Annotated in this window: 52 protein-coding genes and 1 tRNA gene (1 of these 53 running past the window's edge); 30 read left to right on the top strand and 23 right to left on the bottom strand. The window is 46.7% G+C overall.

The annotated features are described in order from the left end of the window. Positions 1-1827, top strand: the 3' portion of a protein-coding gene (locus C4S60_RS16690; RefSeq protein ID WP_103881500.1) for a HAMP domain-containing methyl-accepting chemotaxis protein. 171 nt of this gene lie to the left of the window's left edge; only the last 1827 of its 1998 coding nucleotides appear in the window; the start codon falls outside the window, past its left edge; it ends in the stop codon at positions 1825-1827. A 57-nt stretch (positions 1828-1884) separates the two neighbouring features. Here the strand turns inward: C4S60_RS16690 and C4S60_RS16685 are convergent, their stop codons facing one another. The 5 genes from C4S60_RS16685 to C4S60_RS16665 all read right to left on the bottom strand — a co-directional run bounded on the left by C4S60_RS16685 (position 1885) and on the right by C4S60_RS16665 (position 7350). Continuing rightward, positions 1885-2352, bottom strand: coding sequence for a YjiG family protein (locus C4S60_RS16685; RefSeq protein ID WP_103881499.1), 468 nt, complete (start codon positions 2350-2352; stop codon positions 1885-1887). After that, positions 2349-3086 (bottom strand): nucleoside recognition domain-containing protein, encoded by a 738-nt coding sequence (locus C4S60_RS16680; protein WP_103881498.1) that lies wholly within the window; start codon positions 3084-3086, stop codon positions 2349-2351. The genes C4S60_RS16685 and C4S60_RS16680 overlap by 4 nt, the downstream gene beginning before the upstream one ends. Positions 3087-3397: 311 nt before the next feature. Further along, positions 3398-4525, bottom strand: coding sequence for a ribosomal protein uL16 3-hydroxylase (locus C4S60_RS16675; RefSeq protein ID WP_103881497.1), 1128 nt, complete (start codon positions 4523-4525; stop codon positions 3398-3400). A gap of 93 nt (positions 4526-4618) precedes the next feature. Continuing rightward, positions 4619-5896, bottom strand: a complete 1278-nt coding sequence (locus C4S60_RS16670) for an NAD(P)/FAD-dependent oxidoreductase (protein ID WP_103881496.1) — start codon at positions 5894-5896, stop codon at positions 4619-4621. 14 nt (positions 5897-5910) lie between these two features. Continuing rightward, a complete protein-coding gene (locus tag C4S60_RS16665; protein WP_103881495.1) occupies positions 5911-7350 on the bottom strand; it encodes a glutamine synthetase family protein in 1440 nt (479 codons plus the stop codon). A 208-nt stretch (positions 7351-7558) separates the two neighbouring features. On the opposite strand from C4S60_RS16665, the gene C4S60_RS16660 reads away from it, so the two are divergent. The 8 genes from C4S60_RS16660 (at position 7559) to C4S60_RS16625 (ending at position 15617) form a co-directional block, all read left to right on the top strand. Further along, positions 7559-8890, top strand: a complete 1332-nt coding sequence (locus C4S60_RS16660) for a glutamine synthetase family protein (RefSeq protein ID WP_103881494.1) — start codon at positions 7559-7561, stop codon at positions 8888-8890. Positions 8891-9023: 133 nt separating this feature from the next. Further along, positions 9024-10373, top strand: coding sequence for an aspartate aminotransferase family protein (locus tag C4S60_RS16655; RefSeq protein ID WP_103881493.1), 1350 nt, complete (start codon positions 9024-9026; stop codon positions 10371-10373). 58 nt (positions 10374-10431) lie between these two features. Further along, on the top strand, positions 10432-11541 hold the full coding sequence (locus tag C4S60_RS16650) for an extracellular solute-binding protein (protein ID WP_103881492.1): 1110 nt from the start codon (positions 10432-10434) through the stop codon (positions 11539-11541). Positions 11542-11594: 53 nt separating this feature from the next. Continuing rightward, the gene (gene potG / locus C4S60_RS16645) at positions 11595-12737 is read left to right on the top strand and encodes a putrescine ABC transporter ATP-binding subunit PotG (protein ID WP_103881491.1); all 1143 of its coding nucleotides are present in this window, start codon (positions 11595-11597) and stop codon (positions 12735-12737) included. Beyond that, a complete protein-coding gene (gene potH / locus C4S60_RS16640; RefSeq protein ID WP_103881490.1) occupies positions 12734-13651 on the top strand; it encodes a putrescine ABC transporter permease PotH in 918 nt (305 codons plus the stop codon). Before potG ends, potH begins: the two co-directional genes overlap by 4 nt. Further along, positions 13648-14490, top strand: a complete 843-nt coding sequence (locus C4S60_RS16635; RefSeq protein ID WP_103881489.1) for an ABC transporter permease subunit — start codon at positions 13648-13650, stop codon at positions 14488-14490. The genes potH and C4S60_RS16635 overlap by 4 nt, the downstream gene beginning before the upstream one ends. A 49-nt stretch (positions 14491-14539) precedes the next feature. Further along, a complete protein-coding gene (locus tag C4S60_RS16630; RefSeq protein WP_103881488.1) occupies positions 14540-15082 on the top strand; it encodes a cupin domain-containing protein in 543 nt (180 codons plus the stop codon). A 112-nt stretch (positions 15083-15194) separates the two neighbouring features. Beyond that, positions 15195-15617 carry an Hsp20/alpha crystallin family protein gene (locus C4S60_RS16625; protein WP_103881487.1) on the top strand — a complete coding sequence of 141 codons (423 nt, stop codon included), beginning with the start codon at positions 15195-15197 and terminating at the stop codon, positions 15615-15617. A 43-nt stretch (positions 15618-15660) separates the two neighbouring features. Here C4S60_RS16625 and C4S60_RS16620 read toward each other — a convergent pair whose 3' ends face one another. From C4S60_RS16620 to C4S60_RS16600, 5 genes are all read right to left on the bottom strand, one after another. Continuing rightward, the gene (locus C4S60_RS16620) at positions 15661-17646 is read right to left on the bottom strand and encodes a flavohemoglobin expression-modulating QEGLA motif protein (RefSeq protein WP_103881486.1); all 1986 of its coding nucleotides are present in this window, start codon (positions 17644-17646) and stop codon (positions 15661-15663) included. Positions 17647-17649: 3 nt separating this feature from the next. Next, positions 17650-18690 (bottom strand): glutathione synthase, encoded by a 1041-nt coding sequence (gene gshB / locus C4S60_RS16615; RefSeq protein ID WP_103881485.1) that lies wholly within the window; start codon positions 18688-18690, stop codon positions 17650-17652. Then, positions 18690-19040 (bottom strand): MaoP family protein, encoded by a 351-nt coding sequence (locus C4S60_RS16610; RefSeq protein WP_103881484.1) that lies wholly within the window; start codon positions 19038-19040, stop codon positions 18690-18692. The genes gshB and C4S60_RS16610 overlap by 1 nt, the downstream gene beginning before the upstream one ends. A 300-nt stretch (positions 19041-19340) precedes the next feature. Continuing rightward, a complete protein-coding gene (locus C4S60_RS16605; RefSeq protein WP_103881483.1) occupies positions 19341-20825 on the bottom strand; it encodes an aldehyde dehydrogenase in 1485 nt (494 codons plus the stop codon). Between the two features lie 16 nt (positions 20826-20841). Then, positions 20842-21390 carry a cupin domain-containing protein gene (locus C4S60_RS16600; RefSeq protein WP_103881482.1) on the bottom strand — a complete coding sequence of 183 codons (549 nt, stop codon included), beginning with the start codon at positions 21388-21390 and terminating at the stop codon, positions 20842-20844. A gap of 238 nt (positions 21391-21628) precedes the next feature. Between C4S60_RS16600 and aptA the strand changes: the two genes are divergently transcribed. The 5 genes from aptA to C4S60_RS16575 all read left to right on the top strand — a co-directional run bounded on the left by aptA (position 21629) and on the right by C4S60_RS16575 (position 29556). Next, positions 21629-22960, top strand: coding sequence for an omega-aminotransferase AptA (gene aptA, locus C4S60_RS16595; RefSeq protein ID WP_103881481.1), 1332 nt, complete (start codon positions 21629-21631; stop codon positions 22958-22960). Positions 22961-22964: 4 nt separating this feature from the next. Then, positions 22965-24461, top strand: coding sequence for a CoA-acylating methylmalonate-semialdehyde dehydrogenase (locus tag C4S60_RS16590; RefSeq protein WP_103881480.1), 1497 nt, complete (start codon positions 22965-22967; stop codon positions 24459-24461). A 7-nt stretch (positions 24462-24468) separates the two neighbouring features. Further along, the gene (locus C4S60_RS16585) at positions 24469-25218 is read left to right on the top strand and encodes a type 1 glutamine amidotransferase (protein WP_103881479.1); all 750 of its coding nucleotides are present in this window, start codon (positions 24469-24471) and stop codon (positions 25216-25218) included. Positions 25219-25501: 283 nt separating this feature from the next. After that, entirely contained in the window at positions 25502-26794 is a 1293-nt protein-coding gene (locus C4S60_RS16580) for an outer membrane protein transport protein (protein WP_103881478.1), read from the top strand. Between the two features lie 47 nt (positions 26795-26841). Next, positions 26842-29556, top strand: a complete 2715-nt coding sequence (locus C4S60_RS16575) for an SO2930 family diheme c-type cytochrome (RefSeq protein ID WP_103881477.1) — start codon at positions 26842-26844, stop codon at positions 29554-29556. A 78-nt stretch (positions 29557-29634) separates the two neighbouring features. Here C4S60_RS16575 and C4S60_RS16570 read toward each other — a convergent pair whose 3' ends face one another. Continuing rightward, positions 29635-29994, bottom strand: a complete 360-nt coding sequence (locus C4S60_RS16570) for a glutaredoxin family protein (protein ID WP_103881476.1) — start codon at positions 29992-29994, stop codon at positions 29635-29637. A 113-nt stretch (positions 29995-30107) separates the two neighbouring features. Then, positions 30108-31691 (bottom strand): nitric oxide reductase transcriptional regulator NorR, encoded by a 1584-nt coding sequence (norR, locus tag C4S60_RS16565; protein ID WP_103881475.1) that lies wholly within the window; start codon positions 31689-31691, stop codon positions 30108-30110. A 271-nt stretch (positions 31692-31962) separates the two neighbouring features. Here norR and hmpA point away from each other — a divergent pair, with 271 nt between their 5' ends. Then, positions 31963-33162 carry an NO-inducible flavohemoprotein gene (gene hmpA / locus C4S60_RS16560; RefSeq protein WP_103881474.1) on the top strand — a complete coding sequence of 400 codons (1200 nt, stop codon included), beginning with the start codon at positions 31963-31965 and terminating at the stop codon, positions 33160-33162. A gap of 6 nt (positions 33163-33168) precedes the next feature. Here hmpA and C4S60_RS16555 read toward each other — a convergent pair whose 3' ends face one another. From C4S60_RS16555 to C4S60_RS16540, 4 genes are all read right to left on the bottom strand, one after another. Then, positions 33169-33708, bottom strand: coding sequence for a hypothetical protein (locus C4S60_RS16555; protein WP_103881473.1), 540 nt, complete (start codon positions 33706-33708; stop codon positions 33169-33171). Then, a complete protein-coding gene (locus C4S60_RS16550; RefSeq protein WP_103881472.1) occupies positions 33705-34241 on the bottom strand; it encodes a YaeQ family protein in 537 nt (178 codons plus the stop codon). Before C4S60_RS16550 ends, C4S60_RS16555 begins: the two co-directional genes overlap by 4 nt. 144 nt (positions 34242-34385) lie before the next feature. Beyond that, positions 34386-34595, bottom strand: coding sequence for a cold-shock protein (locus C4S60_RS16545; RefSeq protein WP_103881471.1), 210 nt, complete (start codon positions 34593-34595; stop codon positions 34386-34388). A 434-nt stretch (positions 34596-35029) separates the two neighbouring features. Continuing rightward, positions 35030-36193 carry a threonine/serine exporter family protein gene (locus C4S60_RS16540; RefSeq protein WP_103881470.1) on the bottom strand — a complete coding sequence of 388 codons (1164 nt, stop codon included), beginning with the start codon at positions 36191-36193 and terminating at the stop codon, positions 35030-35032. A gap of 428 nt (positions 36194-36621) precedes the next feature. Here C4S60_RS16540 and hpaC point away from each other — a divergent pair, with 428 nt between their 5' ends. Continuing rightward, positions 36622-37128 (top strand): 4-hydroxyphenylacetate 3-monooxygenase, reductase component, encoded by a 507-nt coding sequence (gene hpaC, locus C4S60_RS16535; protein ID WP_103881469.1) that lies wholly within the window; start codon positions 36622-36624, stop codon positions 37126-37128. A gap of 44 nt (positions 37129-37172) precedes the next feature. On the opposite strand, the gene hpaR is transcribed toward hpaC, so the two are convergent. The 4 genes from hpaR to C4S60_RS16515 form a co-directional block, all read right to left on the bottom strand. Beyond that, the gene (gene hpaR, locus C4S60_RS16530; protein WP_103881468.1) at positions 37173-37610 is read right to left on the bottom strand and encodes a homoprotocatechuate degradation operon regulator HpaR; all 438 of its coding nucleotides are present in this window, start codon (positions 37608-37610) and stop codon (positions 37173-37175) included. 145 nt (positions 37611-37755) lie between these two features. Next, a complete protein-coding gene (locus C4S60_RS16525) occupies positions 37756-39054 on the bottom strand; it encodes a TRAP transporter large permease (protein WP_103881467.1) in 1299 nt (432 codons plus the stop codon). Next, positions 39055-39582 (bottom strand): TRAP transporter small permease, encoded by a 528-nt coding sequence (locus C4S60_RS16520; protein WP_103881466.1) that lies wholly within the window; start codon positions 39580-39582, stop codon positions 39055-39057. A 5-nt stretch (positions 39583-39587) separates the two neighbouring features. Beyond that, positions 39588-40613, bottom strand: coding sequence for a TRAP transporter substrate-binding protein (locus C4S60_RS16515; protein WP_103881465.1), 1026 nt, complete (start codon positions 40611-40613; stop codon positions 39588-39590). Positions 40614-41116: 503 nt separating this feature from the next. Here C4S60_RS16515 and hpaH point away from each other — a divergent pair. From hpaH to C4S60_RS16470, 9 genes are all read left to right on the top strand, one after another. Further along, positions 41117-41920, top strand: coding sequence for a 2-oxo-hept-4-ene-1,7-dioate hydratase (gene hpaH, locus C4S60_RS16510; protein ID WP_103881464.1), 804 nt, complete (start codon positions 41117-41119; stop codon positions 41918-41920). A gap of 9 nt (positions 41921-41929) precedes the next feature. Beyond that, a complete protein-coding gene (hpaI, locus tag C4S60_RS16505) occupies positions 41930-42730 on the top strand; it encodes a 4-hydroxy-2-oxoheptanedioate aldolase (protein ID WP_103881463.1) in 801 nt (266 codons plus the stop codon). A 14-nt stretch (positions 42731-42744) separates the two neighbouring features. Continuing rightward, on the top strand, positions 42745-43395 hold the full coding sequence (locus tag C4S60_RS16500) for a fumarylacetoacetate hydrolase family protein (RefSeq protein ID WP_103881462.1): 651 nt from the start codon (positions 42745-42747) through the stop codon (positions 43393-43395). Then, complete coding sequence (locus C4S60_RS16495) at positions 43392-44159, top strand: fumarylacetoacetate hydrolase family protein (RefSeq protein ID WP_103881461.1); 768 nt, start codon at positions 43392-43394, stop codon at positions 44157-44159. Before C4S60_RS16500 ends, C4S60_RS16495 begins: the two co-directional genes overlap by 4 nt. A gap of 27 nt (positions 44160-44186) precedes the next feature. Continuing rightward, entirely contained in the window at positions 44187-45707 is a 1521-nt protein-coding gene (gene hpaE, locus C4S60_RS16490) for a 5-carboxymethyl-2-hydroxymuconate semialdehyde dehydrogenase (RefSeq protein WP_103881460.1), read from the top strand. 81 nt (positions 45708-45788) lie between these two features. Then, positions 45789-46184, top strand: a complete 396-nt coding sequence (locus C4S60_RS16485) for a 5-carboxymethyl-2-hydroxymuconate Delta-isomerase (RefSeq protein WP_103881459.1) — start codon at positions 45789-45791, stop codon at positions 46182-46184. Between the two features lie 19 nt (positions 46185-46203). Then, positions 46204-47172 carry an AEC family transporter gene (locus C4S60_RS16480; RefSeq protein WP_103881458.1) on the top strand — a complete coding sequence of 323 codons (969 nt, stop codon included), beginning with the start codon at positions 46204-46206 and terminating at the stop codon, positions 47170-47172. 81 nt (positions 47173-47253) lie between these two features. Next, on the top strand, positions 47254-48111 hold the full coding sequence (gene hpaD / locus C4S60_RS16475) for a 3,4-dihydroxyphenylacetate 2,3-dioxygenase (RefSeq protein WP_103881457.1): 858 nt from the start codon (positions 47254-47256) through the stop codon (positions 48109-48111). Between the two features lie 9 nt (positions 48112-48120). Beyond that, complete coding sequence (locus C4S60_RS16470; protein WP_103881456.1) at positions 48121-49575, top strand: NAD-dependent succinate-semialdehyde dehydrogenase; 1455 nt, start codon at positions 48121-48123, stop codon at positions 49573-49575. Positions 49576-49594: 19 nt separating this feature from the next. On the opposite strand, the gene hpaA is transcribed toward C4S60_RS16470, so the two are convergent. Then, on the bottom strand, positions 49595-50470 hold the full coding sequence (gene hpaA, locus C4S60_RS16465) for a 4-hydroxyphenylacetate catabolism regulatory protein HpaA (protein WP_103881455.1): 876 nt from the start codon (positions 50468-50470) through the stop codon (positions 49595-49597). A gap of 171 nt (positions 50471-50641) precedes the next feature. On the opposite strand from hpaA, the gene C4S60_RS16460 reads away from it, so the two are divergent. Together C4S60_RS16460 and C4S60_RS16455 are read left to right on the top strand one after the other, a co-directional pair. Then, entirely contained in the window at positions 50642-51814 is a 1173-nt protein-coding gene (locus C4S60_RS16460; RefSeq protein WP_208623279.1) for a p-hydroxyphenylacetate 3-hydroxylase oxygenase component, read from the top strand. Between the two features lie 205 nt (positions 51815-52019). Beyond that, positions 52020-52094 (top strand) — tRNA-Gly (locus C4S60_RS16455). A 177-nt stretch (positions 52095-52271) separates the two neighbouring features. Here the strand turns inward: C4S60_RS16455 and C4S60_RS16450 are convergent. Both C4S60_RS16450 and C4S60_RS16445 read right to left on the bottom strand, forming a co-directional pair. Continuing rightward, positions 52272-54266, bottom strand: coding sequence for a U32 family peptidase (locus C4S60_RS16450; RefSeq protein ID WP_103881453.1), 1995 nt, complete (start codon positions 54264-54266; stop codon positions 52272-52274). A gap of 109 nt (positions 54267-54375) precedes the next feature. Next, positions 54376-55089 carry a GntR family transcriptional regulator gene (locus tag C4S60_RS16445; RefSeq protein ID WP_103881452.1) on the bottom strand — a complete coding sequence of 238 codons (714 nt, stop codon included), beginning with the start codon at positions 55087-55089 and terminating at the stop codon, positions 54376-54378. 179 nt (positions 55090-55268) lie between these two features. Here C4S60_RS16445 and C4S60_RS16440 point away from each other — a divergent pair, with 179 nt between their 5' ends. From C4S60_RS16440 to C4S60_RS16430, 3 genes are all read left to right on the top strand, one after another. After that, complete coding sequence (locus C4S60_RS16440) at positions 55269-55706, top strand: RNA polymerase subunit sigma (RefSeq protein WP_103881451.1); 438 nt, start codon at positions 55269-55271, stop codon at positions 55704-55706. 217 nt (positions 55707-55923) lie between these two features. Beyond that, positions 55924-57318 carry a coniferyl aldehyde dehydrogenase gene (locus tag C4S60_RS16435; protein ID WP_103881450.1) on the top strand — a complete coding sequence of 465 codons (1395 nt, stop codon included), beginning with the start codon at positions 55924-55926 and terminating at the stop codon, positions 57316-57318. Positions 57319-57476: 158 nt separating this feature from the next. Beyond that, positions 57477-57656, top strand: coding sequence for a hypothetical protein (locus tag C4S60_RS16430; protein ID WP_103879964.1), 180 nt, complete (start codon positions 57477-57479; stop codon positions 57654-57656). The last annotated feature ends 15 nt before the right edge of the window (positions 57657-57671 follow it).

Below are 57671 nucleotides of genomic sequence, written 5' to 3'. Positions count from 1 at the left end.
TCACTTCAGACTACCGTTTCAGAGTTACGTGGCTATCTGTTGCTGGTGGGGTCGGAAGAACAGGTGAGCCAGTACCAGAGCCAAGTGTTGGGGCATATCGATAACGTCGATGTGCAATTGATTAGCCTGGAGTCATTAATCACAGCCGAGCAATATCAGACAATCAGTGAAAGCTGGACGGCGATTCGTTCCACTGCCAGTGAAATTTTGTCTTTGGGTCATTCGGATGAAAACCTGCCAGCCCATACTCTTTTTATTAATGAAGCAGCTCCAATAGCAGAAGTGGCTCTAGACCAACTTCAGGGGCTGATTAATGATGAGGCAGGACGAACCGAAGGTGGAGATCGCAAGCGTCTGTTCAAACTCTATGCCGATGCCTACAACTCGCTCGCCAATGCTCTTGCGTCACTACGTGACTACTTGCAGTACGGTGCGTCGGATTATCTCGATAAATACCATGATTTGATGAAACATCACCAAAACGTGGTAACTCAAATCGGCTACAAACTGGATTATCTGAGTGACAGTGACCAGAGCTTATGGTCATTGTTTAATGAAATGAAGTCGCTGTATGTACCTTTAGCAAATCAAGTGATTGAACTTAGACAATCGGACAATTGGAATCAGTCCAATCGTCTGATGGCAGAATCTTTGCTTCCTGCCATCAAACAGGTTCAGGATGAGCTTAATGCGATTGTGTCATTCCAGCAGCAAAATGCACTGTCGACGGAACAAAGCCTTACCCGCAGCGTTACAACTCTGATGATGGTGTTGGCATTGGGTTGTGTTGTTTTCCTTATAGCGGCTGTTATTGTCTCTCAAGTGTTGGGTCACCAGATTGGCACTCGTATATCTAAGATAGCTAACCGCGCGCACCTTATCGCCAATGGCGACGTGTCTAGTGAACCTCTTGAGGTCACAGGCAGCGACGAACTTTCAGAGCTTACGCACTCAATCAACGCTATGAATCAGTCTTTGTCTCATTTGGTTGGTCAAGTGACTCAGAGTGTTCAGGTTGTCGAGCACAGGATGAAAGAACTGACCCAAAATAGCCGACAGAGTTACAGTCAGGTAGAGCTGCAGTCAGCTCATGTAGATGAAATTGGGCATTCTTTATCTGAAGTTGCGGTGGGCGCAGAGCAAACAGCGAGCCAGGTTCAGATTTCTTCAACTGCGTTGATTGACGCAAAGCAAGAGCTTGTCTCAGGTGAAGAGGAACTGACTAATAACCACAACAATATGATTTCTATGGTCACGGCCATCGAGACGACACAACAGTTGGTTGAGCAATTGAACAATGAAAGTCAGGCGATTGGCAAAGTGACGGAAGTCATCGAGGGACTGGCGGAACAAACCAACTTGTTGGCGTTGAATGCTGCGATTGAGGCAGCCAGGGCTGGTGAGCAGGGGCGCGGGTTTGCTGTAGTTGCGGATGAAGTACGTATGTTGGCAAGTCGCACGACAGAGTCAACAACAGAAATCAACACGATCATTCAGGCCATTCGCTCTTCCACTGGCAGGGTAGTCGAGCAGATCAAAGAAGGCACGACCATTGCGTCGCAAGCGATGAGTCAAACCAGTGGAGCCCTGTCACGTATTCAGTCTTCAGGGAAGCAAGTCGAACTGGTTAACGATCAGATGGCCAGTCTCGCGGCCACTGCCGAGCAACAAGCGGTCGCCACACAATCGATCTCGAAATTGGTCAACAATATTAATGAGTCTCTCAAGTCGGTCGCAGAACAATCAAGAGAAGCAAACCAAACTACGGAGCAAGTCACGCAAAATGTAGGACAGCTCCAATCTCAAGTCGCCAGTTTCAAAGTCTAAAAAAAACGCCCTTCAAACTGAAGGGCGTTTAATTCTGTCTTTAGGCCCCCAGGACTTCTAAACTAAAATGTTCATCAAGAACATTGCGCCAAATGCATTCAGTACCGAGATAGCAATCATAACCGGAATATAGCGACCTTCGGTTCCAATTGGCCCCATGATGCGACCCATATATTGAATCTGAGAGCCCATAAGGTAGATAGCTGGAGCCAGGATCGCGATGTGTGTGCCATTGAGAATGCCCTGATCAAACAAGGTAATCACCACGCCGACGGCACCACCCATTGACATCCATGCGCCGATCAGTACCGCAGCTGCTTCACCGGGTAAGCCAAACACGGCCATAACGGGAGAGAATATGGCCCCCATCGCATCTAAAGCTCCAGTGATTTGCAGCGCTTTGATGATGACGAATGCCATCAACACATTAGGTACAGTAGAAGTAGTCGCAATGACCCAGCCCTTTTTCGCACCTTCAACGAAGATGTCAGTAACCATAGGTTTTTTTGCTTTCACTTCGCTCATGATGCGGCCCCCTGTTTAGCTAGAGATGGTTCATCTTTGCCTGTTTTGTCTTCTTTGCCTTCAGTGATGTTCAGGTACAAGCGGAACAGGTTCGCCCCTACAAATTTAAACAAGAACATCACGGCTACCGCCAGGCCAATTGATGAAGAGACGGCCAGAGAACCATCCATCATAGTCAAAGTGAACAGTACCGCACCCGAAGAGAAGAAGTTCACGATGGCAGCACCTGCAGTGAACTGGAACATGGTAAAGACATCGGTCTCTCGTTTGCTAAGATGGCCTTCGTCTTTCAGTTGACGGGTCATTGCCGCGCCGGCATCGGTGCTCTGCAGTGAAGCGATAAGAGCCAGGCCCGAATTACCCGGGATGCCCATTAGTGGACGAAGAAGGGGAGAGAGAAGTTTACGAGCCGCATCCAGAGCACCGTAATGCTCCAGAACGTTAATCATCCCCAGTGCAAACATCACGGTCGGGATCAACGTGAGGGCAAAAATGAAACCGTCCCGGGCACCGCTGCCGCCTACACCGCGAAAGGAGGTCGTTGCTGCTTGAACGCCCGCCTCGGTTTCAGTGACATTGTGTGCCACCTGACCAAATGCGCCATTCAAAGTAGTGAAGTCGAAAACTCCGTACCATTCGTTGGACTGGAGTAAACCAGAGAAAAACACGATAGCAAAAGCCAGGGCAATGTAGCTTCCTATCGTTACCTTACGTTCTTTCGTTGTATCAGACATATGACAACCTTAGTTTGTGGAACAGTGTGCATAGTCTGAGGAATTTGATGTGCTAGAGAGATGATCGTGGTCAATTGGAATATGTATTTAGGGAAACCAAAAGTAACAAAATATATATCTGTGAAAGAGCTTCAATAATAGATATAGCTCTGCTAATCCTAGTGTTAATTTATCTAATGCATTTTCGAAACGCAGGCAAAAAATGGTCATTATCCTAGGAAAGATGTGTGCAGTTCGTGATGTATGTTTAGCGATTTTGCTCGCAGAGAAGGTGCGTCCTTCGCAGCGAGCAATGTGATGGCTTTACAGACCTATTCTGAATACCAGTATCCTTTATTGATTAGGTCTGTGAGTAGAGAAACTCCTTGCGGAGACAGTTCTGCATCAGAGACTTGTTCGGTATTGGTCAACTGAGAGACGAGAGGGGTCAGGTTTTCAGGAACCTTGAATACTTCACCATTGATGTAGACAACATTAGGTTCGTCTTCATGAATCAGAGCTCTCAGTCCCGATACTTTGTAAAATTCTCCACCGTTTGCCAGATGTTCGGCAACCTCTTCTGAGGTCCATTTTGGTGACGGCTCAATGATATTGAGTTGGTGTCTGGACTGGCTGAGCATGCAAGCGATGAAGTCTTTCACGATGGTTTGATTATCAAGTTGTGCTCGTAACATGGCTGACAGAGTGTCGAGGTCACTGGTTGAAATCTCACCTTGATTGGCCTGTGTTCCAAGCTCAGGTTTATGCATATGGGCATCGCCCATGTCGTGTGCCAGTACATAGTCGGCAAAGTTGCTGATCAACTCTTGTTCTTTTGGCGAGCGGAAACCAATGGAATAACTCAGTGAGGGTTCTAACGCATAACCGTCATGTGGGAAGCCTGGTGGAATATACAGAATATCACCAGGTTCAAGAACCTGATCAATGTCGGCGTCAAAAGATTCGATTTGGCGTAGCGCCTCGTGGCGCTGCGTCTCTTTGTATTGACCTGTGTCCTTTGCACCCACTCGCCAATGACGTTTTCCCATTCCCTGAATAATGAACACATCGTATTGATCAATATGAGGCCCAACACCACCCCCTTCGACCGAATAGCTAATCATTAAATCGTCAAACAGCCATTGAGGTATTTGCTTGAAGGGGGTTACTAGCTCTGCAGCACCAGCATGCCAATGATTTGCAGCCTGAACAATGAACGACCAGTTTGACGGGGCAAGTGTTTCAAACTTTTGTTGATCGAAAGGGCCATGCTCTGCGCTCCAGTTATCATTCAGATTTGAGACAAAACGTGAGTCGATTTCTTCTTCCATTGTCAGACCCGCCAGTTCTTCCGGTGTAATAGGATCCTGGAAGTTGGCAAAACCGCCTTTGATGATCGTGGGCTGTTTTTGCCAATAATTGGAAAGGAAGTCGTCGAGAGAGAAAGTGAGTTTATACATAATTCGGTCTGTTGATTTGAAGGCAGCGAGATTCTAACAAAAAAGCCAGCAAAATGATTGCTGGCTTTGGTAATAAGCGAGTGACATGGTTGCCTATAGAAGATCTCTGACTCTGTAGTAGGACATGGCTAGCACGAGGGCTGGAGTTCTGAGTAATCGACCGCCAGGGAAGGGCATATGGGGTATCTTGTCGAAAATGGAGAAGCGTTCAGCGGTGGTGGCCACACATTCTGCCATTAAGGTTCCCGCCATTCCGGTTGCCGCGATGCCGTGCCCTGAGAATCCCTGCGCGAAGTAGACGTTTGGTTTCAGGCGTCCAAAGTGCGGGGCTCGGTTCATGGTAATGGCGACATTCCCACCCCAGGCGTAATCGATTTTTGCATCAGATAACTGAGGGAAGATATCGACCATGCGTCCGCCCATGGCTTTTTCAAGATTGAACGGCGCGACACCAGAATAACTGACTCTGCCTCCAAAGAGCATGCGGTGGTCACCGGAGCAACGGAAATAATCAAGTACGAAGTTAATATCGCAAGCGGCAATATGATCTTTCATCAGAGCCCCTGTGACGTCCTCACCTAAAGGTTCAGTTGCACAAATATACGTGCCCACTGGCATTACTTTGTTTTCCAGTTTGGATTCCAGCCCTTCCATATAGGCGTTGCAGGCTAAAATGACATGATTAGCTTTGACTTGACCTTGCTGGGTGTAAAGTGTCGCCGGATCTCCGTGTTCAATTTTGTGAACGCCGCTGTCTTCGTAAAACTCTGCGCCAGCCAGTTTAGCCGCATTGACCAGGCCTAATGTGTAGTTCAGTGGGTGCAGATGACCACTATTACTGTCAAACATGCCGGAGGTATACTTAGAGCTGGCAATGCGATCGTGTACTTGTTCGCGATCCCACATTTCCAGAGAATCGTAGTCGTAATTCTGGGTCAGGTCGTCATACCAGGCCTGAAGTTCTTTATCATGGCGTGGTTTTACACCAACGTGCACCATACCGTCTCGCCAGTCACAATCAATATTGTATTTAGCGATGTTCGATTTGGTCAGCGCCAGTGCTTCAACTGAGATATCCCAGAGTTTTCTTGCATCAGACTTTCCGACCAGCCTCTCCAACGTATGCTGCTCCGACGCCCAGCCAAAAATGGCCTGACCGCCACTGCGGCCAGATGCGCCCCAACCAACTCGATTGGCTTCCAACACAATGACTTTAAACCCTTTGTTAGCAAGCTCTAGTGCTGCAGTGGCTCCGGTGATTCCAGAGCCTATCACACAGACATCGGCAACATGGTCTCCCTCAAGTCTGGGAAAATCGAAATCCTGATTTTTCGATGCTGCGTAGTAAGAGTCTGTGTGGTTAACTTTCATCGTGTGTCCTTAATTTATTTATACCATTTATATTCCAGAGGAGAGACTTGTGCAGAAAAGCGTGCTTGTTCATGCTTTTTATTGGCCAGATAGACTTTACAAAACTCCTCCCCAAAGCTGTTTTTCATAAACTGACTGTTCTCAAATTCATGCAAAGACATGTCCCAGGAAATGGGAAGCATGGGAAGCTCTAAAAGTGACGCGTCTCCTTCGATAGGAGCTGGCGGCGTAAGTTCGTTTTCAAGCCCATCTAGTATTGAGGCTAACAGAACCGCGACAGTCAGATAGGGATTCACGTCTGCACCGGAAAGACGATGCTCGATACGTTTGTCAGCGATGCCACTGGCCGGTACACGAACGGCAACAGTGCGGTTATCCCAACCCCAGGTCGCGTGAAGCGGAACAAACATATTGGGTTGCAGCCTGCGGTAGGAGTTGGCATTAGGGGCGAATATCGCCATGCTGTCTTCGAGATGAGCCAGTACACCGGCAATCGCGTTCAGCAGCAGCTGTTCATTTTCACCGAAAACATTATTTCCATGACTGTCCTGCAAGCTGATGTGGATGTGGCAGCCGTTTCCAGCATATTCGGTATAGGGCTTGGCCATAAAGTTGGCATAAAAACCGTGTTTCTTGGCGACCGCTCTCACCACACGTTTGAGTAGCATGGCCTGATCGCAGGCCAGAAGAACATCGTTGGTGTGTTTTAAGTTCACCTCAAATTGACCGGGTGCGTATTCCGCAGTGATGTTGTCTGCTGGAATGTTCTGTTGTTCGCATGTCGAGATCACTTCATCAAGAAACGCTTTAAACTCGTCCAGTTCTTCCAATGAATAGACCTGAGTTTGTGTCATCCTCTCACCACTGATAGGCATAAGCGGAGGCTGAGGATTGCCCGCTTCGTCAGGTTCTAAATCTTGCAGATAGAACTCCAACTCCACTGCAACGCAAGGATTGAGACCTTTGGCACTGAATTTGGCTAATTGATCTTCCAACACATGGCGAGGATCAGCAAAAAACGGTTGGTGAGTAATAGGCTCGTACATGGTCACAATGGCTTGGGCACTGTTCTCTTGCCAAGGCGTTGTGGTCAAAGAGCTGGCGACCATGCGACAAATTCGGTCACCGTCACCTTTTTCAAACCCCAAGCCAGTTTCTTCTACCGTTTCACCGCATATATCGAGGGCGAAAACAGAAGCAGGAAGACAGATACCTTGATCGAGAACTTTGTTAAGTTGAGAGACCGGGACACGTTTTCCTCTCACAACGCCGTTCATATCAAACAGAATCAGATCGAGCGTGGTGACACTGGGATGCTGTTCGATAAATCGTTCAATTGTTAGTTTTTCGTGACTGGTCTGCAGCGGCTCGATGTTGTCAGCACTGTTTGAAAGTTGACTTGTTTCCACTGTGGCTCCTCCACTTACCTCAACATTTCCATATGTTTCAGGCATTTTCTATTTAGCCTGTGCGTTGTTTGCTTTTTAACCATAGACATAATGTTCAGTAAAACACAACACTAATGTATATAAAATGTTAATCACTGTCTCAAAAGTTGCAAAATAATTAACATATTTGTTTGACAATTGTACAGCTTGATGCCAAAGCTAAATGGGAGCTTATTGATACATTCGTTGTTCAACTGACGAAAAAGAAGGATTTATGGAAACGATTAGGAAATGGATAGAAGAGAATAGGATCACAGAAGTAGAGTGCCTGATACCAGACATCACAGGTAACGCCAGGGGCAAAATTATGCCCGCCAAAAAATTTCTTCGAGAAGGAGGAATGCGTCTTCCCGAAGTGGTTTTTTTTCAGACGGTTACAGGCGACTGGCCCGATGATGAGAGTATGATCGACCTGACGGAAAAGGACATGGCGTTAGAGCCAGACCCGAATACTATTCGTTTCGTTCCCTGGACTAAAGAACCAACAGCACAGGTGATTCATGATTGTTACACCGTGAATGGTGACCCCGTAGATATCTCTCCCAGAGCTGTGTTACGTCGGGTTCTGGATCTCTATAAAAAGGAAGGCTGGCAACCTGTTGTGGCACCGGAGCTTGAATTCTTTCTTGTTCAAAAAAACCTCGACTGGGATTACCCATTAGAGCCGCCAATTGGTCGGAACGGCAGGCCGGAAACGGCTCGTCAGTCATTTAGCATTGACGCTGTGAATGAGTTCGATCCGATCTTTGAAGACATGTACGACTATTGCGAGGCGCAGAATCTTGATGTTGATACGTTAGTTCATGAATCTGGTGCGGCTCAAATGGAGCTGAACTTCGACCATGGTGAACCCTTAGATCGTGCCGACCAGGTGTTTTTGTTCAAGCGCACCGTTCGAGAAGCGGCACTACGACATGATGTGTACGCCACATTTATGGCCAAGCCGATGGAGGATGAACCAGGCAGTGCGATGCACATTCACCAGAGTCTGGTTGACGCAAAAGGCAAAAACCTGTTTTCAAACGAAGACGGCTCTAACAGCGAACTGTTTATGAACTATATCGGTGGGATGCAGAAGTATACCCCTGCGGCCATCGCCTTTTTTGCTCCAAATGTGAATTCCTATCGCCGCTTGGTGTTTGGTGACTCTGCGCCAACGAATGTGGCGTGGGGAGAGGACAACCGTACGGTTGGGCTACGTATTCCGGTCTCCGACAAGAACTCTCGTCGTTTAGAAAACCGTTACGCGGGAGCCGATGCTAACCCTTATCTAGCGATGGCACTGACTTTGGCTTGTGGTTATTTGGGGATGAAGAAAAAGCTTACACCGACCGCGCAAAGCACAGGTGACATGACGACGGAGCCGTTTACCTTACCTCATACGCTAGAAGATGCTTTGGTTCAACTGGAAAACAGCGACGAACTGCGCGAGATCTTAGGCGACCGATTTGTGTCCGCTTACGTGGCAATTAAGCGTAAGGAATACAAAACCTTCTTCCAGGTGATTAGCTCCTGGGAAAGAGAGTTCCTGTTGCTGAATGTCTAGAACACAACATTCAATGGCGTCAAGTCACTCGAATTGAGGATTGGCATAGCCTTACATTCGTAGTGGACTTAATAGGTCGTTATTTACACAGATAATGACCTCAAAACCTACAAACAGAATAATGGAATTTAATATGTCTAAATGGATAGAACAAGATAGTGCACACTGCTTGCACCCATTCACTAACTTCAAAGCACTTAATGACAAGGGTTCGCGTGTGATCACCCGGGCTGAAGGCGTGTACATTTACGATGAGGATGGCAATAAGATCCTCGATGGTATGGCCGGTCTGTGGTGTGTGAATATGGGCTACAACTGTCAGCCACTGATCGATGCTGCAACCAACCAACTAAAGGAGTTGCCGTATTACAATTTGTTTTTCCAGACGACACATCCACCGGCAGTTGAGCTCTCTACCTTATTGGCTGAAGTGGCTCCCGAAGGCATGAATCATGTGTTCTTCACGGGTTCTGGCTCTGAGTGTAACGACACGGTAGTGAGAATGGTTCGCCATTATTGGTCTAGTCTGGGTAAGCCCAATAAACAAACGATTATCAGCCGTAAAAACGCGTATCACGGCAGTACGATGGCTGGGGCAAGCCTTGGCGGCATGGCATTTATGCATGCTCAAGGTGGACTTCCGTTACCGAATATTACCCACATCGATCAGCCCTACCACTTTGGTGAAGGACAGGGAATGGACCCTAATGAGTTCGGGTTAGAGCGAGCTCAGCAGCTAGAGGCAAAAATCCTTGAATTGGGTGTGGAAAACGTTGCGGCCTTTATTGCAGAACCGATTCAGGGCGCTGGTGGTGTGATCATTCCACCTGACAGCTACTGGCCTGAGATTCAACGTATTTGTGATAAATACGAGATCCTGCTTATTGTTGATGAAGTGATTTGTGGCTTTGGCCGTACCGGTGAATGGTTTGCAAGTCAGACGTTCAATATCAAACCTGATTTGATGTGTATGGCAAAAGGGATCACCTCAGGATACCTGCCGTTGGGTGGGGTTATGGTCAGAGATCACGTAGCGAAAGTGTTGACAGATGCTGACACTGAATTTGCTCATGGCTTTACCTATTCAGGCCATCCAGCTGCGTGTGCGGTTGCCATCGCCAATATCAAAGAAATGCAAAAACACAACATTGTGAACCGCATAAGAGAAGACATCGCCCCTTATTTTGCCGCTCGCTGGCAAGAGCTTCTTCAACATCCAATGGTTGCCGAAGCGAGAAGCAAGGGGTTGGTGGGAGCCATCGAGCTTGTAAAAGATAAATCGACCAATGAACGTTTTGACAAAGAACTGGATGTCGGCACTCAATGTCGCGAACACTGCTTTGCTGCAGGCGTTGTGCTGAGAGCAGTGGGTGACACTATGATTTGTTCTCCACCGCTGATCATCACTCGTGCTGAGATAGATCAGTTGGTCGAAAAAGCCAAAATAGCATTAGATAACACACTCGCCGACGTTTCGCAGTAGCCGACGAGAACTATACCAGAGGGTATTAAACAAAGAGCAAACAGGAACGGAGATCCAAATGGAGAAAGTAAAAGCATACTTTGGTGTGGCGTTAGGGATGACTATCGGGCTTAGCTCGATGACGGCCAATGCTGCTGAAGAAAAAGTGCTCAATATTTACAATTGGTCAGACTACATTGCGGAAGATACGATTGCGAAATTTGAAGCCGAAACCGGAATCAAAGTCGTTTACGATGTATTTGATTCAAACGAAGTTTTAGAGGCGAAAATTCTATCGGGAAATACCGGGTTCGATTTGGTTGTACCGAGTAACGACTTTCTGGGACGTCAGGCCAAAGCCGGTGCATTTCAGAAGTTAGATAAGTCTAAGCTGACAAACTACAAGAATCTGGATCCTAAGTTGATGGGAATCTTGGCGGATACCGTGGATCCCGATAATGCTTATTCAGTGCCTTACTTATGGGGTACTACCGGTATCGGTTACAACGTAGCGAAGGTTCAGGCCGTGCTGGGTGACGATGCACCGGTTGATAGTTGGGATCTCGTGTTCAAGCCAGAGAACATGGAAAAACTCAACAAGTGTGGTGTGGGTTTCTTGAATGCGCCAACTGAAATCATGGCGGCTGCGCTGAATTATATCGGCAAAGATCCAAACAGTACCAATCCAAACGACTACAAGAAAGACGCTTTGGAGTTGCTCAAACAAGTTCGTCCATACGTGACCTACTTCCATTCATCGCAATACATCAATGACCTAGCAAACGGTGATATCTGTGTGGCGATCGGTTGGTCGGGTGACGTTCTTCAAGCGGCAGATCGCGCCGCTGAGGCAGACAATGGTGTAGAAGTCGCGTACTCGATTCCTAAAGAGGGCGCATTGGCTTGGTTCGACCTAATGGCGATTCCAAAAGAGGCGAAGCACCCAGAGAATGCTCACCTATTTATCAACTATCTGCTGCGCCCAGAAGTGATTGCTGAAATCAGTAACTACGTTTGGTATGCCAACCCGAACCCACCTTCACGCGAGTTTATTGATGCTGAGATTTTAGAAGATCCAGGTATTTACCCAAGTGAAGAAGCTCAGGCGAAGCTGTATAGCTCCAAGATGTTACCTCATAAAACATCACGTGCAATGACGCGTGCCTGGACTGACTTTATCAAGAACTGATAACCACTTTTTGGCGACTCGCTTTGGGTCGCCATTCTTGTTTGGAGATTACCATGACAGTGATGTCACTCGATACAGAGCTCAACCATCAACACGTTTCACCGGTGCCACCGAAACCACTATTAGAAATTCGAGGCCTGACCAAGGACTTTGACGGGCATATGGCGGTAGACAATATTGACCTGACAATTAATCAAGGCGAACTCTTTGCTCTGCTTGGTGCGTCGGGCTGCGGAAAATCAACCTTACTTAGAATGCTGGCGGGATTTGAGCAACCTACCGTGGGACAGATTATTCTCGATGGCGAAGATTTGGCGGATATCCCGCCGTACAAACGCCCGGTGAATATGATGTTTCAGTCCTATGCACTTTTCCCACACATGACGGTCGAGAAAAACATTGCTTTCGGTTTGAAGCAGGATGGCATGCCCAGTCAGGAAATCGCCAGTACGGTCAAACACATGCTGGAACTGGTTCGTATGACAGACTTTGCCAAGCGAAAACCTCATCAATTGTCTGGTGGGCAGAAACAGCGTGTGGCCTTGGCAAGAAGTCTGGCAAAAAAACCGAAATTACTGCTGCTTGATGAGCCAATGGGAGCCCTGGACAAGAACCTGCGCGAGAAAATGCAGCTCGAAGTTGTGGATATTCTGGAAAGTGTTGGCGTGACTTGTGTCATGGTGACGCACGATCAGGAAGAAGCGATGACAATGGCAAGTCGCATTGCCATTATGAATAAAGGACAATTTGTACAAATTGGGTCTCCAGAAGCCATCTATGAACACCCTAACTCCAAGTTTGCGGCCAAATTTATTGGCTCGGTGAACATCTTTGAAGGCGTATTAGAAACCAATTTGAGCGATAAATCGACGGTACGCACACCGGATCTGAGTAACGTTATCTCCATCAGTCACGGGGTATCGGGCGCTCCGGGGATTCCGCTCATGATCGCGGTAAGACCTGAGAAAATGACTCTGTGCGAACATCCTCATCACTCATCAAACCATTGTTCAGGGGTGGTAGAAGACATCGCATACATGGGGAATCAGTCTATTTATCACGTCAGGCTGGATTCAGGCAAACTGGTGACGGCTACGATGCAAAATACCAGTCGTGTAAGAAAAGGGATGCCAACGTGGGAGCAGCGTGTGAACCTGTGTTGGGACATGGAAAGTTGCGTGGTACTGAAACTATGATAAAAAAAGCCAAACTGGATATTTGGCGCATTGTACCGACGCCAAAGTGTTTATTGCTTGCAGTGCCTTATGGATGGCTGCTGCTGTTCTTTTTACTGCCGTTTCTGATTGTATTCAAAATAAGTTTTGCGGAAGCTCAGATATCGATACCGCCGTACTCAGAGCTTCTGAGCTATGCGGAGCAACAGTTGCAGCTGTTACTCAATGTCGGGAACTATCAATACCTTATTGAAGATGATCTGTACGCTTCTTCATACTTACAGTCGATCCGCATTGCGTTTATTTCGACAGTGCTGTGTCTGGTGATTGGCTTTCCTATTGCGTGGGCAATTGTTCACTCTAAGCCTTCTACACGCAACGTGCTACTCATGCTGATCATTTTGCCGTCTTGGACCAGTTTCCTGATTCGCGTTTATGCGTGGATTGGTATTCTGAAAAACAACGGTTTGCTCAATAACGTACTGTTAATGGCGGGTGTGATTGATGAGCCCTTACAAATATTGCACACCGATACCGCAGTATACATAGGTATTATCTATACCTACCTACCATTTATGGTATTGCCTCTTTATACCGCATTGATGCGGGTGGATTATTCGCTATTGGAAGCGGCAAGTGACTTGGGCGCAAAACCTGTCACAACGCTGTTCAGCGTATTGGTGCCACTGACTCGAGCAGGAATCATTGCAGGTTCGATGTTGGTGTTTATCCCAGCAGTGGGAGAGTTTGTTATTCCCGAACTGCTAGGAGGCCCGGATACTGTTCTAATCGGCAAAGTTTTATGGCAAGAGTTCTTCAACAATCGAGACTGGCCAGTGGCGTCAGCCGTCGCCATCGTTATGTTGCTAATATTGATGTTGCCAATTCTGTGGTTCCATCGTTACCAAAAACGTGAACTGGAGGTTCAAGGATGAACGATATCCCAGTCTACAACAACAAGCTGAAGTGGGTGATTTTGGCAGCCGGGCTGACCTTTCTTTATCTGCCAATCTTAATTCTGATTATCTACTCCTTTAACGAAAACCGTTTGGTGACGGTTTGGTCTGGATTTTCATTGAAGTGGTATTTTGAGTTACTGGATGACGACCTGCTAATGGGCGGTGTTAAGCTGAGCTTATTGATTGGTTTTTTGTCGGCAAGTGCAGCCGTAGTTTTAGGTACCATTGCCGCTTTTGTACTTAATCGTTTTGGTAAGTTTAAGGGTGAAACCGGGTTTGCTTTCATGATTACGGCGCCATTGGTGATGCCTGAAGTCATCACTGGTTTGTCTTTATTGCTGCTGTTCATTGCAATGGGGCAGGTGTTCGACTTGTTTAGTCAGCGTGGCATGATGACCATTTGGATTGCTCATGTTACCTTCTGCACCGCCTATGTAACGGTTGTGGTGAGTTCACGACTGCAAGAGGTGGATCGCTCGATTGAGGAAGCAGCAATGGACTTGGGTGCGCCCCCGTGGAAAGTATTTTTCCAGATTACGTTACCTTCGATTGCACCTGCAATTCTGGCTGGGTGGTTGTTAGCATTCACTCTGTCACTGGACGATCTGGTCATTGCCAGTTTTGTATCTGGTCCGAGTGCTACTACGTTACCTATGGTGGTATTCTCAAGTGTGCGCCTTGGTGTCAGTCCGAAGATTAATGCCTTGGCGACGTTGACCATACTGGCTGTATCTTGTGCTACGTTTATTGCCTGGTGGATGATGGCGAAAGCGGAAAAGCGTCGATTGCTTGAGGCCAAAATGAGTCAGCAGTAACACCGCACAAAATGGAATTGTAGCGTTTAATACCACTAGGGAGAGAGACATGGATGTAGGCAAACAACTGAAGACCATTCGTACTATGCGCGGGTTGTCGCAACGAGAGCTCGCCAAGCGAAGTGGTGTCACCAACTCCATGATCTCTCAAATTGAGCAGAATCTGGTTAACCCTTCCGTTGGCTCGTTAAAGAAAATCCTTGATGCCATTCCAATTTCCATGGGGGAGTTCTTCACTCTTGATGTTGAACCCAAGGATGAAATTTTCTTCAATGCGGATCAAATGGCGGATCTGGGGGATGGCAAAATTAAGATGCTTCTTGTGGGGGCGAAGCGAGAAGGACGTGATCTGGCTATTCTTCGAGAGATTTACCCTCCAGGCTCAGACACGGGCACTGATTTTATGCAGCACGAAGGGGAAGAAGGCGGCGTGGTCATTCGTGGAGAAATCGAAATCACCGTAGGTAGTCAAACCCGCGTGCTTAAAGCGGGAGACTCTTATTACTTCGAAACACGCAAACCTCACCGATTCAGAAATCGAGGAAAAGTGGAGTGTGAGCTCATTAGTGCAGCGACACCACCTACTTTCTAGTTTGTTATCAAACCATTCTTGACATAGATCAATTTGGACTAAAAATAGCCAGAGCTTTGGCCAGAGTCGGACTAAACTTTAAGTGGGTATCCAGACAAGGTTGGAGGTTCATATGAGCTTGTTACCAAGAGATTCGTGGTCTGACTTTGGGCATTTTTTTGATAATGCGCTACCTGCTTTCAATACACGCTGGAGTCATGGGCAGTTTTCTCCTAATGTCGATGTCATTGAAAAAGAGACTGCGTTTGAAATCATTGCAGATCTACCTGGTGTAGATAAAAAAGACATCTCTGTGTCCTGCGACAGAGGAATGTTGACTATCGAAGCGTCAACAACTGAAACCCGTGAAGAAACTGAGAAAGATAAATACATTCATAAAGAACGCTATCAAGGCAAAATGGTTCGCAGTTTTACCTTGAGTAACAATGTGAATGCTAATGATATCTACGCTGAGTTTACCGATGGTGTTCTAGTGGTTGTGGTACCAAAAATCGAGCCTACAGAAAGTAGTTCGAAAAATATCGATATCAGCTAGGCGTCAAAAGATGAAAAGGTCTGGATATGATCCAGACCTTTTTTTATTTTAGAGAGTTAATCAAGTATTCAAGGGTGGGTTCCAGCGTGCCACCTTTGTCATCAAAACGAAAACGCGGAGGGACTAACCAGTCGCGTTCAACCATTTCGCTGATCAAATCAAGATAATTGGCACTGCATTTGCCTATAAGAAGATTATTAAGGTCACATGCTTGTTCTGCTCTTAACATACTCAGAAAACCGGTCAGGTAAAGGTAGTCTTTGGTGAAACCTCCACCACGGTAGACTCGGGTTGTTGTCATAAAGGCGCTGTCCCTGTTGATGCCTAACTCGTCGACTAAATACGAAAACGTATTGTAGAAGTTCTGTTCTTTGAGCATAGAGTCAACGGCGAGCACCCGAGTCGACAAATCCTTTAATCGCTCCAGTGACATGTAGCCCGCCTTATACTCCGCCATAATGGCCATACCTTCCTGAGTGAAAGTTGAGCCTGGTAGCCCTAACTGGAAGATTTTCAGCGGTTGTTGTCTGGCATTAAATGTGGTGGCCATATGGACACCAAGTTCATGCTGTATGAGGCGTTGTACTTCGTCATGGCTGAACATGGCGTTCTTATTGACAAACAGTGTCGGAGGCAGCGAACTCACCATAGCGCGAGCAGCAAGAGAGCTGGAGAGCGTTATCTTACATTTCATGCCCCAGTTCACTGCGGCTTCCTTCATGAGTTCCACGGCTTCTTGTGCCGTGTAGACATGCGACTGCTCATTTGCCATATCTTTGGCGTACATCAGGAACTTGGCATTGTCGACCACGGTTTCACTGGGTCTGCCGTGATAGGCGAGGCTGTTGTATAGGAATCCATCTTGACCCACACTGGTGAGCAGGTCGATTTTCTCACTCAACTTGTCGATCATGTCGCTATACAACTGACGCATATCCGGGTCTGCAATGTTTTCGATCGGCAAACGATATAGCTGAAACTTAAACTCGTTAGCATGTATCGGTAACTGTCGGTAGCGGTACTTGGTGCGGTATCGGCTTGGTGACGCAAAAAATCGTTTTTTCTCCGCTGGAATATTCGTTGGAGTGACGTATTTCAGCGTTTCTACTTTATGCGCCAATCGATATAGGCTTCGGTCAACGGATAAGACGGCAGGATCAATCGACGAACTGAGCATATCATTTTTGCTCGTTCGCGGTTTCCTATTGTAGGTTCGTTGAAAGTAGGCACTGGTTTGGCTAAAAGCTTCTTTTAAACCAGACTGAAGCGCTTCCAGCACAAGAGGGTACAGCGTTCCGCTCTCTTCTTCCATGAACACTTTTTTCACTTCCGTCGGCAGCACTAAGGTTCGGTCAAACTGTGAGTTAGTATGAGCAATTAGATAACCACGCCCTTCAAACACGGAGTTTGCTTCTGCCGTTACTTCGATATTCGGCAGTGCTATCTTACACAGTTCCGATAAAAATCGTTCGACGGTTTTCCCCCATCGCTCGTTGTCTATCTGAGCCGTTCCTACGTTAAAGACGGGAGCCTGTTTTGTTATCCGTTTGTAGTTGTAGGAATGCATATCAAACACAATCACCAGACCAAACAGTGATTCGAGCTTAGCGATAAGTGCCGAATATATTTTATAGAAAATGGCGTGCTTTGCCTGACTGGTCAGGCGCTGCTTCGGGGATAGTGGCTTGTTCCAGACTTTTTGCTCCCAGGCACTGCGATAGTAGGTACTTAATGACATGGCCCGATTCAGATCGTATTCAAATCGCGAGTCCAAACCTACCAGAGTGATAGGCTGGGACGCAATCATATCGTCCGTAAACGGGTCTTCTTCAAAGTAACGCTGTTCTTTGGTAATCAAGCAGTGTTTTGTCAGCTCTTCACGCAGGCGACTGCCTGCGTGAATGGCGGTACACACTACCGGTAAGTACTCATCGATTTTCAGAACACAGCCCGTATCTTCGACTTCCGCATGGAAGGTAGTGCCAGTTTTGATTCTCTGAAGAACCTCTGTGACGGTTAGCTTTTCCATTGCTTAAGACTCAATATGGTGAGCGTTTTGAACCGCCAGTCTGAATGCGCTCTTTCTTTGCTGAAGAAGGTCTTTTGAATTTACGATATTTTCAACAAAATCGATAACCTGTCTTTGCAGTCTGACACGGTTGAGTTTATTGATACGCATGATACCGCCTGGGCTGAGTACATTAACCTCGACCAGTTTATTGCCGATGACGTCAAGTCCGGTGAAGTAGAGTCCGTCTCTCACAAGTTTGGGGCCAATGGCGGCACACAGGCGTTTTTCTTCCTTGGTAATCGTATGTTTCACTACGGTTCCACCGGCGTGCACATTTGAGCGAATCTCTCCTGACGCAGGAACACGACGCATAGCACCGATAGGCTCTCCATTAAGCATCAGAATGCGTTTGTCGCCCTCTTCAGCACCCTCGATGTAATCTTGCAGGATCACGTAGTTGCTCTTGTCGCCTTCGCCAATGTAAAAGTCGAGCAGAGATCGGAAGTTCTGCTGGGCGTTCTTTTCGATTACGATGACACCATGACCACCGTATCCATTGAGTGGTTTTAGAATCATTTGTTCGCTGGTAGTTTCTTCCAGTACACGTTGAAGATAATCGCGATTCTTCGACACGTGTGTAGCTGGAATAAATTCACTGGCGGCACCACCCATACTGGCTGTGTAGAGCTTATTGTTTGCCAAACGAAGGCCTTCCAGATCATTGATGATCAGAGTGTCATCTTTGATGGAATCAAGAAAGTTAAGCGCAAGGTTGTCCAGAGGTGGATTGGCGCGCATAAAAATAACGTCAAAGCCGGCCATTGGTAGCCGCGCTTTTCGGAATTCCGCATTGCGATAGAAGGTGGGTATTTTGTCCGATACCTTGCCTTTCTTTAACACCTGACAAAACCCGAAGACGGTGCTGTCTCGTATCGTCAGACCGCTGGTGGTTGTAAGTGCAACGGTATGCCCACGCAAAGCACATTCGTGAACCAGACGCAGGGTGGTGTCGGTCTCCGGGCAAACTCGTTCCCATGGGTACATTAGAAAACAAATGTTCATTAGTCGTCCTCAAGTGTATCGGCAACGTAATCGTCTGACGCTTCGGGCTTGTTACGTCCATTCAGCGTGTGAAATTTCTTTCGTCCGCGTGCGAGGGTTATGTACTTAAACCATGTCTTTTCAATTTTTGATTCGGGTGCGAGTTCCATTTGAGTCACCTTAATGAGGCGTTTTTCTTCGTCATTTGTTGCCTCAAGTTCTCCGGATTCCAGACCGAGTAAAGTTTTTCCATAGAAGGTTAAAATTTCTTCTTCTGCGAGAGTAAAATCTCCAGATTTTGCAAAGCCACGAGGAAACTTGACGTTGTCATAGAATCTCACGTTGCCTTGGCGAATGGATGTTGATGTCATTGATACCTCGAATTTACCAATGGATGAGAAAAAGCTATTCGGGTCGAAAGTTAGTGATTTGTAAGAAAAAGAAAAGGCAAAAAATTTTGTCGTTATGACAAAAAAAATTTATCAAGGGAAGGTGAGTGGTTAAATAGCAGAAATAACGTGCAATTTGCGGGTGTTGTAATCGTAAATAAAGGAAAAGCTAGCCCAATACACGAAAAACTTTCTTCAAAATTGAGACATGGATAACGCGTTGGTAAGAGCTCGGAAAGGCGAGGAGAAGGGGTGGAGCACACCCCTTTATTAACTGGTTGCTTATAATTCAATCCAGGTGGATTTGACCTCGGTATATTTGTGCAGGGCGTGAAGTGACTTGTCTCGCCCATTTCCGCTCTGTTTGTAGCCACCAAAAGGCATGGTCATGTCACCACCATCCCAATTATTGACAAATACTGTACCGGCCCGGAGCGCTCTGGAACACTTAATCGCAGTAGTGATATCGGAAGTCCAGATCCCAGCAGCCAGGCCATATTCGCTGTCGTTAGCCAGAGCGATGGCTTCTTCAATGTTATCAAACGTGGTGACACAGAGTACCGGGCCGAAGATTTCCTCTTTATAGATGCGCATGTCTGGTGTCACCTCGGTAAACAGGGCCGGTTCGATAAAATAACCATCAGTGTGAGTCATTGCGGGCTGGCCACCAAATGCCAGTGTTGCACCCTGGGACTGGCCTATTTCAATGTAGCTTAGTACTTTCTCGTACTGGGCTGCATCGACGATAGCACCTACTCGGGTGTCGGTGTCCAGTGGGTCTGCCGGTTGCCATTTTGCCATGTACTTTTTCACCAGTTCGATAAACTCATCCTTAATGGAAGAGTGAACCAGCAAACGGGACCCCGCCGTGCATACTTCACCTTGGTTGTAGCAAATAGCGGAGGCTGCAGTTGCCGCCGCTTTCTCCATGTCTTTCACATCATAGTGAACAATATGCGGACTCTTACCGCCACATTCCATAAAGGCGCGTTTTAGGTTGGATTCACCAGCAAAGCTCAGCAATTTCTTACCGACAGCGGTGGAACCGGTAAAGGTAATGCAATCGACATCATTATGGAGCGCCAGTGCCTGACCGGCCTCATGTCCAAATCCGGGTAGTACCTGAAAAACACCATCTGGAATGCCAGCCTGTTTGGCCAGATCAGCAAGAAGTATGGCGGTTAAAGGAGATTTCTCAGAAGGCTTTACAATCACTGAGTTGCCTGTCGCGAGCGCAGGACCTATTTTCCATGCGGCCATGACGGTTGGAAAGTTCCAGGGTACGACCGCGGCAACAACGCCTAGTGCCTCTCTGGTCACTAACGCAAGCGCATCTTCGGTAACGGGGGCGACTTCATCGTAGACTTTATCGATGGCTTCGGCGTTCCATTGTATGCAGCGCGCGGTTGCTGGAGCATCATACCCCATCGCATCAGAAATGGGTTTCCCCATATCGAGAGATTCAAGTAGGGCAAAATCCTCTCTGTGTTCATCAATCAGCCTGGCGTAGTTGAGAAGGATAGCTTTGCGTTCAGTTGGGGCAAGACCACTCCAGACACGGCTCTCGAATGCATTGCGAGCGGCAGTTACGGCTAAGTCTACATCGGCCTCATTGCATCGGGCGACATGGGCCAATAAGTGCCCCGTGGCCGGGTTGATGATTTCAAACGTATCGCCTGATACGGAATCTACAAAGTGTCCGTTGATAAATGCCTGAGTACGAAAACTGAGTGCTTCGGCTTTGTCATGCCAAGTAATAGTATCCATAAAATTACCTTCTTCCTTAAAAACTGGCGGGTGAGTTCGCGCTTACGATAACGCAATCACTTTTAGTTGTGTTTCTGAATCGGTGAGCGCGTGTACTGTCGAAATAATAGCTGTCGCCAACACGCAGGACGGTCACTTCATTATCGACGGTAAGCTCAAGCTCTCCCTCAACAATGACACCACACTCCTGACCTTCGTGTACTAGCATTTCATCTCCGGTATCCGCTCCTGGAGCCAAGGTTTCTCTGAGCATCCCGATATGCCTGTCTTCGTGATAATGCCCAACTTGTCGATAGCTTATTTTTCCGCGGCCTATTTCAGGTTGTTCATCCTTTCGTGTGAAAAACTGCTCTGGCATAGGTTCATCAACGGCAAAAAACTCGGCCATGGAGGAGGGGATCTTGCTTAGCAGCTTACTGAGTGATGCAACCGATGGACTTACTGCATTGCTCTCAATTTGAGAGATAAAGCCATTTGTTACCCCTGCGCGCTTGGCTAACTCTCTTTGAGACAGACCTGCTTTTTCTCTCAGTGCTCTAAACCTGGGTCCAATGTCCATTTCCATTAGGTAAGCTCTCCAAAAATCTCTTTGGTGATTAGTAAACTAAACACAATCCTAGCTCACTAAACAGAAAAAACCAGTAAATGTTTATAATTTAATCATTGAACCCACAAATAAAACGTTCTATAGTCAGTTTTGTTCATTATTTAATAACATTGCATTTACATGTTGCGGTTTGAGTGTTAAGCGGTGTTTAGTAAAAAAAACAATGTTAATTCAACATTTCGAGTTGGAGTGCACTATGCAAAGTACAAACGATTCATCAAAGATGGATGCTTTTTGGATGCCGTTTACTGCAAATTCGCAGTTTAAGTCAGCGCCCCGAATGCTCGTGTCCGCTGAAGGTATGTATTACACCTCAGAGGACAAACGCAGGATCCTTGATGGCACCGCGGGGTTATGGTGTTGCAATGCGGGTCATGGGCGTCATGAAATCAGTGAGGCGGTGGCGAGCCAGATTCACAACTTAGATTTCGCGCCTACCTTTCAAATGGGGCACCCACTGCCGTTCCAGTTTGCAGAAGCGTTGGCGGAAGTGGCACCGACGGGCCTAAATCGTGTCTTCTTTACTAACTCTGGTTCGGAGTCTGTGGATACCGCCCTCAAGATTGCACTGGCATACCAACGTTGTATTGGACAGGGAACACGCACGCGCCTTATTGGTCGGGAGCGAGGTTACCACGGTGTCGGGTTTGGAGGCATTTCGGTGGGCGGTATCGTCAACAACCGCAAAACTTTTGGCAGTCTACTAACGGGTGTTGACCACCTGCCTCATACACTAAGTATAGAAAACAGCGCATTTAGCAAAGGCTTACCTGACTATGATCCGGGATGGGCTGAGAGTTTGAATAATATTGTTGCTTTGCACGACGCTAGCAACATCGCCGCTGTTATTGTTGAGCCGATAGCCGGCTCTACGGGCGTGATCCTTCCTCCGAAAGGATATTTGAAGAAACTGCGTGAGATCTGTACTCAGCACGGCATCTTATTGATATTTGATGAAGTCATTACAGGCTTCGGACGTATCGGTAGCCCCTTTGCTGCGCAAGAGTTCGATGTAAAACCGGACATTATGACCACGGCAAAAGGTTTAACCAACGGTGCAATCCCCATGGGGGCAGTCTTTGTCAGCGATGAGATTTATCAGGCAATGGTCGCGCCAGATAGTCAGGCGATTGAACTGTTCCACGGTTATACCTATTCAGGTCACCCGGTAGCGGCGGCGGCAGGTCTTGCCACTCTGGATATTTATCGCAATGAAAACCTGTATACACGTGCGTCTGAATTGGGGGGCTATTGGGAACAGGCAGTACATAGTCTCAAAGGATTGCCACATGTGAAAGATCTTCGAAACTACGGTCTGATCGCAGGCATCGAGCTTGAAAGCATTGCTGGAAAACCCGGTTCACGAGCGTATCAGGTCTTCACTAAGTGTTTTGAAAAAGGAGCGCTGATCCGTGTTACCGGCGACATAATTGCGTTGTCACCGCCGCTCATTATTGAGAAGCAGCATATTGATGACTTATTTACACTCATCGCAGACGTATTACAGAACATTGAATACAAGGAATAAAACTATGTCAGTTTTGGTATCAAATTTTATTAATGGGCAAATTGTGCAGAGTGAGAGCGGAAACCATGCCGATCTCTTTAATCCGGCAAATGGTGAATTACGTGGTCAGGTTCAGTTATCCAGTGCCAAAGAGGCTCTGGGAGCGGTAGAGGTCGCGAAACAAGCGCAGCACGCCTGGCAGGAAACGCCACCACTTCAGCGAGCTCGTGTGATGTTTCGATTCAAAGCGTTACTCGAACAACATGCTGATGAACTGGCAACGCTAATCTCAACTGAGCACGGCAAAGTACACAGTGATGCTCTCGGTGAGTTGACTCGCGGATTGGAAGTCGTCGAATTTGCTTGTGGTATTCCACATCTTCTAAAGGGTGAACATTCACTAAACGTTGGCCGTGAAATAGACAGTTATTCTATGATGCAACCTGTCGGTGTGTGTGTGGGTATCACACCATTTAATTTCCCGGTGATGGTGCCACTGTGGATGATTCCTGTGGCACTGGCGTGTGGTAACAGCTTTATTCTTAAGCCTTCAGAAAAAGACCCAAGTCCTTCACTGAAACTGGCTGAGTTACTCAAGGAAGCGGGGCTTCCCGATGGGGTGTTTAATGTGGTTCAGGGCGACAAAGAAGTGGTGGATGCACTGCTAGAGTCACCGGACGTTGCGGCGGTAAGTTTTGTCGGTTCAACCCCTATAGCGGAGGCGATTTACAGTAAAGGCAGTGCGAATGGCAAACGAGTTCAGGCACTCGGTGGGGCGAAGAACCATCTGGTAGTGATGCCGGATGCCGATCTCGAAGGGGCAACTAACGCGATCATGGGAGCAGCTTACGGTGCAGCCGGTGAACGTTGTATGGCAATATCAGTTGCTGTAGCAGTAGGTGACGAAACCGCAGATAAGCTGGTGGCCTCTTTGAAGCAAAAAGTTGAGTCACTGAGAGTTGGCCCAGGTCTTAATGTATCACCAGAAAATGAGATGGGGCCACTGGTGAGCGAGCCTCATATGAATAAAGTGCGTGACTACATTCAGAGTGGTGTCGACCAAGGGGCGACGTTGGTCGTTGACGGCCGGGATATCACGACATCTACACCCGGGTATTTTGTTGGAGGCACCCTGTTTGACAACGTGACTCCTGACATGACGATATATAACGAGGAAATCTTCGGTCCGGTATTGTCTGTCGTTCGCGCTAAGGACTATCAAGAGGCGCTGACTTTGATCAATGAACATGAGTTTGGTAATGGCACGGCGATCTTCACCCGAGATGGTGATACGGCTCGCGATTTCTCTGAAAAAGTAGAAATTGGTATGGTTGGTGTTAACGTGCCAATCCCAGTACCAATGGCGTTCCATAGCTTTGGCGGTTGGAAACGTTCGATATTCGGTCCTTTAAATGTCCATGGCAATGATGGCGTACGCTTCTATACTCGTATGAAGACGGTCACAGCTCGCTGGCCAAAGGGGCAGAGAGAAAGTGAATTTGTAATGCCAACAATGAAGTAGGTGATAAATGAAGATAGGGATATTAACGTGCGGTCATGTTGACTCACCATTGTCAGACGATCATGGGCAGTATGCTGATATGATTGAGGCCTCCCTTTATGAGGTGAACAATGAGTTTACTTTTCAGAACTACGATGCAACGAAAGGAGAACTACCTCATCACGATGAATGCCACGGTTTTATTATCACTGGCAGTGTCCATAATGCTTACGACAATGATCCCTGGATTCTGGCTCTGATTGACTGGATTGTTTCTTGCGAGGCACGTCGAAAAGCTCTGGTCGGGATTTGTTTTGGTCACCAATTGGTGGCCAGAGCATTAGGAGGTACAGTTCAGAAATCGGATAAAGGTTGGGGTTTGGGAAGCTATGAAGTTCAAATAACGGCGCAGAAAAAGTGGATGAACCTTTCCGTTGATACCGCCCGGTTGCTGGTCAGTCATCAGGATCAGGTCATCATTGTCCCCAGTGGCGTAAAAGTTATTGCGCGTAATGACTTTTGCCCTAACTTTATGTTGGTGCGTGATAACCATTTATTCACGGTGCAAGGGCATCCAGAATTCAGTACCAGTTTTACTGAGAAATTGGTGGAAAAGCGCAAGCACCTACTGTCTTCTGAATATTATCAACAAGCATTTATCGAAATAGATAAGCCTCAGGATTCGGCACTGATATTACACTGGATTGATAATTTCTTTGTAATGTCACAGCACGATAAGGCCATTGAAAATAGAACAAAGCAAATAGAAATTTTATAAAACCCAGCCGTAAGCCATACGTTATTTATAATATGCCGCACGTCAACTTATATTGGTTGGCGTGCGGTGTTTTTTATTTGATATATTCCAATAAACCCTTCTAAATCTGCAAAATGTAACAACGAGATCTAAGTAACATTTGTGAAACATTTTGTTTACATAACTATTAAATAGTCGTTAGATTAACCTATGAGTGAAGCAATAACTCTAAATGAAATAACGACTATTTCTCCAGCTGTCACTCATCGCGAATCCTAAAAAACACATGGAGTAATGAAGTGATATGAAAATAAGGAACGCAACACTGGTGCTTGCAATTATCGCAGCGCTAGGCTCTCCGTACGCCCTTTCTGCCGGGTTTCAGTTGTCTGAACACTCCGCCGCAGGATTGGGTAGGGCGAATGCTGGTGAAGCAGTAATCGCTGATAGTGCAGCGGTGCTAGCTAATAACGCTGCGGCATTAACCCGCTTTGATTCAACCAATATATCTGTAAGTGCTGCCTATTTGGTCCCGAAAGTTCGAGTTACAGGGAATGGTCCAGACCAAGGGGTAAATAACCAGTTAACCAATAACAACGTAGTGGACAATGTTATTGTGCCCGGACTGTATATTGCATCACCGATTAATGACACTGTCTTCTGGGGAATAGGTGTTTTTACCGACTTTGGTTTGGCGACTAAATATCCCGACGACTATTTGGCTGGCTCTATTGGCGGTGAAACCAGATTAGAAACTGTAAATATTAACCCTAATCTGGCATTTAAACTGAATGAGCAATTTAGTGCGGGTGTTGGTGTGAGTGCAGTTTATGGCAAAGCAAAATTAACGCGAACTCTCGGCATACTGGCTGATGCGATGAATGCTGATCTTGGAACTGACGTGTTTAGTCGAACAGACACGGCAAAATCTCTGGATGGGCAGGGCTGGGGCTACGGGTTTAACGCCGGTTTATTGTGGGAAATTAATCCAAGCCATAGGTTTGGGCTTAGCTATCGCTCAAAAGTCGATATCGACATGAGTGGCGATTTTTCTTCTGATGTACCAAGTACCATTGTACAGCCTGGTCAGACTGTATCGGGGGAACTGACGCTCAACTTACCAAGCATCGCAGAATTTTCAGGTTACCACCAGATTACTGAGCCTTTCGCACTCCACTACAGCGTAGTCATGACTGGCTGGAATGTGTTCAAAGAGATCCGTGCAACAGTGGATGGACAAGAAGTGCTGCAAAAGGATGAGAACTTTGAGGACTCGTTCAAGTATGCCTTGGGAGGTACTTATTTCCTAAGTCCGAATATCACATTGCGAGCGGGTGTAGCATACGATCAAACCCCAAATGTCAACAACGTTAGTATCAGTCTTCCTGACTCTGATCGGCTGAACTACAGCGTAGGAGCAAGCTATCGATTTAACGATTCGAGCAGCATTGATTTCGGCTTCACTTTTGTCGACGCCAAAGAAGGCACGTTCACGGAGCCGCTGGAAGATGGGGATGGCAACACCATTGTCGATGTACCGTTCAGATCTGAGGGTGATGTTTATATCTATGCCCTTCAGTACAACCATTCATTCTAAATATGCTCAGTTAAGTCAGATAAAACCTATTACAGGGAAGGATGCTCATGTATAGAACTCGAAAATCACTCATCATAGCGTTGATGGGTATTGGCGCCTTATATGGATGTAACACAGAAGAATACGCTGAGCCCAACTCATCAGCAGCGTACACGGAGTCTTCTTATGGACTGCCGACACTGTGCGCAGATGGTATGGACTGGGCGTCAGACTCTGAAGTGACCGCCATAGAAAATCTAGTGGAACTTGCGGAAAGCAACAGTGTTGTGACGCTACCAGCTGGGTGTTTCAAGATGAACAACCAGCTAACAATTGATTCAAAATCGAACCTTGTACTGAAAGGGGCTGGGATCGCCAAGACTTTTTTGGACTTTAGTGATGTTGACGGTAAAGACGGCATTGCTATCAGTGGTGGTTCCAACATTACCATATCAGACCTTCAGGTATCGGAAGCATCGAAAAATGGCATCAAGGCCGATGGTGTAGAAGGGATTATTATACGTGACGTGGCTGCGGTATGGATGGAAGTGCCTCGTGCACGTGATGAGAATGGAAACTTGCGTGGTACCTACGGCATTTATCCGGTTAAGTCTCAAAATGTGTTGATTGAAGATACCTGGAGCTACGGTAGTGCCGATGCCGGCATCTATGTAGGTCAAACGATAGGTGCGGTGGTTCGTAATAACGTTGCTGAAAAGAACATCGCTGGTATTGAGATAGAAAACAGTTCTAGTGTCGATGTGTATGGTAACCTCGCGCTAGGTAATACGGGCGGGGTATTGCTCTTTGACCTGCCAGGGGCGACGACCATAGGTCGTCTTGTGGATGATGTTCGTATTTTTGATAACGATATCCGAGATAATAATCTGGTGAACTACGTGGATACTACCTGTCAAAATGGACTAGGTGGTTGTGGTGTAGTGGGGATTGTCCCTCCTGGTACCGGCATTGTGATTTTGTCAGGTCGAAATGGTGAGTTCTTTAACAACACTATTACCAACCATGACTCGATGGCAGTGGCGATGACCAGCTATCTGTTGGTGAATGGTGACCCTGAAGCATACAGTCCGTTGAGTGGTAGCTCTGAAGGTGCGGCGATCGCCAATCTTTGGAATCCCGTGCCAACCAATATGTACTTTCATGACAATGAGATCACTAATGTGGGGGCGAATCCCAATGGTGCATTGATCGAAGATATGATCCTGGCTTACAACCTTAAGCATCTGGCATTCCCGGCGATTTTCTATGATGGAGCAGGTGAGTCCCTGATTCGCTCACAAATGTTTGCGCCAATCAGAGATGCATTGAACGCGCAAACAAGTTCTCAGCTATGGAATTACCTGACTGAGTTTACCGAGCAAGATGCAAACTGCATGATTAGCAACGGTGATACCAGTGTAGGAGTGTTAGTTGATCACACCGACCCAATGGCCATTGTGCGTTACTCAGAAGACCCAGCCAGTGCGGATTTTCTCTATGAAGGTCCACATCAATCCTTGCTGAGAACGGGCTGCGATACGAAACAACCACTTGCGGTTAACACGGTCATCATTGATGGAAAGACTTACGGATTTGGCGTTGACAGCCCTGAAGACGGTGACAGCGCCACACCAGATATTCCCAATGGTATTGTTGGAAATGACCAGTGTTCCGCGACAGGCAGCGATATCAACTGGGCTGCAATTACCCGTGAGTCCGCTTCATATGGTGAAAACTGTGTAAACCTATCACAATATCGTTTGTTCGAAGACAGTACCGATCCAACCCAGAACCTCAATATCAGCGCTTCAGGTAAAGGTACCCTTTATGAAATGAACGTTGAACTGTTTACCGATTACGCGAGGAAGTACCGCTTTGTCGTTATGCCTAGTGATGTAGCTGCAAACTATCGCGAGCAAGAGGTGTTTGACTTCCCTGTCGGGACCATACTGATTAAAACGTTTGTATTGCCTTCAAACACGACAAATGCAATGGGTGTTGATGAGGAGATCATTGAAACCAGACTTCTTATCCATCGCAGCAGTGGTTGGGTGGCATTGCCTTATGTTTGGAATGAAGATAAAACGGATGCAACGCTGACAGCCGTATCGGTGCCGTTTGAGCGAAGTGTCGTTCATAAGGGTGAAACCTTGAACTTTACTTATGAGGTGCCGAGTCGGAACGAGTGTACTTTGTGTCACAAAGTCGAGTCCGAAGTGACCGATCCAAGTGGTAATAACCAGCCACAGGGTTTTTCCCCAATTGGCCCGAAAGCGAGAAATATGAACAGCACCAGAGCTGTGGCAGCGGGTTCGCCTATTAACCAACTATTGCATTGGGAAAACCTGGGTTTGATCGCCTCATTGCCGAATACACCGGAGAACCTTCCTGCTGTGCCTGAATTCGATACTGAGGCTGGAGCGTCTAACCTGACTGATGCTGAGCTTGAGGACTATGCTAAAGCGTATTTGGATGTGAACTGTGCTCATTGCCACAGAACAGAAGGCAAGGCTGCGAGCAACCCATTTAAGTTCGAATACTGGCGTAGTGGTACCTCTGAAATGGGAATATGTGCTCGAGGTGTAACCTTCCACAAAGGGCCGTCACCTTTTGTTATTGTACCGGGCGACCCTGATAACTCAGTATTGCATTACCGTATTAACGTGGACAATGGGAATATGATGCCAGAGCTTGGCAGGCATGTGGTCCATCAGGAAGGTGTCAAACTCATCGCTGATTGGATTTATTCGATTGATACCACAGGCTGGAGCTGTGTGGAGTAGTCGTTAGAGTCAAAATGAAAAGGTGCACTTAGGTGCACCTTTTCTATTTTTGGTCTGTTAAGTCCGTAGGTCCTGCGGCTAAGCAAACTCTTTTTGCAGGTAGGAGACAATATCCGAAGACTCGTACATCCAGGTTTCGTTGCCATTTTGAGTGATTTTTAAGCAGGGGACTTTGACTTTGCCACCGCCACTTAACAGCTCTTCTCGCGCTGTATTGTCATTTTTGGCGTCCTTGAGAGTGATATTCACCGACTGACGTTTCATTTCACGTCGAACTTTCACACAAAAGGGACAAGCTTCGAACTGATAAAGTTGCATCGTCTGTGCCTTGTCATCGGCACTCTTTTGTTCTTCCTGAGAGCGTTTTACGCCACGTGGCGCAAAAACAAAGTTTAGTAACAGTATGATTTTACCGAGAATAATGCGAATAAACTTCATAAATACCTTTGTTGAGCAGTTGTGTTGTTATGGTTTTAGTAAAACGATGGCGAAGTGGGTGCCATACTTCGCCAAATCTTAACATCTTCTTTACTCTTGCGGTATCTGGTGAGTTAACTTCTCGACAAAGTGTGGCTTTTGGTCACGCTCAGGCCGAGTCTTTTTGACAGGCGAATAAGGTTTGCTCTGTCGGTTTTAAGTGAACGAGCGGCCTGAGCCCAATTGTAGTCGGCCTCCATGAGCGCCGATGAAATCACTGTGCGTTGATAATCTTCGGTCGCCTCTCGGATCCCTTTGCTGTTATCGATAGTCGGTGAGGATTTTTTCCCAGACGGAGAAAGCGCTGGTGCTGATTCATCATCAAACTGCCCACAATCATCTGTGCTGACGGTTACCACTTTCTTATCGAATAGGCGAGCCTTGGCCTTTAAGGCAGCGCGGTTGATAACGTGTTCGAGTTCGCGCACGTTTCCCGGCCATGAGTAGCGATTCAGGTAAGCGATAACGTTAGGGCTCAGTTTAATTTGACCGATCCCCAACTTACGTCGTGCCTGTTCAAGGAAAAAGCCCGAGAGTAGTTCTAAATCGCCATTACGTTCACGAAGAGGAGGTACCGAAATAGGGTAAACACTCAATCGATGATAGAGGTCCGCCCTGAATTTCCCTTGGTCGACTTCATCTTTGAGATCTCGATTGGTGGCAGCGAGTACGCGTACATTGATTTTTTGGATCTCGTCTTTACCGACAGGTTGGATTTCATTGTTTTGCAGTGCACGAAGCAGTTTGCTTTGCGCTGCGAGAGGTAATTCACCAATCTCATCCAAAAACAACGTCCCGTTATCTGCAAGAGCAAATTTGCCCATACGATTTTTGTCTGCGCCGGTAAACGCGCCTTTGACGTGACCAAACAGTTCACTTTCAATCAGGTTTTCGGGAATGGCAGCACAGTTTACATACACCAAAGGGCTCTGGCGTCGGGTGGACTGGTGGTGAATGGTACGGGCAACCAGTTCTTTACCTACGCCGGTTTCACCGTGGATCAGAATGTTGAAGTCAGAAGGGGCGACAATTTCGATGTCAGATTTCAGTGCGCGCATTAGTTCACTGTCGCCGATCATCTCCCCGCCGTCGCGCTCCCAGGCTTCTACATTGAGTTCTTCAAGCAGTTGCTTTGACTGTTTCGCCTGATATTCCAGTTGTGAAAACGTGAGTGCCATTTTAAGTGTCGAGGCTGCGATAGCTGACAACACCTCTAGACTTCGAGCCGGGATGTTATCAAAAGCGTTAGTTCCCAGACTGTCCAACGTCAGAGCGCCTAACATTTTGTCGCCAAAGATAAGTGGCAGACCCATGCATGAGTGCATGGGAAGTTCACCATGATGGTCAATCAGTAATCCATCGAAAGGATCGGGTAGCTCGCTGTCCGCATCAAAAATGACAGGGCCATCAGAAGCGCAGATCTCAGCGAATCTGGGGTGCTCGCTGATCACGAAACGTCGACCAAGTGTGTCTCGCGCCAGTCCTTGCATGGCCAATGGCACTAAGGTATCGCCCTGTAGAGAGAGAAGTGCAACGCAATCACACATAATGGTTTTTCGAATGGTATTGATGAGAGAATCGAAACGCTCCTGATCATTGCTGCTGCTTGCCAGGCCGATGGTCAGTTCCATGAGATTGGAAGGTGAAATGTCCTGCATGGGGAAACTACTTATTCTGGTGAGTATGAACGGCATTATAGAGTCATTTAGACACAAATAGAAGCGGTCATTTTGACACTTGATGTGTGCGTATCTTACTAATAATTCATGCAATTAAAGGTTTTATGAAATTGGCACGCTCTGTGCTAATTAGTGAGTAGTCGAAAGACAAATAGGTGTGATTCTCAACTCGCACTATCATTAAAATTATAAATAACAATATGAGACGGTCGAACGAACTGTCAAAGTCTAAGCCTTCTAGGGAGCGTATATGCTAAACAATAACCACATCGAGATCATCAAAAGCACGATTCCACTGCTTGAGTCTGCAGGACCAGCATTAACCCAACATTTCTACCAGAGAATGTTCTCTCATAACCCAGAGCTCAAAGATATTTTTAACATGACACACCAGAAAACCGGTCGTCAGAGTGTTGCACTATTTGAAGCCGTGGCAGCGTATGCTAAAAATATCGAGAATCTGGGCGCTCTGGCCACTGCTGTGGAGCGTATCGCGCACAAGCACACCAGTTTCAATATTAAAGCAGAGCACTATCAGATTGTTGGGCATCATCTGATTGAGACCCTAAGAGAGCTGGCGCCAGAGGCGTTTACCAAAGAGGTGGAGGAAGCGTGGACGGAGGCGTATCTGTTCTTGGCGCAGATTTTTATCGATCGTGAAGAGGAGCTTTATCAGTTACGCGAAAAAGCAACGGGTGGCTGGCGTGGTACCCGACGTTTTGTTGTCTCTGAAAAGCGCCCGGAGTCCGAGCTTGTCATGAGTTTTGTCTTGACGCCGGAAGATGGTGGAAAAGTACTTGATTATCAAGTCGGTCAATATTTGGGGATTCAGGTGACGCCAAGCAAAGCTGATAATGTTGAAATACGCCAGTACTCATTGTCACAGGCACCCAACGGAAGCCATTATCGCATTTCTGTGAAGAAGGAAGGTAAAGGTACAGAACAGCAAGGCCTGGTGTCACACTATCTTCACGATGAGGTCGAAGTAGGCCATGCGGTCGATGTATTGCCACCTGCTGGTGATTTCTTCTATCAGGAATCGGGCAAACCTGTGGTTCTGATCTCCGCTGGTGTAGGCTGTACACCGATGCAGGCGATGCTGCAAAAGCTGGCAGAGGAAAATAAAACCGATCCGGTCACCTACTTGCACGCTTGTGAGAACGAACTTCAGCATTCATTCATTGATGAGGTTGAGACCATTGTTGCTGCAAAAGGTTGGCAACAGAATGTGTGGTATCGATCACCTGTGAATCTCGATGGCAGCAATAACTCGAGCGTGGGCTTAATGGATCTGGCTCAAATCAAGGACACACTACCAATCCATTTTGGTGAGTTCTATACCTGTGGTCCCGTTGCCTTCATGGAAAATGTCGTGAAGCAATTAGAGGCGCTGGGTGTGGGCCGGGATCGAATCCACTATGAAGTATTTGGCCCTCACGCTAACCTTTAACGTTCGCTAGTTAAACCATTTCTCAAACCACCGTTTCCATCCGGTAGACGGTGGTTTGTTGGCTTCAAACTGACGAAAACCCAGATAATAACTCTGGTTGAACTCGGTGCGAAGTTCATCAACACTCTGTCCTTTTAGCTTCGACATCGCCTCAGCCGTTTGCAGTGCGTGATCATTGGCCAGACTGTAATCCATCCCGAGATAACCTTGAATATAAAGCCAAATATGAGTGACTAGCTCAAGCTCTTCTAACGCAGGCAGCTTAAAAGCTCTTGCCTGTTCAGAGTTCAGTTGTTGCTCGAAGATGGCCTTCATCTCGGTCAGTTGATCAGTGTGAGACACTAGAGAAGCCAATGCTTCAACATTCAATTTGGTAAACAGGCCGAGTAAGAGGTGAGTTACTGTTGCCTCAGGCTTGTTTTCCTGAGCCCGGGCAAATAACAGGTTTTCTCTTTCACACAGGTTGGCAAGCGCTTCTTGGTGGTACTCAGCAATGGACAACTGCTTGACGTGAATGTTGTTAAGGGCTTCTCTCAGCTCAATCATTTATCCTGAAGCTCCTCAACCGTCACCTCGACTGAGCCGCCTTCAGCGTCAACAAACAGCGATGTGCCGGTGATCATGACCGAGAGATCCATGGTTCGGGTGACCAAGTCAGCCAATGACTCAATGGATTCATTGTTCAAACGGTATATGCAGGCGTCAAGGTAACCAAACTTACCCTGATTTTGTTGCCACCAAACCTCGCTCTTGGTGTTGAAACTGTATACTTTGGTTTTTTGAGAAAGGCGCGTAGCTTTCTTTACACGATCAACATCTGGTTCACCAATATCAATCCATTGCAGGATTTGATCGTCGAGAGACTTCTCCCAGATATCGGGCTCTTCAATCGTTGATAATCCCTTAGTGAACTGCAGATCTGGGGAAGCGTTCAAACAAAATGCCATCAGTCTGGCCATCATGCGTTGATGGTTCTCGGATGGATGCAGCGCTACGGTTAGGTTGAGTGAATCGTAGTAGTCTCGATTCATGTCAGTAAGTGCAACGCGAAACTTGTAAATCGTGGGTTTAAGTGCCATGTGATAACTGATTCAAAAAATGATGTTACCCATAGTACGCTTCTGGGCGCAAAAGGGTATAAAGAATAGGGAAAAATGGAATCAACTGATACAAAAATAGCCAGCTAAGCTGGCTATTTATTCTTGGGTACTGGTGACGACGACTTATACTAAAGTGATCTCTTCAGCTTGTGGGCCTTTTTGGCCTTGAGTTACTTTAAACTCAACCTTTTGACCTTCTGCCAGCGTACGGAAACCGTCCGCCTTAATGTTGCTGAAGTGAGCAAAAACGTCTGGGCCGTTTTCTTGTTGAATGAATCCAAAGCCTTTAGTTTCGTTGAACCACTTAACTGTACCAGTAACTGTGTTAGACATATCTGTATCCTAAATTCTACTATCTTTTGTTTCTTTGTTTGCCAATACGGCAGCTATAGCATGGAAAAGTAAATTGCTATTGCGTACAACGCGTCGGGGGAATTGCGAGAATTCAACGAAAGCCTTTTGTAAACAATGGAACTTTTTTTCTAGCCAGTCACGAATATAAGGTAGTTCTTACCCAAGTCAAAGATAGTCGAATATAATTGTGCCGATAATTTGAAGTTAAGCTTGTTTTTACCAGGCAATTACATGGTGTTACAGTGATGGAGCGAATTTTTTATGATCTTGTTCAAAATGACGTTCTCTTTATAACTTATTGATATAAAACATTATTTCGAATTGTAAATTAATAATTTTGTAAAGATTTTGCAAACATTTTCGTTATTTTGAACCACTTTGCAGCGCAATAAAATAATAACGAACAGTATCAATTAGCGATCGATTTTGGGTGAGTAAATCGAATATGCAGTTATTTGCCCAGCAACGATAGCAGAAAACATAAATAGTGCTGATAACCCTATGTTAGGGATCGGAAGAATCGATTGTTCAAAGACGGATTGACTGGCACTCACCAGCACACGACTACCGGGAACAAGGATGATGATCCCTTGAACGATGTAAATAGAGCCAGTTAAATCCAGCAACCTAGCAAGCCAGGTACCATACAGAGTGATTAGTACAGTTGTTACCCAGGTGCCCACTATCCAGCCACTGTCAAAACCAAGGTAGAACGGCCCCCACATACCCAATACGGCAACGGGCAGACCCAATAAAATGTCTTTTGGTCGCGCATTAAAAATCACGCCAATGGAGGTAGAAATCAGTAATAAGCCAAAACAGTGCAGCCAGAATGGGACTTCATTGGTGTAAGACAGCGATTCCGCTTGACCCCACCAGGCTTCCCCAATGTTGAGGCCCATAATAACCCCTATAAATAGCTTAATCAGGGTAAGGGCACTTTGCCCGAGCAGTGCGGTGCCGGATACGAGGTCATTGAAAGCCAGACACTCCAGAGAGTTGGCGATAGACAAACCGGGTACAAATAGTACAACCGTGGCAATACATAATGCCCAGACTGGAATGTCTGCCCCCGTGCTGGCGATAAATGCGACAAGAACACCAGTTAATAGAGCTGAAACGAACTCGACCGCGATCGCATTTCTGCCCTTGTAGATGAGCTGACAAACCCAGACCATAAGGCCAAGTAATACTGAAAAGCCAATCGCTTCCATCGTACTGCCGACAAGCATCAGATACGCCGGTGGGATCCCCATGTTCGCCAGAGCCACCACCCATTTGGGATAGCCCACAGGCTCTGGGAGCGGTTCATTGCTTGGTTGATTAATGCGAATAATAGTATTGGCAAGCAGGCTGAGATTAATAGACGCTGGTTTTAAGCGCTTCATCACTACGGTATTGTTCTTATCGGGAAACTGATAATTGATGGCAGTAGGTGTTGCCTGAACCATGACATCAACACCATGCTTTTGTGCATAGTATTGAGCGTACTTCTCCACTTTATATGGCGCACAACCACTTCGATGAAGGGTGTCTCCTATTTCAACGATTTTCTTAATAGTCAGTGGAGAAGGCATAGTTCCGTCTAATATTTTTCTGCGTAATTGAGGTGGCGTAAAGGTAGCAAAGAGTGGTGAATTTGACGAGCTTATTTGGACAAATTGTTGTGCTTTAATCCTTACCCGTTATTGAGGTGGAGTGCAATTTATGAAACACCGCAATATTCCTTGACAGCAAGTCTCCATTTTACTTGTTGTAACATTCTCCTGGCTTATCTATTGGTAATCTTTGCTTGATTTTGTAAATAGCATGCCAAGTGGGGTAGCCCGATAACTGAGAGTAAGTAAATGAGTCGCTGCCATTTTAGTTGACGATACTGCGAAAAGTACAAGCGATTGGTGTAACTGTCTATGTAAGAGAATGCCAGGATCCTCCACAATAACAAGACATAACAATGAGTGCGCAAAGAAAAGCACCGCAGTCTGATTAAAAAAAGGAAGATAACATGTCTCTACAACAAGATTTTCGTAATGCAATGTCAAAGCTCGCAGCCGCCGTAAATATCGTAACTACAGGGGGGGAAGCGGGTACTATCGGAATTACGGCTACCGCGGTTTGTTCGGTCACCGACAGTCCGGCAACCATATTGGTATGTGTCAATCGCTCAAGTGCGTCGAATGAAATATTCAAGAAAAACGGTCGAATGTGCGTTAATACCTGTGCGAGTGAGCACCAGGAAATGTCCATGCACTTTGCCGGAATGACGGGACTAGAGATGGAAGAGCGCTTCGCGTTAGAGGGTTGGAACTTTAATCAGCATAATGTTCCGGTTCTTGAAGGTGCTTTGACAACATTGGAGGGGCACATCAACGATATGAAGGAAGTTGGAACGCATACGGTGTTTTTTCTTGAGATAGAAACCATAACGACGCAGGATAAAGATGCTTTGATGTATTTTGATCGTCAGTTCAAGCATTTAAAGGCAGAAGTAAAAGTGGTGCAGCCAGCATAAGCTGCCCGTGAACAGATGAAAGAACACCCGCATGTGCGGGTGTTTTAGTGTTTACTGTCAATGAGCTCGTTGAGTAAATTGGAAAGTTGCGAATATCGGTCTTCACCAATACGCTGTTTAAGGGCGACATATTGTTCTTCTATCTGTGGACGGAGCTTTTCTACCAGCGCCTCTGCCTTTGCCGTGAGATGTATAAACGATTTTCGGCCGTCATGTTCGCATTTCTTTTTTTCGACATAGCCCAGCTTCTCTAAACGGTTGATGATGCCCGTGAGACTTGGACTCAGGATACAAGATTCTCGTGATAAGGTAGTAAAATCGATCTCGCCTTTCGTATCAAGTACACGCATAACGCGCCACTGCTGCTCAGTAAGATCGTTTTGAGCCAGCACGGGTCGAAAGTACTCCATGGCAATATCTCTTGCCCTTATCAATTGCAGTGGCAGAGAATCTTCGTATTTAGTCACTAAATTAACCTTCATAATTTCCTTACTTCTACTAAACCATATATCAGAATGAGATTGAAGTCTTCTTGTTGTCAGGTGATGCTTTATTCTTCAATCAATACAGATGGATATTAAATCTGAACGCAAAAAAAGCCTCCTTACCAGGGAAGCTTTTTAATTGCTAATAGAGCATGTTCGGCAAAAGCAATACAACTGCAGGTACCAGTACAATAATGGCCAAACGAACCATGTCGGCGACCCAAAACGGGAATACGCCTTTAAAAATCGTCGCGGTATTAATGTCTTTGATAATGCCGGACAAGACGAACACATTTAGGCCCACTGGTGGCGTGATTAAGCTGATTTCAGTCACGACCACGACGACAATACCAAACCATATTGGGTCGAACCCAAGCTCAACCACAACAGGAAAGAAAATGGGTACCGTCAGTAGCATCATCGACATACTTTCAAAAACACAGCCGAGGATAATATAAATCAGCAATATCAGACCAAGCGCCATCATTGGAGACACATTCGCCGCCTGAATCATCTCTACTAATGCAGTAGGGAGGCCCGCGCGGTTAATAAAGTTAGAAAGAATCAGTGCACATATCACCACTGCAAACAGCGATGCAGAGGTTTTAGCGGTGTCGACCAAAATGTCGCGCATCACCTGATAATTCAGCTTGCGTCGATAAGCGGCCAGAGCAAACGCACCAGTAGCACCAATACCTGCGGCTTCCGTTGGTGTGAACGCACCTATGTATATCCCCCCCATAACCAGAACAAATAAAAGTAGGGTAGAGAAAATGCCTTTCAAAGCGACGAAGCGTGCTCCCCAAGCTACCCGTTCGCCCGGAGGCGCACTTTCAGGAGAACGAAATACCACCCATTGCACAGCGGCGAGGTAAAGTGCGATACCAAGTAAACCCGGTAAAAAGCCAGCTGCGAAGAGCTCTCGTATGCTGCTTTCAGTGAGCAGGCCGTAGATAACTAACATGACGCTCGGTGGGATCAAAATCCCCAAGGTGCCACCTGCAGCGATGGAAGCCGCAGCTAAACCATCCGAGTAGCCATACTTGCGCATGGGAGGCATGGCAACTTTCGACATGGTTGCTGAAGTGGCCAGGCTTGAGCCACAGATTGCTGAGAATCCACCGCATGCCAGTATCGTCGACATAGAGAGACCGCCTTTTCGATGTCCCACAAATGCGTTGCATGCTCGATATAGTTCGTTAGAAAGCCCTGCTTTGGTAACAAAGTTTCCCATCAGTATAAATAACGGAATAACGGATAAGCCGTAGTCTTGTCCGGTATCTATGATGCGTCGAGCTGCCATAGACATCGCCGCATTCCAGTTGTAATCATTGATGTACCAAAATCCGATAAAGCCCACGACACCCATCGCAAAGGCAAGGGGAAGACGGAGGAGCACCATAATGATTAGAACAGTAAAGCCTATAATGGATTCAATCATCTAAGCCTCCTTGCTTTTAGTATCGATAGTGTCTGCCCCTGTTGACCCTGAAAAAAGTTTACGGGCGTATACAAGAGCGTTAAATCCGGTAAGAACGCCTCCAACAAAGCCAGTAACGGAAATCAAATAAGTGACGTATCCCAACGGCATTTCGAGAATCTCTGTTACCTCTTCGTACTCCATTGAGCGACCGGCTAACTTCCAGTTCATCAGAGCCACTAGAATAAGTGAACATGAGCAAATAAGATTGATGACTATTTGTCTGATCCCAATCCACTTTTTAGGGAAATAATTATCCAGTAGATCAACACAAATATTTTCTTCATTCCACGAAACCAGTGGAAACGCCATAAAAACCATCACTGCGAGCAATACTTCAATGAGCTCAGTAGAGCCTACAACAGGTGCGTTAAAGAAGTAGCGACCAGTCACATCAACGAACGTAATCAACATCATGAGCAGTAGGCTGATGGCGGCGAGGGTTTCCAGTCCTCGCCGTATGGTCTTAGCAACACTAAAACCATTCATCGTGATTACAATCCTTCTTCAAGTTGCTGGTGAAAGTACTTGTAGGCAGCGGGACCATCGACTTTACGTTTTTGCGCGACTTTGTACCAGTTGGCCACTAATGGTTCGCTCGATTTTTTGAGTTCGATAAGCATTTCAGGTGAGGCTGGCGTAAATGTATGACCGCCTTCCAGTGCCGTCTCATACGCTGAGTGGTCTGCATCATCCCACATTTTGCCAAACAGGCGAGAGAGTTTTTCTCCTGATACCGCCTTAATGGCGTCCTGATCTTCCTTAGAGAGATCGCTCAATGTGTCGATATTCATTACTATTGCAAAACTACCACGATATAGACCGCCAGGAACGACTAATGTGTTGTCAGCCACTTCAGCTAATCTAAAAGAGCTTAGAGCTTCAAAAGGCAAATAAGCCCCTTCAACGACACCTTGAGAAATTGACTCGTACACTTTAGTGGTCGGGATAAAAACAGGCGTGATTTTCATGTCCTTAGCTACCGATGACACGACGCCACCACCAACGCGGATTTTCTTGCCTTGAATTGCCTGAAGTGACTCAACGGGATCTTTAGTAATGAGTTGACCTGGGCCGTGAACACTTAAGGCCATGACTTGTACACCACGGTGTTCACGACCTTTTTTAAGGTATTTATCGTAAGTGCGCCAGTAAGCCTGCGACATTAGCTCTGAGCTAGAACCTTCAGAGAAGGTGGGAATTTCAGGGAGCTGAGTGAGTTGGAATCGACCCGCTTTGTGACCATGGAAAATCCAGGTAACGTCTCCGATTCCGTCGGTTACTACATCAATTTGTGTCTGTGGTGGCGCCAGGTCGTATTCGATCTTAATCCCTACGCGACCGTCTGTGGCTTCTTCAATCCACTCTCCCCATGTTGGCCAAACCACTTTATTGATGCCGTGGTTCGGTGAGCCCCACGTACTGATTTTGATGATTTTTTCTGGTTCAGCCTGTACGGAAAAAGATCCCATAAGAAGAAGAGCAGTGGTAGTAATAGCGGCGACTTTATTTACTCGCATAACGTCTTTCCTTTCGTTTCACGGTTTATTAGTTGCTCGATCCTGCTTGAGCATTGCCCACTTAGTGAGTCGTTGTTTTGTTGAATACTTAATATATTAACTACTTTTGCTCAAAATCAAATCGGCATTGTTAATTAAATGTATCAATAATGCTTAATATGTTAACTAGATCAATGAATCAAAAATTAATCGGCGTTTTGTAAATACCGCTTAGTGACAAATCCCACATTCTGGCTCCGAATGCCTTCAAAAATCGCGTTGTGGTGCACGTATTTGATGTAATAGAGTTGCAGTATGTTGTTTTGTTAATTTCTTTTTCTGTATGTTTTTCATTAAAAACAATTGATTATGGGGTAGCTTGCCAGATCTGGACTTTACTTAACATATTAACTAAAGTACTTAACATATTAATTAGTTTGACGTGTGTATCGTCTAAACAGCAGGACCAACATACAAAACAACAGGTCATTGCTTAAGTCAGCTCAGAAACGAAAGGAAATCGAATGTTAACAGAAGAGCAAATTCAAGTAGCTGCCGAACGTCTCTATAAGGCAGAGAAAAACAGAGAGCAGATCGCCGCTCTGACTTTGGATTATCCGGACATGTCGATGGATGATGCTTATCAGATCCAAAGCCGCTGGGTTGAGCGCAAGAAAAGAGAAGGTGCAAAGGTCAGGGGTTACAAAATTGGTTTGACGTCGCGAGCGATGCAAATGGCAGTCAATATTGACCAACCGGACTATGGTGTGCTGCTTGACGATATGTTCTTTTCAGATGGTGCTCAAATTCCGGTGTCTGATTTTTTGGATCCGCGTATTGAAGTGGAGTTAGCGTTTGTACTCAAGGAAAAATTAGAAGGTGACAATGTCACAATATTCGATGTGCTCAACGCGACCGACTACGTCATCCCTGCCATAGAACTCATTGCGGCGAGGTGTCACCGAACTGACCCCGATACGGGTTACATGAGGAAGGTCTATGACACGATCGCTGATAATGCCGCCAATGCTGGCATTGTTCTGGGTGGGAGGCCTATCAAACCAACAGAGATCGACCTTCGTTGGGCAGGAGCGATGCTCTATCTCAATGGTCAGATTGAAGAAACCGGTCTTGCTGCTGGTGTATTGGGTCATCCTGCCAATGGCATTTGTTGGGTCTGCAAGCGTTTTGCTCCCCACGGCGTGTCTCTGGAACCGGGGCAGGTGATTTTGGCCGGTTCATTTACCCGACCTGTGCCAGTTAAGGAAGGCGACACGATCCACGCAGATTTCGGGCCTCTTGGCGGCATTTCTGTCAAGTTTGTTTAGGAGGCATCTATGTTAGTGAACCAGTTTAAGCAATCTTTGAGTGTAGACGAGCCGTTATGGGGCCTTTGGTTAGGTCTTCCTGATACCAGTTGTGCAGAAATATGCGGCGGGGCGGGTTTCGATTGGGTACTGGTCGACGGCGAGCACGCCTCTTTTGACCTCACCAGCATTAAGCATCACTTGCAGGCGTTGGCACCACACAATACCTCGCCGATAGTCAGAGCAGAAGATGGCCACCCAACCTTAATTAAGCGTCTTCTTGATATTGGCGCACAGACCTTGTTAGTGCCGATGGTAAACACTGCGGCGCAAGCTGAAGAAATTGTGAAATCTGCGCTATATCCGCCTTTGGGAAATCGTGGTATTGGCAGTGCGCTGGCCAGAGCATCTCAGTGGAATCGTATTCCTCAATATCTGCATCGTGCCAACGATCAGGTCTGTCTTCTGGTCCAAGTGGAAACCAAAGAGGCGATTGACAACATCGAAGCGATTGCGGCGGTGGAGGGCATTGATGGCATCTTTATTGGTCCATCTGATCTGTGTGGTTCGATGGGACACATTGGAAATCCGGGCCACCCGGATGTGGTCGAGGCAATCGATCATGCCATCAAGGCCATTCAGAGGGCAGGCAAAGCTGTCGGCATTCTGTCCTTGAATCCAGACCAAGCCAAAAGTTATGCCGCGCGAGGCGTCAAATTTATCGGCGCTGGTGTAGATACCCTGCTGCTGCGCCTGAGCGCAGAGCAGCTGGCCTATAAACTCAAACACGTTGACGCTGTTGAAACCTCCGTCATCGATAACGTCTATTAAAGTTAGGAAATACGATGAAAGAAAAACTCCAGGGAAAGGTTGTCTGTGTGGCACTTAACGACAGCCAACAGCTAGACAACCTGACATCAATCTTTGAACAGGCCCCGTACAAGGCTCCTCCAACAGAGCCTGTACTGTACTTTAAGCCCCACAATACTTGGAACCAGGACAACCGTGCTATCCAATGGCCTGGCAAACAAAATGCACTTGTCGTAGGCGCAAGCCTTGCTGTGATTATCGGTAAAACCTGTTGTCGCGTCACACAAGAGGAAGCCTTGGACTATGTAGAGGGCTTTGCCTTGTTGCATGATTTTTCGTTGCCAGAAACGAGCTATTACCGACCAGATATCAAGGGGAAATGTCTGGATAATTCATTGACCTTATCTGCACCAGTCCAGGTTTCTGATCTAAACAACTATAAAGATTTGGAGCTTGTGACGGCGGTTAATGGGTCAGCCAAACGTTACTTCCCGTTAAGCCGACTATCACGGGGGACGGAGCAACTGCTGGAGAAAATCTCACACATCATGACGCTCGATAAAGGGGATATCATCGCGATTGGTTTTGCCGGAGAGCGGGTTGAGCTGCAACCTTATGACAAGATCACCTCCACACTGGGTAACGCATTACGTCTGGAAAACATCGTATCAGGAGGTGAGCAATGAAACACGCACGTATCCAATACCAACAACAAGTGCTCAATGTCACCGTTAATGACGATATGTCGGTGAATACGGAAAACGGAGATGTCATTAAGTCGGGCTCTTTCGAATGGTTGGTTCCGGTTGAAACGCCGGGAACGATTTTCGCGCTTGGCCTGAACTACGCCGATCACGCATCAGAGTTAGCATTTGAACCGCCGAAAGAGCCGCTCGTTTTCCTTAAAGGACAGAACACACTGACCGCTCATGGTAAGCCTTCATATAGACCGGATGACATTGAGTTTATGCACTATGAATGTGAGTTGGTGGTCGTGATTGGCAAAGAGGCCAAAAACGTGAAACGCGAAGATGCCTTGCAATACGTCCGAGGATTCACCGTTTGTAATGACTATGCAATACGCGATTACCTGGAGAACTACTATCGTCCTAATCTGAGGGTAAAAAGTCGTGATGCTCTTTGCCCGATAGGTCCCTGGATTGTCGATGTCGAGGACATTGAAAACATTAGTAATCTAAAACTAGAGACTAGGGTCAATGGAGAGGTGGCACAAGTCGGAACAACTGCGGACATGATCTTTGACGTACCGTTCCTGATTGAATATCTGAGTGAATTTATGACGCTCAAGCCCGGCGACCTGATTGCGACCGGCACGCCAAAGGGCCTAAAAGATATTCATCCGGGTGATGTTGTCAGTTGCGAAATAGAGGGTATTGGTACGCTTGAAAACCCGGTTCTTTCAGAGCAAGAATTCTACGACCAGCGATAACTCAGAATAACAAAAGGAATTAATATCATGGCTCAACAACTTGATACCAATCTCACCAAGGCAGAGCAGTACCTTGCAAAATACAGAAGCCAAACGCTAGGTCATTATATTGGCGGCGCATGGACACTCGGATCTGCGGGTGAAACCTTCGAAAACCTGTCACCAACCAGCAACGAAAGTCTCGGCAAAGTGGTAAAAGGAACGGAAGAAGATGTGAATCAGGCTTGTCTTGCAGCACAATCCGCATTTTCTTCCTGGGCGGACTTGTCGGGGGCAGAGCGTAAGAAAATTCTTCATCGTCTTGCCGATAAAATAGAACAGCGTGCTGAAGAAATTGCTCTGGTCGAGTCGATGGACTGTGGGCAGCCACTGCGATTTATGAAACAGGCGGCAATCCGCGGTGCGGCCAACTTCCGCTTTTTTGCAGACAAGTCGCCCGAAGCGAAGAATGGTCTGTCACTACATCAGGACAGTCATACCAATTACACCGTCAGAACCCCAATTGGTCCGGTTGGCGTGATTACCCCCTGGAATACGCCGTTTATGCTATCGACATGGAAAATCGCACCGGCTTTGGCAGCGGGGTGTACGGTGGTTCACAAACCAGCGGAGTTCAGCCCATTGACTGCTGCGATCCTGGCTGAGTGTGCAGAGGAAGCAGGATTGCCTGTTGGTGTCTGGAACATGGTGAATGGTTTTGGTGAGGTTGCAGGTAAAGCGCTGACTGAGCACAAAGCCATTAAAGCGGTGGCGTTTGTTGGTGAAACGGTAACAGGCTCAATGATTCAGGCCCAGGGTGCGCCGACTCTGAAACGTGTTCACTTTGAACTGGGAGGCAAAAATCCGGTGATCGTCTTTGATGATGCTGATTTTGAACGCGCTCTCGATGCCGTGGTGTTCATGATTTATAGCCTGAATGGTCAGCGCTGTACCAGTTCAAGCCGCCTTCTGATTCAGAAAGGCATCAAGCCTAAGTTCATTGAAGCGCTTAAGGCGCGTGTTGACAACATTCAAGTGGGGCATCCATTGGATCCTGAGACGGAAGTTGGCCCGCTTGTACATCAGTCACACTACAACAAAGTGCTCAGTTATATGGATGCTGCCAGGGAAGATGGCGCAACGATCGCCGCGGGTGGTAAGGCCATAGATTTTCTTGGCAATGGTAATTATCTGACGCCAACCTTGTTCACTGATGCCGATAACAGCATGCGCATTGCCAAGGAAGAGATCTTTGGGCCAGTCCTGACGTGCATCGAGTTTGATAGCGAGGAGCAGGCCGTCGAGATAGCAAACGATACGGATTACGGCCTGTCCGGCTATATCTGGACCTCTAACACCGGTCGTGCGATGCGTATGGCGAGTAAGGTGGAAGCCGGCATGATTTGGGTGAATTCAGAGAATAACCGTAACTTACCTTCTCCATTTGGTGGAGTGAAGATGTCGGGCATCGGACGAGATGGCGGTGACTGGAGTTTTGATTTCTATATGGAAACCAAAAACGTCTGCATTGCGCACGATACACACAACGTTCCCACGTTAGGAAAATAATAAGCGGATGTCCGACAACCGAAACCGCTATAGGGCTCGCGCTTGCGAATCGACGCGAGCCTAATTCAAAGGAGTGACCAAATGCCACATTTTATTATGGAGTTTTCCCCAAACGTTGAATCTGACATTGATATTCCAGAGCTGATGAAACTGATTCATCGAGAGGCGATCGACACCGGAGTATTTCCAAAAGGGGGAATTCGAACCCGTGCAGTGAGAAGTGATTATTATTTGATTGCCGACGAAGACCCGGAGAATCGCTTTATTCATCTAACCGCAAAAGTAGGAACCGGGCGAGACCTCACGGTGCGTCAACAGGCTGCGGAGCGAATATTCAAAGTGTTTTGTGACTACCTTCAACCAACCTTCGATGCACAATATCTAAGTATTGGCTTTGAAATGGTAGAGCTTCACCCTGACCTGAATTTCAAGAAAAACAATATACATCAGAAACTTGCTGCAAACGATAACGCCTGAAAGAGAAAGGGAAAACCCCATGCTGTCACTTGGACATTTACATTATGTAGTGATGACTATTCTTCCTGTTTTTCTCGTTATTGGCCTGGGTTACCTTGCTTCTAAGAACAAGGTCATACCGGAAAATGGTCATAAAGTGTTAGCAGCGTTTGTGTTCAATTTTGGGTTGCCAGCGGCGATATTCAGTGCGCTCAGTACTAGGCCACTCGGAGAAATCTGGAATGCGGACTATTTGTTGGTATACACCATTGGTTCATTACTCGTATTTGTGCTGGTGGCGATTGTCAGTGTGATGACGCTCAGGAAAACCCTAACGGAGAGTGTGGTGCTTGGGCTGGGAAGCAGCTTTTCTAATAGTTTGTTGATTGGCTTTCCCATCATTTTCTTTCTGTTTGGAGCTCAGTCGCTGGTGCCTTTTTCACTCACGCTAATTGTGGAAAATCTCATTATGTTGCCACTGCTTCTGACGTTAGCTGATCTCACCAACATCAGTAAAGGAAGCAACTTTAGACAGAAAGTCTACGAGACGATGCGAGGCTTGACCAAGAACCCAATTGTTATCGCGATCGTCCTGGGTATGTTGGTGTCGGCGCTGAATATAGACACGCCAGAGACAGCAAAACGTATCGTAGAGATGCTTGCCAATACAGTTTCAGGAGTCGCCCTGTTTACCATTGGTGGAGGACTCGTTGGAGTTAGTGTTCGTGGCCACAAAAAGGAGATAGGAACTGTTGTGGTCGGGAAGTTGCTGCTGCACCCGATGATGCTGTTGATATTAACTGTGCTGTGGTTCGATTTGGAGCCAACCATGGCCGCCGTGGCAGTCATTCTGGCAAGTATGCCGATGTTCGGTGTGTATGCGGTAATAGGACAGAAATACGATATGGGAGGGGTGTGCGCTGCAGTGTTGCTTCCAACGACAATCTTGGCAATGGTCACCGTCAGTGTCATCACTGCCACTGCCATTATGATTTTTAGCCTTTATTAAAGGCATTGATAAATAAATAGAAACTCTTCAATACGCTTCTTTCCGATTCAACGAGAAGCCATATTCAAAAGGAATAGAAAGATGGGAAAACTTTGCGTTGCCGCCAAAATTACTCATGTGCCCACTATGATTATGTCTGAACAGCCTGGTCGATTACATGGCTGCCGTAAAGCCGCCATTGATGGCCACAAACTGATTGCTCAGATGGCCAAAGAGCTTGATGTAGATACAGTTGTCGTGCTTGATACCCATTGGCTTGTGAATGCCGGTTACCATGTCAATGCCCGAGAGAAGTTCTCAGGAAACTACACCAGTAATGAATTTCCCCATTTTATTCAGAACCTGGAATATCAATATTACGGCAACACAGAACTTGGTAATAAAATTGCCGACAAAGCGACGGAGAAGGGCGTATTTACTCTGTCTCATCAGGTTGAGTCGTTGGATCTTGAGTATGGCACTCTGGTTCCGATGCGATATATGAATGACGATTGCCAGTTTAAAGTGGTGTCCATCGCAGCATGGTGCACCGTTCATGACATCGAATCTTCAAGAAAGTTAGGTGAAGCGATTCGCGAGGCCATTGAGGAGAGCAACAGTAGGGTGATGCTGTTGGCGTCGGGGTCACTGTCGCACCGCATTTGGAATAATGAGGATTATGAGGCTAATAATGGTACCTTCACTATCTCGAAAGAGTTTAACCGACAGGTAGACCTGCGAGTGCTAGAGCTGTGGGCTCAGCGCGATTACTCGACGTTCCTTAAAATGTTGCCTGATTATGCCAGTTTGTGCTCGGGTGAGGGTGGTATGCATGACACGGCAATGTTATTTGGTGCGTTAGGCTGGGATAAATATGAAGGCAAAAGTGAGGTGGTGACTGAGTACTTCCCAAGTTCAGGTACCGGGCAGGTAAATGTTGTATTCGAAGTGACGGATTAGGGGAACACTATGCAGTTGAATAATCCTGACTTACTCAAGACAGAGTGCTGTTTTATTGGTGGAGAGTGGATCGAATCTCCAACTCAAAGTTACGACACGATTCTCAACCCTTCAACTAACGAAGAAATTGGCTCGGTGCCCTTGTTTGGTGCGGCAGAAGCTGAGTGGTCTGTTGAGGTAGCACAGGCAGCGTTTCTGCTATGGAAAGAGACCACTGCCGAACATAAGTCTCTGGTGTTACGTAACTGGTACGACTTAATTACAGCGAACACCGACGATCTGGCTAGAATTCTGACGACCGAGCAAGGAAAACCCTTTGCCGAGGCAAAAGGTGAAATCGCCTATGCTGCCAGTTTTGTCCTGTGGTACAGCGAAGAAGCAAAACGCGCTTATGGTGAAATCATCCCAAGCCACAGAGCTGATGGAAAGATCGTCGTCACCAAGGAACCAGTTGGTGTAGTCGCGGCGATCACCCCCTGGAATTTTCCGGCGGCTATGATCACCCGAAAATGTGCGCCTGCGTTGGCGGCGGGGTGTTCCGTTGTACTAAAACCGGCACCGGATACCCCTTTTACCGCACTGGCGTTGGCGCTACTTGCCCAACAGGCGGGGGTACCAAAAGGGCTGCTAAATGTGATCACTGGCGATGCGGTTGAGATTGGTAACGTGCTGACGTCGAATAAAAAGGTTCGCAAAGTTTCGTTTACTGGCTCCACCAATGTGGGGCGAATTCTGATGAATCAGTCCGCATCGTCAATTAAAAAACTGGCGTTGGAGCTTGGAGGGAATGCACCATTTATTGTATTTGAAGATGCTGACATTGATGCGGCGGTTGAAGGTGCAATGATAGCGAAATTCCGCAATGCAGGACAAACTTGTGTGTGTGCTAATCGACTGTTTGTTCACGATGCGGTTTATGAAGAGTTCGCCAACAAACTGACGCAAAAAGTACGGGCCCTGAAGGTAGGGGATGGCTTTGAAGACGGCGTAGTGATTGGTCCGCTAATTAACCAAAATGCGGTAGCAAAAGTACAAGCCCATGTAGATGATGCGATAAGCAAAGGGGCGATGATTCAGTGTGGAGCGTTCGATTCGGACAATCATCAGTTTGTAAAACCCTTTGTTTTGACTGAAGTGAGCGACGATATGTTGGTCGCGAGTGAAGAAACTTTCGGTCCGCTTGCGCCGCTGTTCCGGTTTTCCAGTGAACAAGAGGTCATAGAACGAGCCAATAATACCGATTCGGGTCTTGCCGCCTACTTCTATACTCAGTCACTGGCTAAAGCGTGGCGGGTCGGCGATGCATTGGAAGTGGGAATGATCGGCATTAATGAAGGGCTGATTTCCACCGCGGCCGCCCCTTTTGGCGGAATCAAGGAATCCGGACTCGGGCGGGAAGGTTCCCGCCACGGGATGGAAGAATTTATGGAATTGAAGTACATGTTTATGGGAGGGCTACGCTAAGCCCCCTTAAAGAGAGTAGCTATTGCTGCTCTCTTTCTCTAAACGCCGAAGCGGTCTCTCCCGAATTTTTCTTAAAGAAACGCGCAAAGTATGCCGGATCCTGATAGCCCAGCTCATAAGCGACTTCTTGTACTGACATTGCTGTTAGCAACAGAAGACGCCGAGCCTCTTGCATAACCCTGTCCGCTACCAGTCTTTTTGACGCCATTCCACTCACACGACGGCATATGTCATTGAGTCTTGCCGTCGTTAAACCTAACTTCTCGGCGTATTGCGGCAGTGTCCAGTGAGATTTGTAGTTTTGCTCAATCAGGTGGCTGAACTGATTGAAAATATGCACGTCGTTACTGCGATAGGTGGTATTGGTTGGTTGCGCGTTAGCAAGGCGGAGGACATCAATAAGGATTAATTGCAGAATGGCTTGGCTTGCCGAATCACTCATGAATTGACCACAGGTTTGCTCGTTGAGCAGATAGCGAAATTGATGAATTAGGCGATGGTCCTTGGTTATCTCGGCGCAAAAAGGCTGCATCGCGGTGGACGCCACATCATTGCGTCCAATTTCGATATCCAGTAACCGCCAGACAAGAGTTTGACTCGCAGTAATAACAAATCCACTGGCATGATCCTCAGTCACAAAGGAATGGGGAACTGTTGGAGGGGTAAAGAACAGCGTGACGCCGTGTTTGGAATAGTGGGACTCGTCCAACAGAACATGGGTATTGCCTTCCAGAATACAATGGATTTGATAATAGCGGTCATGGTAATGAGTCGGCATATTGCGCCCAAAAAACAGCGCCAGACTGTCGAGTTTCTCGATGTGGAACTCACTCTCTTCGTAGCGGGAGTCATAGACCTTACCGATGTTCAGATTGGGGATCGTCAGTGCTTCCATGTTCCTGGTCCACCTTTGAAATTAGATGATAGTTAATATATTAGGTAAATCTATGAAAAGTACAAGCTAACATTGCTAACATCCATTTAACAACTTCGAATTTGTGAACATACTACACAGTAATTGCCCACCTGACATAACTACTACAGGGCTAACGTTCAAAAGGAATCGATGATGAAAACACCTAATCCACTTCTCGAAAAACTTCAAACTGTCCTTCCAACGATTGCGGCGAACGCAATGCAAGCAGAGCAGGATCGCACTCCGCCAGAGGAGAATATTCGTCTATTGCGTGAAATTGGTTTCTTTAGAGCTTTTCAGCCCAAAGCGTATGGCGGTTTGGAAATATCCTTACCTGAGTTTACGGATTGTGTCGCAGCGCTTGCAGGCGCATGCGGAGGTACGGCTTGGGGGGCGAGTTTGTTAGCAACACACAGCCACCAAATGGCAATGTTTTCAAAGCGAGCTCAGGACGAGTTCTGGGGCACTGACCCAGAGGCAACAGCGAGCAGCAGTATCGCCCCGTTTGGCAAAATTGAGGAAACTGAAGGTGGTGTCATCTTTAATGGTGATATGCGCTGGAGTAGTGGCTGTGATCATGCCGACTGGTCGATCCTCGGTTTCAATCGCTTCGATAACGATGGGAATAAAGTCTATTGCTTTGGTGTGGTGCCGCGTCACCAATATAAAATTGTCGATGACTGGTACGCTGCCGGAATGAAATCCAGTGGCACGAAAACGCTAGAGCTCAGAGATGTGTTTATCCCTGAACACCGTATCGAAACGGCGAAGGGTATGATGGAAGGTCGCTCGGCAGGTTTCGACTTGTACCCGGACAGTGACATTTTCTACACGCCATACCGACCTTATTTTGCCTGTGGCTTCGCCGCGATTGGTCTGGGGATTGCTGAACGAATGTTAGCTGTCTATAAAGAGAAGCAAAAGAACCGTGTACGTGCTTATACCGGGGCGAATGTGGGAGTGGCAACGCCGGCATTAATGCGTTTGGCCGAGTCTACACATCAGGTCCTGGCAGCAAGAACTTTGCTGGAGAAAACCTGGGAAGACCATAAACAACATGGTGAGCGTAAGGAGTACCCATCTGCAGAAACATTATCGTTCTGGCGCACCAATCAGGCGTACGCGGTGAAAATGTGTATCGAAAGTGTCGATCGCTTGTTTGAAGCGTCGGGTGGTATGGCATGGTTTAGTGATAATGAAGCACAGCGACTATTCCGTGACTCGCATATGACAGGCGCACATGCCTACACCGACTACGATGTTTGCGCTCAAATCCTAGGGCGATCACTCATGGGCCTGGAACCGGATCCGACAATGGTTTAGCACTACGCATGAAAAGCCGCAGCTTGGTACTGCGGCTTTGACTTAATGTATAGTGGTACAGATCACAATCTCAGTGACGATATCATGCAGACTTGCCCAGAGATTAACCGTATGGAATAAAAAACGTGCAAACAAACACTTATCCGTAAATTAGAGCTTTTCTTTTCTCTCAGTTGTGGCATATTAAATCTCGTCCCACGATGATGCGTGCATCGTATAATGGCTATTACCTCAGCCTTCCAAGCTGATGATGCGGGTTCGATTCCCGCTGCACGCTCCAATTCCTGTTAGCTTATAATCTAAGCATCAATACATATTTCCTTTGTTAGTTCAGTCAGCTCAGGCCATAGGTTTGGTGGCGGATATTTCCAGTCACACTGTTACCTGTATCTAACTGCGAAGGTAAGCGTCAGGCTAAATAACCGTTCAATGTCAATTAACCTGTCACCTCCAGAGTTTAAATTCCCTTACTGTATTGTTGATTTGTCGTAGGGCCAAGCAGCGCCTGTATCACATCATGGCCAACTGTCTCTGAATGCGATGGAGCGAGAAAGTTCTTAAAGGCAGCGACCAACTCGACTTTGCTGACGTCTAATCGGGTTTCGGTCTGAATATCTCTAAGGTCAATAAATACATCCGTAATCAGCGCTTCATGGTCTTTGAGTACATCGAGATTGAGAATGTTCAGCTCGCTGTAGAGGCTATTGAAGGAGCCTTTTTGTTTATCAATAACGTAAGGGTTGTCTTTCAGGTTGATAATAGATGTGCGTTTGCTGCAACGTTTCAAACAACCATTGTTCACTTTGATTTTTTTACACCCTTCCGTTTGTTGGAACAGGCACTGGCGACTGGTTAATAGAGTGTTGGGATGATAGACACTGTAGAAAGTACGCATGGCTTGAGGGCGACGAATGTAGCGTAGCTGCTTTTTACTAAGCTCATTTGACAGAAAGGCTCCAGCGGCAGAATACTCTTCTTGCAAACATTTCAATGCGTAGGAGTTCGCGGTGTTCATCTGAGGACCCGCTACCCACGGTATTCCCATTTCCTGAGCGTGGAAGCCTACACCAGAGTTATTGGTAATGAGTCCGTCAGGCTTAATATGTGCCAGAAACTCGATAGCGGCATCAAAATCTTTGCCAATCAGAATGGCTGGGAACCAAGGCTTCAGTGCTGGGTAACGCTGGAATAACTCTACAAGTGCTGCCAGTTCTGCATTCAGTCCCATAGGTAACTGATAATACACGTCTATGTTTTGAGCCAGCAGTGCTTTGATGTCGTTGGATTCTGATATCAGGACCGAGAGGCGTTTTGTTTCAGATAAGGCTGAGTGCTGTGTTAGGGGCTCGAGTTTCGGCGTCTCGATGGCACCTTTTAGGCTGGAAGCCTTTGCTTCGGTCTCAATACTCATCGCTGAGATATGGTGCTCAACGCGTTCGATGATATCGGTTTTAGTATCGTATAAACGCTGTTTTACCGATTGTACCTCATCGGGTGTCGTACACTGATATACCTTAGAAAAGTGGGTGACGGCATTGTCACGAGGATTATCAATGTACATGTTTTTGCCGAAATTCCCTTGAAGGAAGCCGTTGGAGAAATCGCGGTTAAACACGGTGTAAAGTTCTTTGGTGTCAGTAGACAGCGCTTGTCCTTCACACAACCGGTCAATTTGCTGACGCCAGTTGTCGACCACGGTGTAAACGTAGTGCGGTTTCTTGATGCGACCTTCCACTTTCAGTGAGTACACCCCTGCATCCGCCAGCGCTTGCAAGTCATTGAAGGCGGAGTTGTCTTTCAGATTCAGAGGATAGTCATACCCTGCGCTGGTGGTCTGATATTGCTCACGACACGGTTGGCTGCAACGTCCTCGGTTTCCCGACGCGCCATTGCGTGCAGAGCTGATGTAACAAAGACCAGAGAAACCAATACAATATGAGCCATGGACAAAGACTTCCATCAACACATCGTGCTGATGACCAAAACTGGCCAGGTGGCTGATTTCGTCGATGTTGAGTTCTCGCGATAAGTTAACGCGGCTTGCGGTCAACTGTTTCAAAAACTGAATCTGGCCAGTGTTATGAGTGTTAAGCTGAGTGGAGGCGTGAACATCGAGTGCAGGGAAGTGATGTTTTAGCAGATAGGCTAAACCCAGATCTTGAACGATCACGCCATCGATGTCCGTTTGCTCTAACTGGGCAAGCAAGCGCATGACGGCGGCCACCTCGCTCTCTAGTATCATAACATTGAGCGTCAAGAAGATCTGACACTGGTTGGCGTGCGCCAGTTCTAAAACGCCGGTCAGGTTTTCCAGAGTAAGGTTAGCGGCCCGGTTACGGGCATTAAAACGATCCAGTCCACAATAGATGGCATCTGCACCAGCAGCAATAGCGGCTTTAATTGAGTCTACGTCTCCACCTGGTGCCAATAACTCAAACTGATCTCGTGTCACAACCTGTACCCTACATCGAAAAAAAGAGCGCGTATTCTACGGGATCTAGAACTTAAATGCCCCACTAATTTGGGGGCAGGCTAATAAAGTGTCTGCGCGTAAGGCTGTTTCAGGCTGCGGATACAGGTCGTCGACCTCCATAATAATGACCTTCCCGCGGGCCCAGTATCATACTGTCTTTAATAACTTTACGGATATGTACCAGATAGTCTATCAGTAGTTGTCGATAGTTGGAGTTGGCAGAGTAGACGGCTTTATGTACTACCAAGTCCAGTTCATTTCTGGGAAGGATTCGTCGCCATTCAGTGCAAAAGTGAATCGAATAGAGTCGCAGGTATCGGCGAAGTATCTGTAACGCTCTTAAATTAGTCTGTTGCACGATGGAGGCCGGGTTGGTTGGGATCAGACATTCTATCAGCGCTACCATATGTTCATCTGCTTTTAAGAAGTCTGGCAAGTGAGGGGGAGACACATCTGTGTGTTCACAAAGCTTTTTGTAATGATAGAGCACCTGGTATTCATTAATACGGTGTCGAGGGCTCTCTTTTTTGACGTATGATTTTGCCTCAATCTGTTGTGCCAGATAATCAATAATTGCGCTGAGTTCGTCTAAAGATAGTGTGGTAACACATGCACCAAAGTTTGGTCGGTATTGTATATAGCCAATGTGTGACAGTTCCTGGACGGCTTCACGTAAGGGCGATAATCCGAGCTTATATCGGTCACTGAGTTCTCTGATGATCAGTCTTTCAGATGGGGCTAGTATTTGCTCAATGATGTCGTTTTCCAAATAGAGTTTGGCTTTTTCTTTAACGGTGCTCATAACATAAAAATTTATAAATGTATTTGCTTCATTATGTAATCAAATAACGCAGGCAAATACCGAAAAATTACTTAAAGAATGAAAGTTGGACATGAAATAAATCAGTAAATTTACTGTATATCAAATAAAAAACAGCGTGCATTATGGTTTAAATATTTGATTAGCAGAGTAGAAATAAGATGAAGAAGATTATCCTGGTAGGAGTTTTAGTTACGTTGTCTTGCTCAGCACTGGCTCAAGAGCAACAAAGAGGCGGTGATATCATTGATCAAAGGTCAAAACTGATTTTCAATTATGACAATGTGACCAGAGACGTTGCCGAGCAAGAACTGTCTTATTGTCAAAATCTGGCCAATCAAACTCAAGAAGAAGTGGTGGAATCCAAAGGCAGCGGTGCAAGAGGACTCTTAAAAGGGGCTGCTGCAGGGGCTGCCGTTGGGGCTATTTCTGGGGGGAGCGGTACAGACGCTGCTAAAGTAGGTGCGGCAGGCGGACTTTTGGTAGGCCGAATGGCAGGCAAAGGTAATGAAAGTGCTCAGCAGCAAAAGAACCTTGAGAACTATAAGGTGGTACTCCGCAACTGTATGATCGAACGCAAATACGTTGCGCTTAACTGATCATTAGCAACACCGATACTAAAAGCATTTCTTTTAAAGCGCCCTGTTTACCGGGCGCTTTTTGGTTTTTGGGGTTTGTATGAGTGCATTAATAATTGGTCGGTTCAAATAAGCAGAAGGTAAATTTCTTTATGAAGTCGTTTGCAGTAATAATTACTGATGAGTTTGTTGCCAATTTGTAGTCTAGTGAGGCCATGCCAACAACGTGGAAGACACTATGAACTTACACCAACAATTTCAACAAACGCGAGATGCATTTCATGCCAACACCAACCCTTCATTCGAGCAACGTGTTGACAAAATACAAAAACTAAAGCGTGTTCTACTGGGTAACATTGATGTATTTGCAGCAAGTATTGCGAAGGACTTTGGGCAACGTAGCTTGCAAGATACTATGCTGGAAATCTTACCCATTGTGAATAATATTCACTATACCCTGGAGAACCTTGAGCAGTGGATGAAGCCCTCGGTCCGTAATCCAGGAGTATTGCTAGCCAGTACATCAGAAGCTTGCGTGACCTATCAGCCGAAGGGTGTGGTCGGTATTATCAGTACCTGGAATGCGCCTTTAATGGTCACGATCAATCCGCTAACGACGGCTTTGGCAGCGGGTAACCGCGCACTGATCAAAATGAGTGAGTTTACACCCAACCTCAATGCTGCTTTAAAGACCGCATTGGCGACAGAATTCGACGAAACAGAAGTGTGCATTATTGAAGGGGAAGCGGACGTTGCAGCCCAATTCAGTGCTTTGCCATTTGACCATATATTGTTCACCGGTTCGACAACCGTAGGGCGTCTGGTAATGAAAGCGGCTGCTGACAATCTCACCCCGGTAACGTTAGAGTTGGGTGGTAAGTCTCCAGTGCTCATCGATGACACGATATCAATCTCTAAAGCGGTAGAGCGAATTGTTGTGGGTAAGAGCGCTAATAACGGTCAGTATTGCATTGCACCAGACTACGTGCTGATTCCCGATAATAAGTTAGAACAATTTATTGAAGAATATACCGCCCAATATCAGCAACTGTTTACTGAAGGGGTTGATTCACCCGAAATGACGTCACTGGCCACAGAGGGGCAATTGACCCGTCTTCATAGTTATCTTGAAGAAGCACAGAATAAAGCAGAGCGAATCGTATCGTGCCACCCGAACGGGTATCGGTTTGAGGATCGTCTGATCTCGACGCAACTTATCATTAACCCTGCTGCTGATTCTTTGGTGATGACCAATGAAATATTTGGCCCATTATTGCCTGTAGTGACTTATGAGACGTTCGATGAGGCGTTGCAGATTATTGAAAGCAATCCAAACCCATTAGCCCTTTACTTGATGTCTGAATCAGAGGAAAGGCAGCAATGGGTGACGAAACATGTGACGTCCGGAGGGATGTGTATTAACGACGCGCTGTTCCATGCATCGGTCGACGATGCGCCGTTTGGTGGCGTGAGAGAATCGGGTATCGGGGCTTATCATGGCATCGAAGGCTTCCACACCTTTTCTCATGCCAAAACGGTACTCAAGACGGGAGAGCATACTCTGGTGAAGCAGATGTTTGTCCCCGGAGATAATGAAGTGAAACAGATGATTGCTCAGTTGCTCAATGGGTAACGTGAACGACAAACAGCACGGAACTTCTTGCTGGTGATACTAAACAAAGCCGACTATTTCTGATAGTCGGCTTTGTTATTATTTGATTATACTCAAGTGACTTCAAGATGCAGGACTCAGAGCTTAATCAAGGTGTTCAGTTCAAGGAAAATAGTTGAATGAATGGCTATTCCCTTTCGAAACTATTTGACGCAGGAATGGGCACCTTGATGAGCTTCCAAAGGGCGAGTTTACTTGGCTTCTATGCTTTGTTAGCGATTTTCGATTTAGAGCCACTAGATCTTCAAATCACTGCCGCGCCTAGAAGCCAAGTAATTCTCGCTGAACAAGCATCTTGAGGTTACTTGAGTATA

This window comes from Vibrio hangzhouensis (assembly GCF_900107935.1).
In the GTDB taxonomy this organism is placed as follows: Bacteria; Pseudomonadota; Gammaproteobacteria; order Enterobacterales; family Vibrionaceae; genus Vibrio; species Vibrio hangzhouensis.
Note: the sequence above shows the minus strand (reverse complement) of the source record. Positions and strands in the feature narration are given on the sequence as shown.

Coding starts and splice junctions, on each gene's coding strand:
- C4S60_RS16685 (WP_103881499.1), bottom strand. CDS start 2,352: ATGAGCGAAGTGAAAGCAAAAAAACCTATGGTTACTGACATCTTCGTT.
- C4S60_RS16680 (WP_103881498.1), bottom strand. CDS start 3,086: ATGTCTGATACAACGAAAGAACGTAAGGTAACGATAGGAAGCTACATT.
- C4S60_RS16675 (WP_103881497.1), bottom strand. CDS start 4,525: ATGTATAAACTCACTTTCTCTCTCGACGACTTCCTTTCCAATTATTGG.
- C4S60_RS16670 (WP_103881496.1), bottom strand. CDS start 5,896: ATGAAAGTTAACCACACAGACTCTTACTACGCAGCATCGAAAAATCAG.
- C4S60_RS16665 (WP_103881495.1), bottom strand. CDS start 7,350: ATGCCTGAAACATATGGAAATGTTGAGGTAAGTGGAGGAGCCACAGTG.
- C4S60_RS16660 (WP_103881494.1), top strand. CDS start 7,559: ATGGAAACGATTAGGAAATGGATAGAAGAGAATAGGATCACAGAAGTA.
- C4S60_RS16655 (WP_103881493.1), top strand. CDS start 9,024: ATGTCTAAATGGATAGAACAAGATAGTGCACACTGCTTGCACCCATTC.
- C4S60_RS16650 (WP_103881492.1), top strand. CDS start 10,432: ATGGAGAAAGTAAAAGCATACTTTGGTGTGGCGTTAGGGATGACTATC.
- potG (WP_103881491.1), top strand. CDS start 11,595: ATGACAGTGATGTCACTCGATACAGAGCTCAACCATCAACACGTTTCA.
- potH (WP_103881490.1), top strand. CDS start 12,734: ATGATAAAAAAAGCCAAACTGGATATTTGGCGCATTGTACCGACGCCA.
- C4S60_RS16635 (WP_103881489.1), top strand. CDS start 13,648: ATGAACGATATCCCAGTCTACAACAACAAGCTGAAGTGGGTGATTTTG.
- C4S60_RS16630 (WP_103881488.1), top strand. CDS start 14,540: ATGGATGTAGGCAAACAACTGAAGACCATTCGTACTATGCGCGGGTTG.
- C4S60_RS16625 (WP_103881487.1), top strand. CDS start 15,195: ATGAGCTTGTTACCAAGAGATTCGTGGTCTGACTTTGGGCATTTTTTT.
- C4S60_RS16620 (WP_103881486.1), bottom strand. CDS start 17,646: ATGGAAAAGCTAACCGTCACAGAGGTTCTTCAGAGAATCAAAACTGGC.
- gshB (WP_103881485.1), bottom strand. CDS start 18,690: ATGAACATTTGTTTTCTAATGTACCCATGGGAACGAGTTTGCCCGGAG.
- C4S60_RS16610 (WP_103881484.1), bottom strand. CDS start 19,040: ATGACATCAACATCCATTCGCCAAGGCAACGTGAGATTCTATGACAAC.
- C4S60_RS16605 (WP_103881483.1), bottom strand. CDS start 20,825: ATGGATACTATTACTTGGCATGACAAAGCCGAAGCACTCAGTTTTCGT.
- C4S60_RS16600 (WP_103881482.1), bottom strand. CDS start 21,390: ATGGAAATGGACATTGGACCCAGGTTTAGAGCACTGAGAGAAAAAGCA.
- aptA (WP_103881481.1), top strand. CDS start 21,629: ATGCAAAGTACAAACGATTCATCAAAGATGGATGCTTTTTGGATGCCG.
- C4S60_RS16590 (WP_103881480.1), top strand. CDS start 22,965: ATGTCAGTTTTGGTATCAAATTTTATTAATGGGCAAATTGTGCAGAGT.
- C4S60_RS16585 (WP_103881479.1), top strand. CDS start 24,469: ATGAAGATAGGGATATTAACGTGCGGTCATGTTGACTCACCATTGTCA.
- C4S60_RS16580 (WP_103881478.1), top strand. CDS start 25,502: ATGAAAATAAGGAACGCAACACTGGTGCTTGCAATTATCGCAGCGCTA.
- C4S60_RS16575 (WP_103881477.1), top strand. CDS start 26,842: ATGTATAGAACTCGAAAATCACTCATCATAGCGTTGATGGGTATTGGC.
- C4S60_RS16570 (WP_103881476.1), bottom strand. CDS start 29,994: ATGAAGTTTATTCGCATTATTCTCGGTAAAATCATACTGTTACTAAAC.
- norR (WP_103881475.1), bottom strand. CDS start 31,691: ATGCAGGACATTTCACCTTCCAATCTCATGGAACTGACCATCGGCCTG.
- hmpA (WP_103881474.1), top strand. CDS start 31,963: ATGCTAAACAATAACCACATCGAGATCATCAAAAGCACGATTCCACTG.
- C4S60_RS16555 (WP_103881473.1), bottom strand. CDS start 33,708: ATGATTGAGCTGAGAGAAGCCCTTAACAACATTCACGTCAAGCAGTTG.
- C4S60_RS16550 (WP_103881472.1), bottom strand. CDS start 34,241: ATGGCACTTAAACCCACGATTTACAAGTTTCGCGTTGCACTTACTGAC.
- C4S60_RS16545 (WP_103881471.1), bottom strand. CDS start 34,595: ATGTCTAACACAGTTACTGGTACAGTTAAGTGGTTCAACGAAACTAAA.
- C4S60_RS16540 (WP_103881470.1), bottom strand. CDS start 36,193: ATGCCTTCTCCACTGACTATTAAGAAAATCGTTGAAATAGGAGACACC.
- hpaC (WP_103881469.1), top strand. CDS start 36,622: ATGTCTCTACAACAAGATTTTCGTAATGCAATGTCAAAGCTCGCAGCC.
- hpaR (WP_103881468.1), bottom strand. CDS start 37,610: ATGAAGGTTAATTTAGTGACTAAATACGAAGATTCTCTGCCACTGCAA.
- C4S60_RS16525 (WP_103881467.1), bottom strand. CDS start 39,054: ATGATTGAATCCATTATAGGCTTTACTGTTCTAATCATTATGGTGCTC.
- C4S60_RS16520 (WP_103881466.1), bottom strand. CDS start 39,582: ATGAATGGTTTTAGTGTTGCTAAGACCATACGGCGAGGACTGGAAACC.
- C4S60_RS16515 (WP_103881465.1), bottom strand. CDS start 40,613: ATGCGAGTAAATAAAGTCGCCGCTATTACTACCACTGCTCTTCTTCTT.
- hpaH (WP_103881464.1), top strand. CDS start 41,117: ATGTTAACAGAAGAGCAAATTCAAGTAGCTGCCGAACGTCTCTATAAG.
- hpaI (WP_103881463.1), top strand. CDS start 41,930: ATGTTAGTGAACCAGTTTAAGCAATCTTTGAGTGTAGACGAGCCGTTA.
- C4S60_RS16500 (WP_103881462.1), top strand. CDS start 42,745: ATGAAAGAAAAACTCCAGGGAAAGGTTGTCTGTGTGGCACTTAACGAC.
- C4S60_RS16495 (WP_103881461.1), top strand. CDS start 43,392: ATGAAACACGCACGTATCCAATACCAACAACAAGTGCTCAATGTCACC.
- hpaE (WP_103881460.1), top strand. CDS start 44,187: ATGGCTCAACAACTTGATACCAATCTCACCAAGGCAGAGCAGTACCTT.
- C4S60_RS16485 (WP_103881459.1), top strand. CDS start 45,789: ATGCCACATTTTATTATGGAGTTTTCCCCAAACGTTGAATCTGACATT.
- C4S60_RS16480 (WP_103881458.1), top strand. CDS start 46,204: ATGCTGTCACTTGGACATTTACATTATGTAGTGATGACTATTCTTCCT.
- hpaD (WP_103881457.1), top strand. CDS start 47,254: ATGGGAAAACTTTGCGTTGCCGCCAAAATTACTCATGTGCCCACTATG.
- C4S60_RS16470 (WP_103881456.1), top strand. CDS start 48,121: ATGCAGTTGAATAATCCTGACTTACTCAAGACAGAGTGCTGTTTTATT.
- hpaA (WP_103881455.1), bottom strand. CDS start 50,470: ATGGAAGCACTGACGATCCCCAATCTGAACATCGGTAAGGTCTATGAC.
- C4S60_RS16460 (WP_208623279.1), top strand. CDS start 50,642: ATGATGAAAACACCTAATCCACTTCTCGAAAAACTTCAAACTGTCCTT.
- C4S60_RS16445 (WP_103881452.1), bottom strand. CDS start 55,089: ATGAGCACCGTTAAAGAAAAAGCCAAACTCTATTTGGAAAACGACATC.
- C4S60_RS16440 (WP_103881451.1), top strand. CDS start 55,269: ATGAAGAAGATTATCCTGGTAGGAGTTTTAGTTACGTTGTCTTGCTCA.
- C4S60_RS16435 (WP_103881450.1), top strand. CDS start 55,924: ATGAACTTACACCAACAATTTCAACAAACGCGAGATGCATTTCATGCC.
- C4S60_RS16430 (WP_103879964.1), top strand. CDS start 57,477: ATGAATGGCTATTCCCTTTCGAAACTATTTGACGCAGGAATGGGCACC.